The sequence below is a fragment of the Bacillus sp. JK62 genome (assembly GCF_053663455.1).
On record NZ_JBSJQA010000003.1, the window covers coordinates 56,972 to 114,452 of the forward strand.

The window sequence follows — 57,481 nt, forward strand, 5'->3', positions numbered from 1 at the left end:
ACTGACGGCGATCAGGCGCGGGCGCTTCGAACAGCGGATGAAGACGGAAACGGCGCGTCCCGGGGTGGAGGCTTATTTAGCCGCGGCAAAAGAATTAGGATTAAAGGTGGGGCTCGCTTCCAGCTCAGATTTTAAATGGGTGTCGGGCCATCTGAAGGAATTAGGCCTGTTTGATGAATTTGAAGTGATTCAGACGGCTGACGACGTAGAAGAAGTGAAGCCCAATCCGGAACTCTATCTGAAAGCTGCGGAACATTTAGGCGTTGAACCTTCTGAATGTCTTGCCTTTGAGGATTCGGTCAACGGCTCAATCGCAGCCAAACGCGCCGGCATGAAATGTGTCATCGTGCCGAATAAGGTAACGAGCGCCCTGTTATTTGAAGAATACGATCACAGACTGGAATCGATGGCGGAAATGGAACTTGAATTACTCTTACAGCGATTGAACGATCAAAACGAACCGGCAGGGGGAAGCAGCATTGTCTGAGAAACTTGATCTGACCCGTTTTGAAAAGAAAATGGTCATACGGAATATGGAAGAGAAAGATATCAACAAAATTATTGAGCTGCAAAAGGATTGTTTTCCGGGGATGGAGCCGTGGGAGCCTGAGCATTTAATCAGCCATCTCGCTCATTTTCCGGAAGGTCAGTTTTGCGCCGAGTATGAAGGGGAAATTATCGGTTCATGCTCAAGCCTGATCATCAATTTCGATGAATATGATGACCGCCACACGTGGCAGGACATTACAGACGACGGTTATATCACGAACCACAACCCGGACGGATTGAATCTGTACGGGATTGAGGTAATGGTTCACCCGGAATACAGACGGATGAAAATCGGACACCGGCTGTATGAGGCGAGAAAAGACTTGGCGAGACGATTGAATCTGAAAAGCATCATTATCGGCGGGCGGATTCCGAATTATCATAAGTATGCGGAAGAAATGACGGCGAGAGCCTATGTCGAACAGGTGACGCGCCATCAGATTTATGATCCGGTGCTTTCTTTCCAGCTGATGAACGGATTTACGCTCATGCGGATTAATCCGAATTATCTCCCGGATGACACCGCGTCCATTAAATATGCGACATTAATGGAATGGAACAATGTCGATTATCTGCCGCAGTCAAAGCGCTATTACAAATCGGCATTTCCGGTGCGCATCTGCGTCATTCAATATGAAATGAAAAAGATTTACTCCTTCGAGGAATTTGCCAATCAGGTTGAATATTATGTCGATGTGGCTTCAGATGCGAGATCTGATTTCGCGGTATTTCCGGAGATTTTCACGACGCAGCTCATGTCATTTCTCGAGGAGCGTTCTCCGAGTCTGGCCATTCAGAGGATTACCGAATATACCGAGGACTATATCAGCCTCTTTACAGATCTCGCGGTGAAATATAATGTCAACATCATCGGCGGCTCCCACTTCGTTGAAGAAGAGGGGAAAATTTATAACATCGCCTACTTATTCAGACGTGACGGCACGATTGAAAAACAATATAAGCTTCACATTACGCCGAATGAGCGGAAATGGTGGGGCATCAGCGCCGGAGACAGGGTGCGCGTATTTGATACGGACTGCGGAAAGATCGCCATTCAGATCTGTTACGATATCGAATTTCCGGAGCTTGCGAGAATTGCCGCGGATCAAGGGGCGAAAATTATCTTTACGCCGTTCTGCACTGAAGACCGCCAAGGCTACTTGCGCGTAAGGTACTGCTCTCAGGCGAGAGCGGTTGAAAACCAAATTTACACCGTCATCTCAGGTACGGTCGGAAACCTGCCGCAAACAGAAAATATGGATATTCAATACGCGCAGTCAGCCATTTTTGCTCCGTCTGATTTTGAATTCGCCAGAGACGGAATCGTCGGTGAAACGAATCCGAATATCGAAATGGTCGTGATCGGGGATGTGGACCTTGAAATCTTAAGAAGGCAGCGTGAAAACGGAACCGTGCGCCAGCTGAAAGACCGGCGCAAAGACATTTACCGGATTACGCATCTGAAATAAAAAAGCGCCCGCTCCGCTTAAGGGCGGGTTTTTTTATAAAAACACTTGCACCGGCCCCGGTTTCGGGATATGCTCTTGTAGCCCTTTCGCTTTCTGGGAGAAAGCGTTTTTTTAATTGCCGCCGCTTTATTGACTCGCCCATGCCGCGCCTTTATATTCTTATTAAGAGGAAAACTTCACCATGAGAATCGGCGTCAGAAGCCGGGCAGCTTTCGATACAGTGCAATGATATTGAAAGGGAGATGAGCGGTGTGGAACATGTACAAAAAAATCAGTCACTCAAACAAAAGGATAAAGAGCTGATTTGGCACGCGATGAAAGGGGCGGAGCCGGATGACAGCATAATCGTCCAAAAAGGGGAAGGCGCCTGGGTTACGGATATTGACGGCAGGCGGTATTTGGACGGCATGTCAGGACTGTGGTGCGTCAATATCGGATACGGGAGAAAGGAGCTTGCCGATGCGGCTTACAGCCAATTGAAGGAGCTTCCTTATTATCCGCTGACCCAAAGCCATCAACCCGCGATTGAGCTTGCGGAAAAACTGAATGAATGGCTCGGCGGCGATTATGTAATCTTCTTTTCCAACAGCGGATCGGAAGCAAATGAAACCGCGTTCAAAATTGCCCGCCAATACCACATTGAAAACGGCGATCACAGCCGCTTCAAATTCATCTCCCGGTACAGAGGCTATCACGGCAATACGATGGGGGCGCTCGCCGCTACCGGTCAGGCGCAGAGAAAATATAAATATGAGCCGCTCTCACAAGGTTTTTTGCACGCGGCGCCGCCTGATCTCTATCGGAATCCCGGCGATGCCGTCACATTGGAAAGCGCGCATGAAATCGACCGGATCATGACGTGGGAGTTAAGCGAAACGATTGCCGGCGTTATTATGGAACCGATTATTACAGGCGGAGGGATACTGATGCCTCCGGACGGGTATATGGCAAAGGTAGAGGACATTTGCCGCCGCCACGGCGCGCTTCTGATCAGTGATGAAGTCATTTGCGGTTTCGGCCGCACGGGAGAGCCGTTCGGATTTCAGCATTACGGCGTTTCACCGGACATCGTCACAATGGCAAAAGGCATTACGAGCGCTTATCTGCCGCTGTCGGCAACGGCAGTAAAACGGGAGATTTTTGAGGCGTATTCAGGCGGTGAGCCGTACGGCCGCTTCCGGCACGTGAATACATTCGGAGGCAATCCGGCAGCCTGCGCCCTTGCTTTGAAAAACCTGCAATTGATGGAGGACGAAAATCTGATCGCCCGTTCCCGGGAGCTTGGAGAACGGCTGCTCCGTGAGCTTGAGCCGCTCAAAGAACATCCGGCGGTCGGCGATGTACGGGGCAAAGGCCTTCTTGCCGGCATTGAGCTCGTCAAGGACAAAATCACGAAGGAACCCGCTGATGCCGCTCTTGTGCAGCACGTCATCACCGCGTGCAGAGAAAAAGGCCTGCTTGTCGGGAAAAATGGTGATACTGTAGCGGGATATAATAATGTCATTCAGCTGTCTCCGCCTTTTTGCCTGTCCGACGAGGAGCTCTCTTTCATCATTTCGACCGTCAAGGAAAGCGTGCTGAGCATTGATTTTTAATGTAAAGGAGTAAAACATGAGTTTTCACAACCAGAAGATTCTACCGGCTATCCGGAACATGAAGCAATTCGATGCATTTTTAGAGAGTCCGTTCTTATACGGCGTCATTTTAGATATCCACCTCGGTCAATTAAAAGGTGTTGTGAATGAAGCGAAAAAACACGGAAAACTTCTGATGGTTCACGTCGATTTAATTCACGGCATTAAGCATGACGAATACGGTGCGGAGTTTATTTGTCAGGATATCCGGCCCGCGGGCATCATTTCGACGAGATCATCAGTCATCGTCAAAGCGAAACAAAAGAAAATATACGCGATCCAGCGTCTGTTTCTCTTGGATACGAGCGCCATGGAGAAAAGCATGGAATTCGTCGGAAAGCATAAGCCTGACTTTATCGAGGTTCTCCCGGGCATCGTTCCGACTTTAATCAGAGAAATTAAAGAAATGACGGGGATTCCGATTTTTGCCGGCGGCTTTATCCGCACGGAGCAGGACGTTGAAAACGCCTTGCAGGCAGGAGCCACGGCCGTGACGACTTCAGACACCGAACTATGGGCTAAATATGAACATTCTATGACAAAAAAAGATTGACACCGCTTACACCCATTGTTACAATAGACCTAGGTTAATACTATGTGATGGAGATCCGGAGACCCACAACAGCTCTTTACGGAAGCAATAAAGCGTAAAGCGGTTTGTTGTGGGTTTTTTATTCTCTATAACTCTGTCAAACCTGCTATTTTGTCATTTAGGAGGAATGGTGATGACAGCATTTTGGGGAGAAGTAATCGGTACAATGCTGCTTGTTATTTTCGGCGGCGGCGTTTGTGCGGGAGTCAATTTAAAGAAATCGCTTTCATACCAATCCGGATGGATTGTTATTGTATTCGGCTGGGGATTGGGAGTAGCCATGGCGGCATATGCCGTCGGCAGCATCAGCGGCGCTCACTTGAATCCGGCTTTAACGATAGGCCTTGCGCTTGAAGGCAGCTTTCCTTGGAAAGACGTCCCTGTTTATATTACGGGACAGATGATCGGAGCAATGATCGGTGCGGTTGTTGTGTACCTTCATTATCTGCCGCATTGGAAGGCGACGGATGATCCGGCCGCTAAACTGGGCGTTTTCTCGACCGGCCCGAGTATTCCTCATACATTTGGGAATATGATAAGTGAAGTCATTGGTACGTTTGTGCTTGTGCTCGGCATTTTGGCAATCGGAGCGAATGAATTTACAAAAGGGCTGAACCCGCTGATTGTCGGATTCCTCATCGTTGCCATCGGGATTTCTCTTGGAGGGACGACCGGATATGCGATCAACCCTGCGCGGGATCTGGGGCCGAGAATCGCTCACGCCTTTCTGCCGATCCCGAAAAAAGGGCCGTCAAATTGGAAATATGCCTGGATTCCCGTAATCGGTCCGATCATGGGCGGTGCGTTCGGCGGCGTATTTTACAATGCCGCGTTTAAAGGAAATGTGACACCTAGCTTTTGGTTTGTAAGCGTTATAATGGTTGTAGTGCTTTTCATACTCTATATTTATACCAAGAAATCTCAATCACAGAAAACATTATCAAATTCTGAATATATTTAAAAAGGAGAGCGGCATCATGGAGACCTATATTTTATCAATTGACCAAGGCACAACAAGTTCAAGAGCGATTCTTTTTAATAAAGAAGGAAAAATCGTGCATTCCGCTCAAAAGGAATTCACACAGCATTTCCCTCAGCCGGGCTGGGTGGAGCACAATGCGAACGAAATCTGGGGATCGGTGCTCGCCGTTATCGCGACTGTGATTTCCGAGTCCGGAATCAGCGCTGATCAAATTGCCGGTATCGGCATCACGAACCAAAGGGAAACGACGGTCGTATGGGATAAAGATACCGGAAAGCCGGTATACAATGCGATTGTGTGGCAATCGAGACAAACATCCGGCATTTGCGAAGAGCTTCGTGAAAAAGGATATAATGATACATTCAGAGAAAAAACGGGACTTTTGATCGACCCTTATTTCTCAGGAACGAAAGTCAAATGGATTCTTGACAATGTAGAAGGCGCGCGGGAAAAAGCGGAAAACGGAAATCTTCTGTTCGGAACGATTGATTCATGGCTCATCTGGAAAATGTCCGGAGGCGCGGCGCACGTAACGGATTATTCCAACGCTTCAAGAACGCTGATGTTTAATATCCATGAATTAAAATGGGATGACGAGCTTCTTGATATTTTAGGCGTGCCGAAATCAATGCTGCCGGAAGTGAAACCGTCTTCTCATGTGTACGCGAAAACGGTTGATTATCATTTCTTCGGTAAGAACATTCCGATTGCGGGAGCGGCCGGAGACCAGCAGTCTGCGCTGTTCGGTCAGGCGTGCTTTGAAGAAGGCATGGGGAAAAACACATACGGCACAGGCTGCTTTATGCTGATGAATACCGGAGAAAAAGCCATCACTTCTGATCACGGCCTTCTGACGACAATCGCCTGGGGATTAGACGGAAAAGTCGAGTATGCATTGGAAGGAAGCATCTTTGTCGCAGGTTCTGCCATCCAATGGCTGAGAGACGGCATGCGGATGTTCCAGGATTCGAAAGAAAGCGAGACATACGCAGAGCGTGTGGATTCCGCTGACGGTGTTTATGTCGTGCCCGCTTTCGTCGGATTGGGCACACCGTACTGGGACAGTGACGTGCGCGGCTCAGTTTTCGGCCTGACACGCGGAACGACGAAGGAGCATTTTATCCGTGCCACGCTTGAATCTCTCGCATATCAGGCGAAAGATGTGCTTGATGCCATGGAGGCTGATTCAGGCATCTCTTTAAAAACATTGCGTGTAGACGGCGGAGCGGTAAAAAATAACTTCCTCATGCAGTTCCAGAGCGACTTGCTTGATGTGCCGGTCGAACGTCCGGAAATTAATGAAACGACGGCGCTCGGTGCCGCGTATTTAGCCGGAATCGCTGTCGGCTACTGGAAGGACAGCACTGAAATCGCCGATCAGTGGAACCTTGATAAGCAATTCAAACCGGAAATGGAAGATGAAAAACGCGATGAATTGTACGGCGGATGGAAAAAAGCAGTAAATGCAGCTATGGCTTTTAAATAAGATAAAATTATGGTATACTGAAAACAAGTTAATAGGAACGGTCCTGAGATGAGGAGAGACCACAGCACCAAAGTGATGACATGCGCTTTGGCTGTTGTGGTCTCTTTTTCTATACCGTGACAACAAGGAGGAAGCGTAATGATGAATCACCAATTTTCAAGTTTGGAACGGGATCATATGCTGGAAGACATGACTAAAAAAACATACGATCTGTTTATTATAGGCGGAGGTATTACGGGTGCCGGTACGGCGCTTGACGCTGCTTCAAGGGGAATGAAAGTCGCTTTGAGCGAAATGCAGGATTTCGCGGCCGGCACATCAAGCCGATCCACAAAGCTTGTCCACGGCGGTTTGCGTTATCTGAAGCAATTTGAAGTCAAAATGGTGGCTGAAGTCGGTAAGGAACGCGCCATCGTGTACGAAAACGGCCCGCACGTCACGACGCCGGAATGGATGCTGCTGCCGTTTCATAAAGGCGGCACGTTCGGTTCATTCTCTACTTCCATCGGCCTGCGTGTGTATGACTATTTAGCGGGAGTAAAAAAATCAGAGCGCAGAAGCATGCTGTCTGCTAAAGAAACGCTGCAAAAAGAGCCGCTCGTCAAAAAAGACGGCTTAAAAGGCGGAGGCTATTATGTAGAGTACCGGACGGACGATGCGAGACTGACGATTGAAGTCATGAAAGAAGCCGTTAAATTCGGTGCTGAGCCTGTCAACTATTCTAAAGTGAAAGAACTGCTTTATGAAAAAGGAAAAGTTGTCGGCGTTTTAATTGAAGATCTGCTGTCAGGCAAGGAATACAAAGTGTACGCCAAAAAAATCGTCAATGCGACAGGTCCGTGGGTCGACGAGCTGAGAGAAAAAGACCACAGCAAAAGCGGAAAACATCTCCAGCACACAAAAGGGGTCCATCTCGTATTCGACCAATCCGTATTCCCGCTTAAACAGGCGGTGTACTTTGATACGCCGGACGGCCGGATGGTGTTCGCTATTCCGCGTGAAGGAAAAACATACGTGGGTACGACCGATACGGTTTACAAACAAAAACTTGAGCACCCGCGCATGACGGTGCAGGATCGCGATTATGTCGTCAGCTCCATCAATTATATGTTCCCGGAACTGAACATTACGGCGGACGATATTGAATCAAGCTGGGCCGGCCTCAGACCGCTTATTCACGAAGAAGGGAAAGACCCGTCTGAGATCTCCCGTAAAGATGAAATCTGGACATCTCAATCAGGCCTGATTACGATCGCCGGAGGAAAACTGACGGGCTACCGTAAAATGGCTGAGCACATTGTCGATCTTGTCCGCGACCGCTTGAAAGAAGAGGGCGGCCAGGACTTCGGCGGCTGCAAGACGAAGACGATGCCGATTTCCGGCGGACATGTCGGCGGCTCTAAAAACTTCGAGTCATTTGTGGAAGCAAAGACAAAAGACGGCTTGAAAATCGGTTTATCACAGGAAACCGCTAAGCAGTTAGCCATCAGATACGGCTCTAACGTTGAAAATGTATTCAGCCGGATTGAAGGCCTGAAAGATGAAGCGGAAAAACGCCAGATTCCGGTTCACATTCTGGCGGAAGCGGCTTACAGCATCGAAGAAGAAATGGCTGCGACACCTGCCGATTTCTTCGTCCGCAGAACGGGTAGACTGTTCTTCGACATCAAATGGGTGCAAACGTATAAAACGGCCGTGATTGATTACATGAGCGACCGATTCCAATGGAATGACGAAACGAAAGAAAAACACACTGAGTGGTTAAATACACTGCTGCACGACGCGGTTGTTCCGCTCGAACAATAATAACCGGAGGGCTGTGCCGAAAAGGCATGAGCCCTTCTTTTATCTTTTTACATAAAGCATTTGGTTAAGTTATCAAGTGACACGGGCAGCCGCTTCATATTAAAATATGGTCATAAGCTGAAATTATAGGAGGACGAACATGAGTTGGAGTAAGAGTTACGAACGCTGGAATCAGGCCGAACAATTAGATTCAGAATTGAAAAAATTATTGGCGGACGCAGAAGGAAACGAGCAGCTGCTGGAAGATTTTTTCTACAAAAATCTTGAGTTCGGAACAGGAGGCATGAGAGGAGAAATCGGGCCGGGTACGAACAGAATGAACATTTACACGGTCCGCAAAGCATCCGCCGGACTTGCGGCGTATATCGCGAAACAGGGGGAAGACGCGAAAAAAAGAGGGGTTGCGATCGCATACGACTCCCGTCATAAATCTCCTGAGTTTGCGATGGAAGCTGCAAAAACCCTTGCTTCCCAAGGCATTCAAACATACGTATTTGATGAGCTCCGCCCGACGCCTGAGCTGTCTTTTGCGGTGAGAAAGCTGAACGCTTATGCCGGCATCGTCGTGACGGCCAGCCATAACCCGCCTGAATATAACGGATATAAAGTGTATGGCGATGACGGCGCACAGCTGCCGCCGAAAGAAGCGGACATCGTCATTGCGGAAGTGAATGCCATAGAAAATGAATTAACGATTCAAGTTGAAGATGAACAGTCGCTGAAAGAAAAAGGTTTGATTAAAATAATCGGTGAAGAAATTGATAAACCGTATACTGAAAAACTGACTTCCATCTCCGTACATCCCGAGCTTTCGGATGAAGTGGATGTCAGCGTCGTGTTCACTCCGCTGCACGGCACGGCAAATAAACCGGTGCGCCGCGGTCTCGAAGCACTCGGTTACAAAAACGTCACCGTCGTAAAGGAGCAAGAGCTGCCGGACCCGGATTTTTCAACCGTCAAATCGCCGAATCCGGAAGAGCACGCGGCATTCGAATATGCCATTAAGCTCGGAGAAGAACAAAATGCCGATATTCTCGTCGCTACGGACCCGGATGCCGACCGTCTCGGCATTGCCGTAAAAAACAGCGAAGGCAAGTACACAGTGCTGACGGGAAACCAGACAGGCGCGCTTTTATTGCATTACCTGCTTTCCGAGAAGAAAAAACAGGGCACCCTTCCTGAAAACGGTGTCGTCATGAAAACGATTGTCACGAGCGAATTGGGCCGCGCTGTCGCTTCATCGTTCGGATTAGATACGGTTGACACGCTGACAGGCTTCAAATTTATCGGTGAAAAGATCAAAGAATATGAAAAATCAGGCCAATACACGTTCCAGTTCGGGTATGAAGAAAGCTACGGCTACTTAATCGGCGATTTCGCGCGTGACAAAGACGCGATCCAGGCTGCGCTGTTAGCCGTCGAGGTATGCGCCTTTTATAAAAAGCAGGGCATGTCGCTTTATGACGCGCTGCTGTCCATTTTTAAAGAATACGGATATTACCGTGAAGGCTTGAAGTCATTGACGTTAAAAGGAAAACAGGGAGCAGAGCAGATTTCCGCTATCCTGACTTCATTCCGAAACGATCCGCCGAAGCAGATGGCCGGAAAACAAATCACGCAGGCTGAAGACTATTCAACGGGAAAACGGACTGTATTTGCCGATCATCATGAAGAAGATATTGATCTGCCGAAGTCAAATGTCCTGAAATATTTCCTTGAAGACGGCTCTTGGTTCTGCCTTCGTCCATCAGGAACGGAGCCGAAAGTGAAGTTCTACTTCGCCGTGAAGGGGACTTCTTTACAAGACAGCGAACAGCGTCTTGCCGCATTATCTGAAGCCGTCATGAAAACGGTGGATGGCATAGTGGAAAAAACGAAATAAACAACAAACCGCCGGAAGCGACATCCGGCGGTTTTTTTATACGCCTCATCCGAAAGTATGAGGAAAATTCATGCTGAAAACAAAGGAATATACAGAAAAGAATTGATATAATATGGATAATTCTGATTGGCCGGAGTGAGGGAAATTGACGAAAACGACGGTAGAAACGTTAAAAACGTTAAAAGCGATTGCGGAAACCTTAAACCAAAACCACGATTTAAAGGAAGCGCTTGATAAAGTGCTCCGCGAACTGCTCAGCCTGACCGGGCTGCAGACAGGGTGGATTTTTCTGATTGAGCCGGACGGGTCTTATACGCTCGCCGCATCCGCTTATTTACCGCCGGCTCTCGGTCAGCGGGAAAATGCACTCATGTGCAGCGGGGAATGCTATTGTCTGACCAAATTCAGCAATGGCGGATTGACAAAGGCCGTAAACATAATGAATTGTAAACGGATTGAATTTGCGGAACAGACGACGAACTGCCGCGATACGGAGGGCATTACCCATCATGCGACCGTACCGCTTGAGGACGGCGGCCGGAAGTTCGGTTTATTAAACGTCGCCGCAAGTGAAAAGACATTTTTCAACGAAGAAGAACTGCATCTGCTTGAAGCGGTTGCATTTCAAATCGGAACGGCGATTCAGCGGATGAAATTGGCCGAATTTGAGCAGCAGAACGCCCTGTTGATGGAAAGAAGCAGACTTGCGCAAGAGCTGCATGATTCCGTCAATCAGATGCTGTTTTCTGTCAGCTTAACGGCAAAAGCCGCAAAGAGCTTTACAGATGATGATCGGCTCCGGCAGATGATTACGTTTATTCAAGAGCTGTCTCAGGATGCGCTAACAGAAATGAGGGCGCTCATTTGGCAGCTGAAGCCGGAAAGTTTAACGAAAGGGCTGTATGCGTCTATCAAAAGCTATGCCGCTCTTATCGGCCTGGAAGCCGTTTGTGAAACGGAGGATGAGCTGGAGCTTACGGATGAACAGGAACACGCGCTTTGGCGGATCGCCCAGGAAGCCTTGAATAACTGTAAAAAGCATGCGGGAACGGACCGGGTTATCATTTCCGCCGTTAAAAAGCCGGGTTGCGCTGAGCTTCACATTAGCGACCGTGGAGCGGGCTTCAGCGCTGATGCGCATGCTGTGCTCCCATCGCTCGGCGTGGCCGGCATGAAAGCGCGGGCTGAAGCGATCGGAGGCCGCTTTACACTGCAATCCGAGCTTGGCGCCGGAACGATTGTCTCCGTTCGGCTTCCGTTTCGGGACAGGAGGTCTGATTGATGAAAATTGTGATTGCTGATGATCATCATGTTGTCCGCAAAGGACTGCGCTATTTCTTCGCCACTCAGGAAGACATTGAAGTTGTCGGTGAGGCGTCCACCGGTGCTGAAGCGCTTCAGCAAGCTGAAAAGACGGAGCCGGACATCATTCTGATGGATTTATCAATGCCTGATATGGACGGCATAGAAGCGGCAAAAATCGCGGCTGAACGATTTCCGGACATCAGTATCGTCGTTTTGACGAGCTATTCTGATCAGGAGCACGTCATTCCCGCCCTTAAAGCCGGCGCAAAAGCGTATCAGCTGAAAGATGCTCAGCCCGATGATTTAGTGAAAACGCTCCGGGAAGTGTATTCCGGACGTTACCGGCTGTCGGCGGATATTGTGCCTCACGTGCTGCCCCATATGGTTCAGGATAGCCAGGATAAGGAAAAATATTATCAGCTGACCCCCCGTGAAAAAGATGTTCTTCAAGAAATAGCCAAAGGAAAAAGCAATAAGGAAATTGCGGCGGCCCTGTTTATTTCAGAAAAAACAGTGAAGACCCACGTGTCCAACCTGCTGTCAAAGCTGAATCTTTCCGACCGGACGCAGGCGGCATTGTATGCGGTAAAATATAATGTTTTTGGAAAGGCGGTAAAATCATGAGCATATTAGTGATCAGCGGCACACCGAGAAAAAACGGGCGGACTAGAATTGCCGCTTCTTATATCAGAGATCGGTTTCATACCGATTTTATTGATTTGAGCGAAAGTGAACTGCCGCTTTATAACGGTGAAGAAGAACAGAACGAGCTGTCTTCAGTGCAAAAGTTAAGGCGGCAGGTGAAAAAGTCGGCGGCCGTCGTCTTATTATCTCCCGAGTATCACAGCGGCATGAGCGGCGCTTTAAAAAACACCATCGATTTTTTAAGCAGCGATCACTGGGCATACAAACCGGTGGCCATCATTGCCGCGGCGGGCGGAGGAAAAGGAGGCATGAACGCGCTGGCGAATATGCGGACGGTCATGCGGGGCGTCTATGCAAATGTCATCCCGAAACAGCTGGTCTTAGACCCGATTCACATCGACATGGAGCGCCGGACCGTATCTGAGGATATGGCGGTCAGCCTGAAAGACATGATCGAAGAGCTGAATATGTTCACAAACACAAGAAATCCCGGCGTCTGACGCCGGGATTGTTTTATGTCAGCATGGCTAATTGATCTTCATAAGCGAGTTCTGTCGCATGATCAATATACCCGAGTAGGGAATACAGCTCTTTTTCAAGCACCGCATGATCGTATTCGAAATGATACGCGTGCAGAAAGTGCTCAATACGCTTTGATAATAAATCATCTTTTGTACGAACCATCAAAATTAATAAATTGTCCCATTGAGACCGGTGTGTGTAATACAAGGCTTTATCATAATCGGCATGATCCATCTTACGCTTCTCCTTTCAATGAGAAGTTCTCCGTTAGTTTATGCCGCCGAAGCCCGGATGCAACGGGGGAAAACTTGGTGTCCTTATCATTGCGGCATAGCAATATGAGGGAGACATAAAATAAAACCGCATATCCGTCTCTTCTTTGGACACGCTAAGATTGACAAAAAACGACTCAGGAGAACAAAAAGATGAAATCCCTTCCATTTGCGCTTGCCCTCTTGTTTTGCGGCATTCTCATTGCCTCTATCGCTGAAAAAGGGCATACAGAACACCTCGATCCGTCAGTTGAAAAATGGGAACAGCTCGCATGGAACCAGCTTGAACGTGAATACAAGGGGGCCGAGCTTACCGATTATTCGTACATGGGCCGTACAAAAGTGAACAGGGAACAGACGAAAGACGTGTTTCGCGTAACGGTGCAAACCGCAAAAGAAACGTTTTCATCCCGTGCTGAAGTGTATTTCCATCCCGTAACAAAACACGTGATCAGCATCAATATTTTCAGACTGTAAAAAAGCTGCACAGCCTTATGCGGCCGTACAGCTTATCAGATATCAGAAGAAACGTTTTGCGCCGAGGTAGCGCTGTTTCCAATAGGAATTGTTCATGCTGGAAATAACGACACCCGAATCGTTGGCATTAATAAACTGGCCGTTCCCGAGATAAATACCGACGTGGGAAGGTCCGGCTTTATAAGTTGAGAAAAAGACAAAGTCACCGACCGCCGGCTGGCTGACTGATGTCATCGTATTCCAGTAGCCTGCGGCTGAAAGTCTGGATACAGAAGTGACCTTATTGAGAACGTAATAAATGAAACCGCTGCAGTCAAAGCCTCTCGGCGTCGTCCCGCCCCATACATACGGTACGCCCAGCTGAGCTTTTGCGGCATCGATCATTACATTAATCTTCGCGCTTGTTGAACCTGTGCCGCCTGTGCTGCCGGACTGATTCGGTGTCGTGTTTGTCTGCTGCCCGGTAATCGTCAGCTTCTGTCCGATTTGTAGAACGTCTGTTTTCAGATTGTTTTTCTCGCGGATCTGCTGGGCGGTTACATTGAACTTTTGGGCGATCACCCATAAAGAATCCCCGCTTTTCACGGTATATGTAGTGGTTTTCCCTGTATTTCCGGACTGGTTCGGAGCTGACGGTGAAGACGAAGAGCCGGAAGAAGACGTTTTGGTCAGCTTCAGCACTTGTCCGACCCGCAGCATGTCTGACGTCAGTTTGTTGATGCTTCTGATTTGCTGAACCGTCATATTGTATGCGTTTGCGATTTTCCAGAGTGAGTCTCCGCTTTTTACTGTATAGGAGGACGTTTGCGTCTGGTTTTTATTTTGGTTTGAATTGTCTTTTGACGGCGTGTTTCCCGAAGAAGACGTTCCTTTTGTTTTCAGGACTTGGTTTACGTAGATCGTATCCGTTTTTAAGTTGTTTAATACTTTGAGTTCCGCAATGGTCATATTGACGCTGTTTGCGATCTTCCATAGGGAATCGCCGAGTTTTACTTTATAGGTCCCGGAAGATGATGACTGATTTTTGCTGCTGTTTGAGCTGCTGCCCGGCGCGGTTTTTTTCTGATCGGTGCTTGAGGAAACTTTCCCCGTCACTTGCAGCTTCTGTCCGGCGCGGATTAAGTCGCTTGTCAGACCGTTCAATTTTTTCAGTTCCTGTACGGACATTTTAAAATCAGATGCGATCAGCCACAGCGAATCGCCGTTTTTCACTGTATAAACGCTTTTAGTCGTGCCGCTGTTCTTTGAAGATGGCTTTTTGCTGCCGGAATCTGATTTGCCGTTAGGGATGGTGAGCGTCTGCCCGATAGAAATAACGGTGGATTTTAGATGATTCGCTGATGTAATGGCATCCACGCTTGTATTGTAGTTTTGGGCAAGCTTCCATAATGAATCTCCGCTTTTAACCTTAATCGTTTGTGCTTCTGCCGGTGTTACAGCTAACGCAGACCCGACGATCGCAGATGCAGTCAAACCGACCGCTACCTTTTTTTTCATAGTGAATCTCCCTTTTCCTGCGATAATTTTTCTATCCCCATTCGTTGCAGCCGCAAGGTGAGGATATCAGTAATGATAATCTTTATATCGGCACTTGTCTGCAATCGTTTATCATATTAATAGAAATAGTCCTTTTTTCTTATGCCGGCATAAAAAAAGAAGGAATGCGGACATTCCTTCAGCTTCTGAGCAGTCTCATAATCTCCTCTTTGTTTTTGACCAGATCCCTTAACGTATATTTGTCTAAAACGGCCAGGTAAGCTTGCAGGGCTTCATTCAGAAGGTTCTTTAAGTTGCAGGCGGGAGATATGATACAGAGATTTTTTTTGGAGTCAAAGCATTCTACGATGTTAAAGTCGTCTTCTGTATGTCGAACGACTTCTCCAATGTTTATGTCTTCCGGTGTCATTCCTAATCGAATTCCGCCTCCCCGGCCCCGGATCGTTTCGACATACCCGAGCTGGCCGAGACGGTAAATGACTTTCATGAGGTGGTTTTTAGAGATGGAATAAGTATCTGCGATTTCTTTTATGTTGGAAAGTTCGTCGGAATGTCTGGAAGCCAAAAAAATCAAAACGCGTAAAGAGTAATCGGTATAGTTCGTTAATTTCATAGAATGACCTCGAAAAAAGAGATTTTGCTTCTGTTACAGTCTATCATATATGAATCTAAAATGAAAAAAAAGGAATTTGCTCCCTTAACTTTTTAAAAAAAACGTGCGCTCCTTCTGAGCACACGTTTTTTTCGTTAAGACATCGGCGGCTTACGATCGTCAGCCGATTGATGTTTTTCAATTTTGCGATCCAATTTTGCGAGATAACGGGAGGCAAATTCTTTTCCGCCAAGCCCGAATGAAAGTCCGAAGGCAAGCGCGAAACCGCCCAGAATCAGAATAAACGCGGCATTTACGATCGTGTCGGCGACACCGAGCTGATCCAGCGCCATAAAGATTGAGAGAGTGATAATGGTATATTTCGCAAGCGGCGCCAGGAATCTGAATTCCTTTCCGCTCAGCATGCCGGCAAGCAGCCTGCTGACGAGCTGTCCGGCCAAAAGTCCGATTCCGAGAATAAATACAGCGGCCAGAACATTAGGCAGGTAAGCGATAATACCGGTTGCGATAACGACGAGAAATTCGAGATGAACAAGCTGCAGCGCCTCTGCCGTAAAGAGCAGGACGATGATGATCTGAACAATCATGCCGACCGTCTGAGAAAGCGTCAGCTTCGGGGTGCCCGCCTGTTCAAAGCCCATTTTACCGAGAAGAGAGTCGAAACCGGCCCGGTGCAGGAGCCCGGATACAATGCTGTTGACCCATTTTCCGACCCAGATGCCGGCGATGATCAGCACAATACCGATGATGATATTAGGGAGCATTGTGAAGACCGTGTGCAGCATGGCTGACGCCGGTTCAGAAATACCCGCCACATCAAGCCGGTCAAGCGCAGAGATGATCACCGGAATGAAAATCAGCACGTAGACAATCGTTCCGATGATTGCCGACAGGCTCGTATCCTTCAGATAAATAGAAAGCCCCATACGTGCGGCGAGCCTTTCCGTTCCGATACTCGCCAGAAAGTTTGTGACGATATCACGGACGAGACGGGCAACAAGCCAGCCGATTAAAACAATCAGCGCCGCGGCGAATAATTTCGGTATAAAGGACAAAACGCTTTGGATCATATTTGTAAACGGCCCTGATACTCCGCTGATCTGGAGAGCGGACAAGACGCCGGGCAGGAACAAGAGCAAGACGAAGTAAAAAACGATTCGTGAAGCAGCCGTAACGGATCTGCTCATCTCCGCTTCTTCAGACACCATTGTCCATTTTCTGAGCCGGCCGTTTTCAGCGAGTTTCATGCCCGCTTTTTTGACGAGATAGCTGAAAAGCGAAGCGGCCGCCCAGCCCACGAGCAGAATCAAGCCGGCTTTTAAAACGCTCGGCACAGCCGCCGTTATCGCCGACAGCATGCTGACAAAAGGCGAAGCCACGGTTGTCAGATGCAGAATGTTAAAGAATAGAATAAAAACGATGATTAATGCGATAAAATAAATGACTTTACTGATGACTTTTTCTGAGGAATAGCGCGCCGGCTTTTTTTCGGCGAACAGCCTGTCGTCGATTTTTGTTTTTTGCAGGCCTTTGTATACGGCTTTTTCAATGATTTTGGCAATGCCCCAGCCGATAAGCAGGACGAGCAGTGCAATGATCAGATTCGGGAGTTTGCTGAGATACGTCGTAAGCATGTCTGCTGTATTCAAGTAGAATCGCTCCTTTTCTTTTTGGGGTATGGTGTGTGTTTTACCCACTTACATATAAAGCAAACGGGGCGGATGTGCCGAAAGTTTTCAGTCGGAAACCGGCCTGTTATTTCATCTTTTGAGAGGAGGGGTCATACATTATAAATAAGTCCAAGTAGGGGGGATTCGCTTGAACGCGGAGGAGACAAAAGGTTTACAGCGGGCAATTGAGGAAATAACCGACATTGCAAAGGGTTTCGGCCTTGATTTCTACCCGATGAGATATGAAATTTGCCCGGCTGAAATTATTTATACATTCGGCGCGTACGGCATGCCGACGAGATTCAGCCACTGGAGTTTCGGCAAACAATTTCATAAGATGAAACTCCATTATGATCTCGGTTTGAGCAAAATTTATGAACTTGTCATTAATTCCAACCCTTGCTACGCTTTTTTGCTGGACAGCAATTCGCTGATCCAAAATAAATTAATTGTAGCCCATGTTCTTGCCCATTGTGATTTTTTCAAAAATAACTGCCGCTTTCAAAATACGAACCGGGACATGGTTGAGAGTATGGCGGCTGCGGCGGAGCGGATTAAGCATTATGAAAGAATTCAAGGGATAAAAGAGGTGGAGTCCTTTTTAGATGCCATTCTGGCGATTCAGGAGCATATCGATCCGTCGCTCGTCAGGCCGAAGCTGCTGTGGAGCGTCGATGACGAAGAGGAGGACGAAGAAGAAACCGCGGCATCGCCTTACGATGATTTATGGGGAATGGATAAGCCGAAGCAGGTGAAAAAGAAAAAAGGGAAAAAACCGTTTCCGCCCCGGCCGGAAAAAGATATTCTGCTGTTTATCGAGGAACATTCGCGAGAGCTTGAACCGTGGCAGCGTGACATCTTAACCATGATGAGAGAAGAAATGCTGTATTTCTGGCCTCAGCTGGAAACGAAAATCATGAACGAAGGCTGGGCATCCTATTGGCATCAGCGGATTATCCGCGAGCTTGACCTGACTTCAGATGAAGCCATCGAATTTGCGAAGCTGAACGCAGGCGTCGTTCAGCCGTCAAAAACGGGAATCAACCCGTATTATTTAGGGCTGAAAATTTTTGAAGACATCGAAGAGCGTTATGACAACCCGACAGATGAAATGAAAAAAACAGGGGTAAAGCCCGGTTCCGGCCGCGAGAAAATGTTTGAGGTCAGGGAAATTGAATCGGATATCTCATTTATCCGCAATTATTTGACGAAAGATCTCGTCATGCGTGAGGATTTGTATTTATTCCAAAAGCAGGGCAGGGACTATAAAGTGATCGACAAAGAATGGAAGGCCGTGCGCGACCAGCTCGTGAACATGCGGGTCAACGGGGGATTTCCTTATCTGACCGTCAATGACGGGGATTACCTGAAGAATAATGAGCTTTATATTAAACATTGGTATGAGGGAATTGAGCTTGATCTGAAATACTTGGAGAAAGTGCTGCCGTATCTGTACCAGCTGTGGGGCAGGAGCGTGCACATCGAATCTGTTCTTGAAGACAGAGAAGTGATGTTCTCGTATGACGGCAAAGGAGTGCACCGGAGATATCTGTAAAAGAAGAAAGGATGCGGGGAAACCCCCGCATCCTTTTTTATTTTCCGTGTTTCAGGATGTGAAAAATCTTTTTGGCCTGGTCCGTGTTGTTTAAAAGCCCCGTAAATGACTCTCTTCCCGGACCGTATGCGTAAACGGGAACTTCTTCGCCCGTATGATCGCCGGTTGTCCAGCCGCTGTTGGTTTTCGCATTAAAAAGCTTAATGATCGATTTGTAGACGCTCTTGTCAGCATCCTGTTTTGCGGCCGTTTCGATCTGTTTAATTTCAGCTTTTGACCATTTCAGGTCTGTATAACGCGCAAGCACGGAAGATACGGATTTGCCCGCTTTGATTTGGTCAGCCATAAATGCCGGGGTTTTCTTGGCGGCAAGAATCGGTTCAACATGCCAGTTTTTATCGTCATTTGCGCCGATCGTCAATCCGCCGGTGGTATGATCAGCCGTGGCAACGACAAGCGTATGTTTGTCCTTTTTGGCAAATGCGATCGCTGCTTTATATGCTTTTTCAAAATCCTTCATTTCACTCATTGCGCCGACTATATCATTGTCATGTCCCGCCCAGTCTATTTGGCTGCCTTCGACCATTAAGAAGAACCCTTTTTTATTCTTGTTCAGCCTGTCGATCGCCGCCGTTGTCATGTCTTCTAATGAAGGGACGGCGTTTGACCGATCGATTGCTTTATCGAGTCCGCCATCGGCAAACAGGCCGAGAATCTTCTTGTTACGATCTTTTTTCAGCTCCTGTTTTGATGTCACATAGCTGTATCCCGCTTTTTTGAAATCCTTTGTTACATTGCGGTCTTTACGGATAAAGTTTGATTTGCCGCCTCCGAGGAGCACATCGACTTTTTGTTTTCCGTTGATGCGGTCATCAAAGTAGCTGCTTGCGATGTCATCCATATTCTTTCGGGATTTGTTATGGGCTCCGAATGCCGCAGGGGTGGCGTGGGCAATCTCCGAAGTTGCGACAAGTCCGGTGGATTTCCCTCTTTGTTTCGCTTCTTCGAGGACGGATTTGACCCGCTTTCCTTTTTTATCGACTCCGATCGCCGCGTTATACGTTTTCACGCCCGTAGCCATTGCCGTGCCAGCCGCCGCGGAATCGGTAATATTGGAATCAGGATCGTCAGGATAAGTCATCATCATACCGGCGAGATTGGGGTCGAATGCCGTCAGTTTCATACCATCCGAAGGCTTTCCTTTGTTAATGACCGAACGGTAGGCGTTCATATAGGGAGCGCCCATTCCGTCGCCGACCATGAAGATGACGTTTCTGATCTCGTTTTTGTCAGGCTGTTTTTTTGCCGCAGCCTGTTCAGAGTGCTGAAACCCCGCGCCCGCAATCAGACCGGCTGTCAGCACGGATACGGCTGCCGCCGGCAGAAGTTTTGATCGAACCTGTTTAAATAGATTCATTCTCACTCGTCCTCCTTTAATCGTGTCTGCATGTCTAATGGTAGGGGGTGTTTGTAAAGAGCGCCTGTTTCTCCTGTAAATTTCAGGTGAAACATTGTTAGAAATGTAAATTCCGGTGTAACTTATGTTTTCAAGAAAGGGTGAAAACCATTCACTTTTTTGAAAAAGACGAGGATTTTTTTAACAAGGAGTTATTTGGAAAGTAAACTTCTTTGTTTTTCCAAAATACGAGGATCACAGGAAAAAAACGTGACAAATTGACTCGTTTTTCGTCACGTTTGAAATCAAATTGAAATATTTAATACCCTTAAAAAATTTTTTTAAAAACGAATTAGTAAGAAATTTGTCACGGGAAGTCAAGTCTATTTCTAGTGGAAATTGAACCTTATAATAGGAAACAGATAAAAACTTTAAAAAAGAGACACATAAAATAGATAGAATCATTCGGGGAGGAAAATATGAAAAAGCAACTTGTTACAGCAACAACGGCAGTGGTTTTGGGGACGACTTTGTTTGCGGGCGCGGCGTCTGCGCAAACGATTAAGGTAAAAAAAGGCGATACATTATGGGGACTTTCAAATCGGTATGGAACGTCAATTAATTCCATTAAATCTGAGAACAAATTAAAATCGGATATCATTTACATCGGTCAGACGCTTTCGATCAACGGTAAATCATCTTCAGGTTCAAATTCGGGCAGCAAGTCATCATCGTCTACATATAAAGTCGTAAAAGGCGACAGCCTTTGGAAAATTGCGAATAAATATAAAATGACGGTAAACCAATTAAAAAGTTTAAACGGTTTAAAAACGGACCTGATCCGCATCGGGCAAGTGCTTAAAGTAAAAGGATCAACTTCCGGTTCAACGTCTTCAGGATCTTCGTCATCAAAGAAGCCTTCATCCAGCCATAATATTGCACAGACGAGCCTGAATGTAAACAAGCTGATTTCTGATGCGCAATCTTTAATCGGCACGCCGTATGTATGGGGCGGAACAACGACTTCCGGCTTTGACTGCAGCGGATTTATCTGGTACCTGTTAAACAAACAGACGAGTGTCGGCAGAACAAGCACTGCGGGATACTGGAGCTCAATGAAGAGCGTGTCCAGCCCGTCAAGAGGAGACTTCGTCTTCTTTACAACATATCAAGCCGGCCCTTCACACATGGGTGTGTACATCGGAAACAACAAGTTCATCCATGCCGGTTCTGACGGCGTCACAACAAGTGATCTGAATAACAGCTACTGGAAGCCGCGCTACCTGGGCGCGAAAAGATTCTAGCAGTGAGAGAAACCCGTTCATCCGAACGGGTTTTTTATTTAGACGGGGCAGAGCTCCATTTGTTTCACCTAAAAATGAAAATGTGATAAAAAATCTAAAAAGGTTTTCTTTTTTTCATTTTCATAGAGGGCGATGGCGTACGCGCCCGCGCTCGGCATCTGGGCGAATTCGCACGGAATTTCAATCATGCTGCCTGCGGCGAGTTCGGACCGTACCGCTGACAGCGGCAGAAATGAGACGCCCAGCCCCTCTTTAATAAATCGTTTCGTAATATGCGTCTGTGTCACCTTCATTGTTCTGACGAAAGGGAACTGTATTCTGACCTGGCGGAGCAAATCATCCCAATAGTCAGGATGGTTATGGGTCAAAAGCAGATATTGTCCGAACAGGTCTTTCACTTCATCCGCCTTCCCTGTCCCGGGTTTTCGGCCGGGTGGCGCGACGAGGACAACTGGGTCATTGTACAGGGGGAGGCAAGTGAGGGAAGATGATTGCACCTTTAAGCAGCTCAGTCCGATATCGGCTGAGCCGTTTCTGATTTGAGAGGCGATTTCTTCCGATTCGAAAATGGTGACCGTCATTTCGGTTTCTTTATTGTCCTCTGTATAACGCTTCATGACAGACGGGAGAACGGTGTCGGCGATAAGCGGCGAAACAGCGAGTGTTAGCGTGTGCGAGTAGCCCTGGCGCACCCTGTGCAGCTCCGCCATGCTGTTTTCATAGTCTTCCAAAAGTCTCATGGCAAACGGCACGTATGCTTTTCCTTCTTCCGTCAATTGTATTTTCCGGCCGCTCCGCTGAAACAGCTTGCAGCTGATTTCTTTCTCTAATAATTTTATATGAACGGTGACGGTCGGCTGAGATAAAAAAAGCGTTTCCGCCGTTTTTCTGAAATTCTCGTATTTTGCCGCGGTGACGAAGGTGTGAAGCCATTTAAAATCCATAGATGCACTCCTCTGATTAAAAGTTTTAATTAATTCCCTTAAAAATATTCATTATTTTTTAAATATTATATTTACTATAATAACAGAAAGAGGATAAGGGGGAATGAAATTGATTTATCGTGGATTGAAAGGGATTACTTGTGCAGAAACGGCGATCAGCCACATTGACGGAGAAAAGGGGCATTTAATATATCGCGGCTATGACGCGAAGGATATCGCATTGCAATTCAGTTTTGAAGAAGCGGCGTATCTCATTTTGAACGGGGCGCTTCCTGATGAGCGGCAATTGCTTGCGTTTCAGGAAGAACTTGCAGCCGAGCGCGGGCTTCCGAAACATTTGATCGGCTTACTGGAAACGCTTCCGGATGAAATGGACGACATGGCGGTGCTGAGAACGGCTGTTTCGGGTTTGGGCACAGATTCATTTACATATCCGCCCAAGCCGGAAGAAGCGATTAAACTGATTGCCGTCACACCGACGATTATTGCGTACAGATACCGCCGTAAACAAGGGCAGGAAGCGCTGTCACCTGAGGCGCGATACGGACACGTTGAAAACTATTTGTATATGCTGACAGGCAGGCAGCCGTCCGCAGCCCAAAAGAAAGCGCTTGAGACGTATATGATTCTGGCGATGGAGCACGGGATGAATGCATCGACTTTTTCGGCGAGAGTCACCGTTTCGACTGAATCGGACTTAGTGTCTGCCGTCACTGCCGCACTGGGTACGATGAAAGGGCCGCTGCACGGAGGCGCTCCTTCAGGTGTCACGAAAATGCTTGAAGACATCGGGGAAAAAGAAAATGCAGAAGCGTATTTGACAGCGAAGCTTATGAGGGGAGAACGCCTGATGGGCTTCGGGCACAGGGTGTACAAAACAAAAGACCCGCGGGCGGAAGCGCTGCGCATAAAGGCTGAAGAAGTGGCAGGAAATGATCCGTCGCTTGACTTGGCGCTTTATGTGGAGAAGGAAGCCATCCGCTTGTTAGAGCAATATAAGCCCGGACGGAAGCTGTATACGAATGTGGAGTTTTACGCAGCGGCTGTGATGCAGGCCATTGATGTCGACAATGATTTATTTACGCCGACCTTTTCAGCAAGCAGAATGGCAGGCTGGTGCGCACATGTGCTTGAACAGTCCGCTGACAACATGATTTACAGGCCGTCTGCGAAATACACCGGCGCTTTTCCCGAAACGGCTCAGCAGCTTTAATTACCGGCATATTTGTCCGTTTAATTCCCCGCACTGCGTGGTATCGTCTCAGTAATACCAATTGCAGGAGTGTGAGAATATGAATCCGATGGACAGACAGACGGAAGGACAAAAGCCGCAGGTGCAAAACCGCCAGCCCGGCATTGAGTCAGACATGGAGCCAAAACCGCTCTTGGAGGACCCGGATGTAAAAGGATCGGGCAGATTAAAAGGAAAAGTCGCCGTCATCACGGGCGGAGACAGCGGCATCGGCGCAGCGGCTGCGATCGCTTACGCGAAGGAAGGGGCGGATCTTGCCATCCTGTACCTAGACGAACATGCCGATGCCGAGAGAACGAAAAAGCGTGCGGAAGAATACCAGGCCGAATGCCTGTTAATTCCGGGAGACGTCGGTGATGAGGCGCATTGTCAGAAGGCGGTCCGGCAAGTCTTAGATCACTACGGAAAAATAGATATTCTCGTTAATAATGCGGCTGAGCAGCATCCGCAAAACGGGATTCTTGATATTACGGCTGAACAGCTGGAGAAGACATTCCGTACAAACATGTTTTCTATGTTTCATATGACTAAAGCTGTGCTGCCTCATCTCAAAAGAGGGAGCGCCATCATTAATACAACGTCGATTACCGCTTATCAGGGAGACACATCATTGATCGACTATTCGTGCACGAAAGGCGGCATCGTTTCCTTTACGCGTTCAATGGCGATGTCATTGGCCGATCAGGGGATCAGAGTAAATGCGGTGGCCCCCGGGCCGATCTGGACCGCCCTGATTCCGGCAACGTTTACTGAAGAAAAGGTGGAAAAGCACGGTCTGGACACTCCGATGGGAAGACCGGGACAGCCTGCGGAACACGCCGGAGCTTACGTGCTTCTGGCTTCAGACGAATCTTCCTATATGACTGGGCAGACCATTCACGTAAATGGCGGCAGGTTTATTTCAACATAATACGCAAGTCTTATCCCGCGCTTTTAAAAAGTGCGGGATTTTTATTTGATTACATATGAATACGATTTTTAAAAAATGGAAGTCTCCAGCCGAATCACTAATGTTAATATTTCACAGCAGAGAATCCGCTGAGTTCTGTTTTATGAAAACTGAAATAATATATAGAATTTTCAAAAAGTTATTTTCATTTTTATATTTTTCGCTATAATATGATGTAGGAGAAAGGAATGATGTGCTGAAACATTTCATGCGAAAAATAAGAATTTAGTCATTATTGCTATTGTTATCTGAATATTCTAATATATATTGATTTACAAGGAGTGAAGCAGATGAAGGGGAGCATATTCAGAAAGAAAAGCATTCAGGACCTGCTTGCCGCAACGGGCGGGGAAAAGTCGCTGAAAAGAGAGTTAGGGGCCTTTGATCTGACCCTTCTGGGGATAGGGGCCATCATCGGAACGGGAATTTTTGTATTAACCGGAACAGGCGCTGTCACGGCGGGGCCGGGGCTGACCGTTTCATTTGTCATCGCCGCTCTTGCGTGTTTATTTGCGGCTTTATCATATGCCGAATTTGCTTCAAGCGTCCCGGTTTCCGGTTCCGTCTACACGTTTACTTATGCGACACTGGGTGAACTTCTCGCATTTATCATCGGATGGGATTTAATCTTGGAATATATGCTCGCCGTCAGCGCGGTTTCGGTCGGCTGGTCCGGCTATTTTCAATCATTCTTGGCGGGCTTCGGCATTCATCTTCCGACCGCATTAACGGCCGCGCCGGGATCTATTAAAGGCACGGTCACATTCTTTAATCTCCCCGCATTTGTTATCGTGCTTGCGATTACATTCCTCCTGTACTTAGGCATTAAGGAATCGAAGCGGGTCAATAATATTATGGTCATTTTGAAGGTTCTGGTTGTTCTATTGTTTATCGCCGTTGCGGCCGTATATGTCAAACCTCACAACTGGCAGCCGTTTATACCGATGGGGTTCGGCGGTGTTTTCAGTGCCGCGGCGCTCGTTTTCTTCTCTTTTATCGGTTTTGACGCCGTCTCTTCCGCCGCTGAAGAAACGAAAAATCCGGCGAAGGATCTGCCGAAAGGAATTATCTTTTCATTAATCGTCTGCACTGTGCTGTATGTGACCGTATCGGCGATTATGACGGGCGTCGTTCCGTTTGCCCGCTTTGAAGGCGTTGACCATCCCGTGTCTCTCGTCCTGCAGATGGCCGGACAGAATTGGGTGGCCGGGATTATTGATATCGGTGCAGTGTTGGGAATGACAACGGTGATGCTCGTCATGCTGTACGGCCAGACGAGGGTGATGTTTGCCATGTCCCGTGACGGTTTGGTGCCGGGGGCGCTTTCAAAAGTCCATCCGAAGCATAAAACGCCGCACGTGGTGACATGGGTGTTCGGCATCCTGTCGGCATTACTCGGCTCACTCGTCCCGCTTGATGAGCTGGCGAAGCTGGTGAACATCGGCACGCTTGCCGCATTTGTCCTGATTTCAGTAGCGGTTATCGTATTGAGAAAGAAACAGCCTGATCTGCCAAGAGCTTTTAAATGTCCGGGGGTTCCCTTTATTCCGATATTATCCATTCTGTTCTGCGTATTTTTAATTATTAACCTTGGCGCCACCACCATATTCCGTTTCTTTATCTGGCTGATCATCGGTCTGGTGATTTATTTCTTATATTCGAGAAAGCATTCGAAATTAAACGGGGATTTGTAAGGAGCGGCACCCGCCGCTCCTTTTTATTTTTCGGAATAATGAAACATATTGAAATGGGCTTAAGTTATCGCAGTGAATAAGGGATAATATAGGGCGGAAGGGAAGTGGAAAGTCGTGTCTGACCAAAAAAGGGTTCAATGGGCCTCAAAAATAGGATTTATTATGGCCGCTGCCGGTTCGGCGATCGGCCTGGGAGCCATTTGGAAGTTCCCTTACGTAGCGGGTACGAACGGAGGAGGCGCTTTTTTTCTTGTATTCGTCCTCTTTACCGTGCTTTTAGGCTATCCGCTTTTGCTCGGTGAATTTATTTTCGGAAGACGGAGCCAGACAAATGCGATTGATGCCTACAAACAAGCCGCGCCGAAGTCGGTATGGCACCTCACGGGTTATGTGGGTGTGGCGGCCTGTTTTTTAGTTTTGTCTTTTTACAGTGTTGTCGGCGGGTGGATTTTGCTTTATGTGTTAAAAGCTGTTACGGGTTCTTTATCCGGGCTCACTCAGGAGCAGTACGGAACGGTGTTCGGGACGGTCATTGAAAATCCGATCCAGACTCTCGCCGCGCAGCTTGTATTTATGATCTTGACAGTTGCGGTCGTCGCAAAAGGCGTGCAGAAAGGGATTGAACGTGTCAGTGCGGTGCTGATGCCGGTTTTATTCGTGCTGTTTCTATTGCTTGTGCTGCGATCAGTCACGCTCGATCATGCCGTTGAGGGGATTAGATTTTTATTGGTTCCGCACTTTGAAGATTTGACGCCGGAATCCATCCTATATGCTTTAGGACAGGCGTTCTTTACATTAACGCTCGGCGTTTCGGTCATGGTGACATACAGTTCGTATCTGCCGAAAACCCAAAACCTTCCGGGATCGGCGGGTTCCATTGTTGTGATGAATGTGCTCGTCACGCTGTTTGCGGGACTGGCCATTTTTCCGGCGGTTTTTTCGTTCGGATTTAAACCGGATGAAGGGCCTACACTGCTGTTTACCGTACTGCCGGCTGTGTTTGACCGGCTGCCGTTCGGCTCGCTGTTTTTTATCAGCTTTCTGGCGGTCTTTTTCTTTGCCGCGCTGACTTCGGCCTTTTCGATGGTGGAAATTATCGTAGCGACTGTCGGGAAAGGTGATGAAACGAAAAGGAAGAAGCTGTCGTGGACAAGCGGTCTGCTCATTTTCTTAGTCGGAATTCCGTCGTGTTTATCATACGGTGTGCTCGGTGATGTTCATTTGTTCGGAAAAACGTTTTTTGATCTAGCGGATTTCACAGTGAGCAATGTGCTGATTCCGCTCGGCGCTTTATTAATATCAATCTTCATCCCGCTGAAAATACCGAAGCGGGAGCTGTTCGCCGAGATGAAAAGCGGTTCCGCCATCGGCTATCGTTTCTTTCAGGTGTGGTATTTCCTTCTGAAATACCTCGTGCCGCTGGCTATCATCGTCGTATTGCTGCATTTAATCGGCGTTCTTTCATTTTAAAAAAACAGGCCCCCGTAAAAGGGCCTGTTTTTATGTTTAAAAACCGAATTGCAGATTCGTATCAACGGCAACGATCGTATATACACAAACAATGACGAAAAGGTTGAGGATGACACCGAGCAGTCCCGGGCCCGTCCGTCCTTTTTTAATAAACAGCTCAATGATGCCGAACGGCACGGCGGCCATCGCAAACGGCAGCATCTGATAAGAATAGAAAGTCACATTGCTGATGATTGCCACGTTCAAAAGCAGCAGCGACAAAATCGCGGTACCGACTGATATCCAGCCGAAAACATTATGCTCTTTAAAAATTCTTACCAATTCCATAATTCCACCTCACCGATGTTTGCTGCTTTTACTGTTTTATTTTTCAGCAGACGTTCGATTTCTTTTGTCGGCCCCGTCACGACAGAGCCGTATACGTTCATTCCGTGATGTTCAACATAGTCGATTCGGCTGCCAAGATTCATGTCTTTGCGTTTCGATATTGCATGAGCCCATTTTTTATGGCGGGACATAAATTCAAGGGCATTGATAAATTGTTCACGGTCTGTCTGTCCTTGCGTTTCGAAAGAGGACACCATCTTGGAATCTTTCCCGGGAAATCCTAACGGCTCGGCATAAGGACTGTCTTTCAGATTTTTCTCCGTTTCGACCGCGTTCCATAAAAACTTCACATCGTATTTTTTAAAAGTTGAATATACTTGAGAAGAAGGGTAGGCCCGGTCATAAGAAAGATAGACCTCCGCCACGCTTCCTTCAGGCAATTTTTTCAATGTCTGTCCGGCTTTGTCAATCGTGCGTTCCTTTAAGCCGGAAGGATGGGCAAAATAATGCTTTGCCTGTGCCGCGTCTAGATCATAGTAGTTAACGGCAGGCGATTTGACCGTATCTAAAAACATTTCAATCCGTTCTCCGCCGACGGATTTCGTTTTTGTGCCGATCTGCTTTTGCAGCGGAAATTCTGTATTCATTCCAAACAGCTTCACCTGGCTTTTCAGTCCGGAGGTATCGACGAGGACGTTCGGCATGGTGGTCGCGACCGTCACGGCCGCGGTTTCCATTAATTGATTGCCGGTGCTTTCCTTTCCTCCCAGACCGTAATAGAGGTAGCTTCCCAAAGTGCAAAGCGGCAAAATCATCAAAGTGGAGATGACGGCGAGAACTGAAATCCGCAAATACGATTTGCGTTTTCCGTATGACAAAATGGCCTTCTGTTTTTCCGGGCTGATGCCGACGTCCCATTCCCGGTCGTCCTGCATTTCGCTTTCAATCAACTCCTGATAGACTTCCAGCTTTTCCAGCTCTTCTTCAAAGGCGGCCATTTCCCGGTCGCTCATTTCTCCATTTTTGTATTGGTAAAAACGCTTTTTAAATTCTTCATTCATCATTAACACCTCTATTATAAAGTGCTTTCAGCCGCTGTCTGGCACGAAATAAAACACTTTTAAAATTAGCCTCTGAAATATTCATAATATGGGATGCTTCTTTGTAATTCAGTTCTTTTAAATAATACAGTGTTAAGGCCTCCCGATAATTGTCGGGAAGTTCGGACATATACCCTGTCAGCACTTCCTTGATTTCAATCTGATGAGCCGGGCTTTGAACAGCCGTCTGAAAAAGGCTCCCAATTAAGTCATCGGAAATGGTCACTTCCTTTTTATGTTTTCTGACATAATCTATAAACGCATTTCTCGCCACTTGAAAAAGCCATGGCTTTACTTTGCTGTGGTCGTAGGAGTGAATGTGTATGTATGCCCTCATAAAGGTTTCCTGCAGCAAATCTTCAGCGAGATGCTTGTCTTTTGTCATGGAGAGCAGGAACCGGTAAACATCATTCATATACATTTGGTAAATTTCATCGATCGTCACTGCCTTTTCTCCCCTCTATGTTATACACGCATAAGAAAGGTTTAAAGTTGCACGTTCCATGCAAACGGCTTAAATTCATTTTCACCTCATCAAACACCATTTCTCTATAGTACCCAAAATCCGTCATAAAAGATAGAGATCGGCGGAGGAAAAATATATTTATTAGTACCAGGTAATAAAAAATATTGTTATAATAGAGAGAGAACACTTTTGATCATTACAACAAAGGAAGTGCGTTATGTATAAGTTTTGTGCAAATGCCATCAAATTCATTCTTTCTCTGCGCGGAGGAGTCAAAGTATACAATAAAGAGAATCTTCCGTCTGATAAAGGATTCGTTATCGCGTGCACGCATGCGGGCTGGGTGGACGTCCTCACACTCGGTGTCGGGATATTGCCCCATCAGATTCATTATATGGCGAAAAAAGAGCTGTTTCAGAAAAAGTGGATCGGAAGTTTTTTAAAGAAGATTCACGCGTTTCCGGTTGATCGTGAAAATCCGGGTCCGAGCAGCATTAAAACGCCGATTAAGCTTCTGAAGGAAGGGAAGATTGTCGGGATTTTTCCGAGCGGCACGAGAACTTCTGAAGACGTCCCGCTGAAAAGAGGGGCCGTGACCATCGCCCAAATGGGGAAAGCGCCGCTCGTTCCGGCCGCATATAAAGGGCCGTCTACGGGAAAAGCGCTGTTTAAAAAGGGAAAAATGCGGCTTATCATCGGCGAGCCGATTTTTTTGGAGGACTTTTCCGATCTTGCGCCGAAGGAGAGGCTTGCGGCCATGACAGAAGAGCTGAATGCCAGAATTAAAGAGCTTGAGAAAAAACTTGAACAACTGTAAATGAAAAAAAGCTTGCCGTCTGTATCAGACGCGCAAGCTTTTTTGTTATGCTTCTTTTTGTTCGGCGGTTTCCAGCAATTCATCAAACGCCAGTTTTTTCACTTCGATATATGCGACGTGGTGGCCGTCAATTTCATTAATGATAAATTCGCAGCCTTCTTCGATAATCGAGTCGTATTGTTCGACGTCGTATTTCTGGGTAAGGAACCAGCCGCCGATGGTGTCGACCTCGTCATTTTCTAAATGGATGCCGAGGAGTTCGTTCACTTGATCAATCAGAACCTTGCCGTCAAGCATGTAATGGCCGTCGCCGAGTTTGCGGATTTCATTGATTTCATCGATATCAAATTCATCACGGATTTCCCCGACGATTTCTTCAATAATGTCTTCAACGGTGACAAGCCCCGCGGTTCCGCCGTATTCATCCGACAGAATCGCCATATGAACCCGTTCCTTCTGCATTTTTACAAGCAGATCATGAATCGGTGCCGACTCAATCACATGGATGATCGGATTGACAAAATCCGTAATCGGCGAGTCGACTGATACTTCGCCGCTGATGCAGGCGGTCAGCACTTCTTTAATGTTAATAACGCCGATAATATTATCTTTGTCACCCTCTTCGACAGGGTACCGGGTATATTTTTCAATCTGAATGATATCCATCATTTCAGAAATTTTGATATCATGCGGCAGACTGACGATTTCCGTACGCGGAATCATGATTTCTTTTGCAAGTCTGTCGTCAAATTCAAAGATTTTGTTCACATATTTAAATTCAGACTGGTTGATTTCACCGCTTTTATAGCTTTCCGATAAAATGATGCGCAGCTCTTCTTCAGAGTGGGCAAGCTCATTTTCAGACACCGTCTCCAGACCGAACATCTTCGTTAAAAGACGGGCGGAGTTGTTCAGAAGCCAGATAAACGGGAACATGATGCGGTAAAACCAAATGAGCGGTTTCGAAAACAGCATTGAAACGGCTTCCGCTTTCTGGATGGCGACTGTTTTCGGCGCCAATTCTCCCACGACCACGTGTAAGAATGTAATGATCGCGTAGGCGAGAATAAATGAAATAATATGCGATAATGAGCTTGGTACGTTTATCTTTGTGAAAAGCGGATGAAGCAAGCGTTCAATCGTTGATTCGCCTAAGACACCAAGACCGATGGAAGTCAATGTTATGCCGAGCTGGCACGCCGATAAATACTCATCTAAATGCGTGGTCACTTTTTTGACACCGATTGCGGCTTTATTTCCTTCTGCTATAAGCTGGTCAACCCGTGAGCCTCTGATTCTGATTATCGCAAACTCAGATGCTACGAAAAATGCCGTCAGCGCGATTAAAACCGCGACTAAAATCAAATTCACAATGTCCAATTAGAACCTTCACTTCTTTTGGGAAGATGAAGGTAACACCTCCTGTTAGTAAGATAATGGTTTAACTTAACAGCAGCATAAATGATTGAAGCACTGCAAGCTTTTCAGGAGCCAGCCTTTTTTTCAGCTGGGCGCGCTCCTCTGGTTCAAGCTTTTCAAACCGATTCAAGATCCCGGAGATGTTTTGATTCATGTGATCAATTTCCGATGCCAGATTTCCAACATCGTCAGGCAGGGCTGAAGAGGGAAACTGGTTCTCCAGTCGATCTTTTATATCAGACAGGGCCAATCGCTGCTTTTTACAAGCGACTATAAACTTTAACCGATTAAGTGCAAGTGTATCGTAGTAACGATAGTTCGAACAAGACCTGTCAGGCTTTAAAAGCCCGAGGTTTGTGTAGTAATCCACCGTGCGTTTCGTTACACCGGCAAGCTCTGCTAATTCACTGATGCGATAAGTCTCAGCCCCATCTAAATCCCTCCCCAACCATCACGTTATAGTTATGAGAATAGTTTAATATATGAAGGGGAGTTTGCACAAGTTTATTGTTTTCCGTCTTTCTCCTGAAACGGGGCGGCAGGCTGTCTGAAAAAGCGTTGACTGCGCCATGTAAATCTTTCATAATCATTGTAAATAGAAACGGCAGAAAAAGACAGAAGGGACAGATGACAGTGGCCGGTTTATCAAGGGAAGTGACACAGAATCTGGAGAAAGGTTCATGGATACGCAAACTATTTGATGAAGGCGCTCGGCTGAAAAAAGAGTTCGGCGCCGATAAGGTGTTTGACTTTTCGATAGGAAATCCGGTTGCGGAGCCGCCTGAAACATTTAAAAAGGCGCTATGCGAAGCGGCTGAAACAGGACGGCACGGATACATACAAAACCAAGGGCTTCCGGAGGCGAGAGAAAAGGTTGCCCGCTTTTTGTCAGAGCGGTTTCAGACAGAAATTTCCGCCAGGCATACAGTTATGACGGTCGGAGCCGGCGGGGCGCTGAATGTCGCGCTGAAGAGCATTTTAAACCCGGAGGAAGAAGTCATCCTTCTTTCGCCTTATTTTGCGGAATATAAAGCGTATGTTGAAAATTACCGCGGCAGACCCGTCATCTGCCCGCTGACTGACTCATTTGAGATTGATATTGAAGCGGTTAAAGGTGCGATCACCCCCCGTACGAAAGGACTGATCGTCAATACGCCGCATAATCCGACGGGGACTGTGCTCAGCCAGAAAAACCTTAACGAATTGGGCGCCTTATTAAAAGAAGCCGAAGAGCGGAACGGCCAAAGCATATTTATTTTATTTGATGAACCGTACAGCCAGCTGATTTACGGAGAAGAGCAGGCGAATCCGTTTCAGGCGTATCACCGCGTGATTTTAGTCAGTTCGTTCAGTAAAGATCTCGGCATTGCGGGGGAAAGGCTCGGGTATATCGCGGCGGACGCCCAAATGCCTGAGGGCGATCTTCTGACGGATGCGTTCGTTTTCTGCAACCGGACGCTCGGCTTTGTGAACGCTCCGGTCATGATGCAGCGCGCCGTGGCGAAAATGGATGATCTTTCGATTGACGCTGAACCTTACAGAAAGCGGAGAGACCTTATGGTGGACATCCTCACAGAAGCCGGCTTCGAATTTGAAATGCCGAAAGGAGGCTTTTTCGTCTTTCCGAAATCACCGATTGAAGACGAGGTGGCGTTCTGCATGCATGCCGCACAGAAATACAAACTATTGATCGTACCCGGCAGCGGATTTGGAAAAAGCGGCTATTTCCGATTATCTTTCAGCGTGCCTTCGGAACAGATCAGACATTCGCGCGATATTTTCAAAGCACTGTATCAAGATTTTTCTTCATAGCTTCCAATACATAAAGATGGGAGAACGGACACATGTCGAGGAGAAATAATGGCACGTCAGACATCAGCATTACAGGAATCGGAGTCTTAACCGCGGTCGGACAAGGCAAGGAGGCGTTTCTCGCTGCGCTCATGGAGGGGCGGCACGCCTTTGATGTGATGAAACGCCCCGGCCGGCAGAAAGGCAGTTCGTTTATCGGCGCGGAGCTTAGCGAATTAACGCCGCCGGACGCGCTGTCGAAGCGCTTGTACCGAAGGGCCGCATTATCAGGAAAGACGGCGCTTATCGCTTTATATGAAGCGTGGCATGACGCTCAATTAGACGGCGCTGATCACAGCCGCACCGGTCTGATCATCGGCGGGTCGAATATGACGCAGCGCGAATTGCTGCAGGCCTTTGAGAAAAACGGTGAAACGCCGCAATTTGTAAATCCGACATACGGGCTTTCTTTTATGGATAGTGATTTGTCGGGGCTTTGCACGGAGCAATTTGGGATAAAAGGGCCGGCCTTTACGGTCGGCGGCGCGTCGGCAAGCGGCCAGGCGGCGGTTATCCAGGCTGCTCAAGGAATCATAGGAGGCCTGTTTGACCGGTGCATCGTGATCGGGGCGCTGGCCGATCTGTCGTACATGGAGTGTCACGCTCTCCGTTCTTTGGGAGCGATGGGCACTGATACATACGCTGAACGGCCTGAAGCCGCCTGCCGCCCGTTTGACCGGCATACGGACGGGTTTATATTCGGAGAGGCGTGCGGGGCGATTGTGCTGGAACGCGCTGAATCTGCCGAAGAGAGGGGCGCACGATCGTGGGCCGGCTTAAAGGGCTGGGGGATGGCTTCCGATGCGAACCGCAACCCGAATCCTTCAGCAGAGGGCGAAATGACGGTGATCCGCCAGGCGCTGGAGCGGGCCGGTCTTTCAGCGAAAGAGATCGATTACATCAACCCGCACGGCACCGGTTCGCCGATCGGAGATAAGACTGAATGCCGGGCGCTTTCTGAAAGCGGCCTGTCGCACGCGCGGATTAATGCGACAAAATCGATTACCGGACACGGTCTGAGTGCGGCCGGAACGGTGGAAATCATTGCTGTTCTCTTGCAAATGCGGGAAAACAAGCTTCATCCGATCCGAAACTTAACGGAGCCGATTGACGATTCATTTCAGTGGGTGACCGACGGGCCGAGCGCCCATACCGTACACCATGCGTTAAGCTTAAGCATGGGATTCGGAGGGATTAATACGGCGCTTTGTTTAGAAAATCAATTCCGAAGCAGATAACGGCAGCCTTCTTTTTGAAGGCTGTTTTTATATGATGAAAAATCTGAAAATGATGAAAGAATGGAGTTGTGATACAATAAACTATACAAATGACAATCATGCTTTGACTTAGGAGGTGGCAGGATGGGGCCCTCTGTGTAGTCAATCACCCATTTCGTTCCTCTCGCTTAAGAAAAAACGATGAAATCAGGAGGTGACGTCCTTATCCTTCAATTCGGGATAAGGTGAAATGGACGATATTGACAGTTTGATTTTAATCGGTGTGCTCATTGCGTTAACGGCGTTTTTCGTGGCGAGTGAATTTGCGATCGTCAGAGTGAGGAGATCCAGAATCGATCAGCTCATCTCAGAAGGGAACAGACGGGCGGTGCTCGCAAAGCGTATCATTACGGATCTTGATGAGTATTTATCCGCCTCGCAGCTTGGCATTACACTCACATCCATCGGGCTCGGCGTACTGGGAGAGCCTGCATTTGAGCGGATGCTTCATCCTGTGTTTCAGGGCATGGGGCTGCCGGATTCAGCCGAGCATGTGATTGCTTTTGCTGCGGCGTACGGGCTGATTACGTTTTTACATGTCGTCGTCGGTGAGCTTGCGCCTAAAACGGTTGCGATTCAAAAAGCGGAAAAGCTGACGTTATGGATTGCCGGACCGCTTCGGTTATTTTACGTGTTCATGTTCCCGTTTATTTGGGTGCTGAACGGCTCCGCGAGAATTCTGACCGGTTTGGCCGGATTAAAGCCGGCATCTGAGCATGAAGGCTCCCACTCTGAAGAAGAGCTGCGGATCCTGCTGTCAGAAAGTTTAAAAAATGGAGAAATCAATCCGTCTGAATATACATTTGTGAATAAAATTTTTGATTTTGATAATCGGATCGCCAAGGAAATCATGATCCCGAGAAAAGAAATCGCGGCTGTTTCCACTGATATGGACGTGCCGGAAATGCTTGATATGATGCTGAAAGACAAATATACGCGCTGGCCCGTAACGGACGGGGACAAAGACAGTGTCATCGGCATGATCAATACGAAGCATCTCTTTTCAGATCTGCTGTTTATGACAGAAGATGAAAAAGCGGAAGTATCCATCATGTCTTACGTGCGCCCGGTGATTGAAGTCATCGAGACGATCCCGATACACGACCTGCTGATAAAAATGCAGAGAGAACGGATTCATTTGGCGATATTGTCTGATGAATACGGCGGAACGTCCGGTCTTGTGACGACCGAAGACATACTTGAAGAAATCGTCGGCGATATCAGAGACGAATTTGATGAGGACGAACAGCCGCAGATTCAAAAGCTGTCCGAACGCCATTATGTGCTGGACGGAAAGGTTCGGATCGATCAGGTGAATCATCTTCTCGGCGCAGAGATTGAAGAGGAAGTCGATACGATCGGCGGTCTTGTGCTGAAACGGAATATTGACATTTGTGCGGGTGAGTCGATACAAATAGGGGGATACACTGCTCTCATATTAGAAATGGACGGCCGGTTTATTAAACAGCTTGAACTCAAAGAAGAACAGGGCCGCCCGGGCGGTCAGGGGACAATAAACCGCCCGCTGCCCGTGCCTGAAACGGTCATGCTTCATAACGCAACCTTGAGCGAAAAATAAGCTCAAGGTTTTTTTAAATGGATATCATAACAAAGCCGCACCAGAACGCCAAAAGGCTTCCGGCTGCTGAAACAGCGATGTAGAGCAGACTTTCCTTTATGCGATTGTTCATCATCAGCTGCACGGCTTCAATACTGAATGTGGAAAAGGTCGTAAACGCACCGAAAAAGCCCGTCGCGATGATGATGCCGGCAGAAGGATTATCCAGACCCAATCCGGTGAATATGCCGAGGCCGAAGGAGCCGAGCAGGTTGACCGCAGCCATTCCAAGCGGAATCGGAAAACCTTTTGTTCTTTCTGAAATTGTTTTACCCAGCAGAGACCGTAATACCGCTCCGATACCCGCCGCGATAAGCATCAGGACAATCGTCATGGCGTATCATGCCCCCTTCCCGCTGCGTGAAGGGCAATCCGCCGTCCCCAAAAAATGCCGGCGTATGCAAGGGCAAGACCAGCGAATAAAGTCGCGGCAGCATAACAAAAAGCCGCTGCGGGAGACGATTGCAGCAGAAAAATGGTTTCTTTTGCGAAGGTTGACATCGTCGTGAAACCTCCGCAAAAACCGGTTCCTAAAAAGGCGGTCAAAAGAGGGCGTTTAGCCCGAATGATGAAATAACCCGTAATAAGACCGAGTAAAAGGCTTCCCGCCGCGTTTTCGAGGAAAGTGGCACCCGGGAAAGATCCGCTGTGAATGTGCGCGCTCATTTCAAAGCGGAGCAATGCGCCAAGCGCGCCTCCGATAAAAATTGCGATGTATTGTTTCATATCAGCCATCCTTAGAAATAATATCCGGAAAATCAGTTACAATGCCGTCAACTGCCATCATTTGCAGCTTTTCGGCCGTCTTGTGATTTCTGACCGTCCAGGCAAATACTTTCAGGCCGTGTTTGTGAGCGGTGGAAATCAAGAACCGATTCAGGCGGGTATATTTAATATTGACATAATTTGCGGCTGATTTGTAAGCGGCCAGCTGGCTTTTGGAAAACATCCCGAAGCTGGGTCTTGCGATAATTGCAGTCGGAACGGACGGATACATGTCGTGAAAGGTCTGAATCGACTTGAGACTGAATGATTGAACGATAGGGTGGATGGAAAAGGTAAACCTGCTTAACAGCTGGCCGACTGCTTTTTCAAGACCGACTTGAGAAATGTGCCCTTTCAGTTCAATTAAAAAACCGATTTCAGAATGATAACGCTTCAGAACCTCTTCGAGCAGGGGAATCCGCTCCCCTTTAAACTCAGCCCCATACCAGCTGCCGGCGTCCAGAGACTGCAGCTTCTTCAGCGTAAAATCTTTTACAAAACCGGAGCCGTCCGTCGTCCGGTCGACTTTGTCATCATGGATGACGACAATCTGGCCGTCTTTTGTGAGCTGGACGTCAAGCTCAATGAAATCAGCGTTCATTTCGGCAGCGATATCAAATGCCGCAAATGTATTTTCGGGCGCGTAACCGGATGCGCCGCGATGAGCGATGGTATACAAGCTTGTCAGCTCCCCTCATGGGCATTTCTGTTATTATATCAGATTCGTATATGCACAGCGATTCAAACTGGTGAATGTGCAAAACAGTATTTTTTTGGAATAAAGATAGTGCTTTTTTCGGTTTACAATCCGCAGTGATGTTTTATAATGGCAAAAAGGAGGCGAGATCATGGGAAAAGGGAGATTGAAAGTGGAAGAAAGAATTAAGGCCGAAACCGATGCTGAAATCCAAAAAGCGACTCTCCTGAAACAGACACAATCAAAGAAGAAATAGTGCCTGACCCTGTTGTATCTGGCTGAAAGATGAACGAATGTGTGAAAAACCCCGGCTGTGCTCTGATGCCGGGGTTTTTCAGGCTGCCTAAAGACAATAAAACAAGCTGATGTCCGAATGTTTTAGTATAATAGATTTTCGACAAGACAAAGGAGCATATGCCATGATGACACAATTTCAGAGCTTTTTTACTCTTGACCATATTTTGCAGATCAGTATCAGCATCGGAATTTTAGCGGCTTTTCTCGTTTTGAGAAAACTGTTTGTCAAATACTTTTTTCAGCTCATTTACAAATTGGCGAACAAGCCGAAAACCGACATATTCAAACAGATTGCCGTAGCGTTTGACAAGCCGGCCAGATGGTTTTTCGTGGCGCTGGGTCTGTTTTTGGCGATTGAGTATTCGCCGTTTTTAGACGGGCAGATGGATATTGTCAAAAAATTATACCGCTCTCTGATCGTTGCGCTGATCGCCTGGGGGCTTTGCAACCTGACATCGGCGTCTTCGTTTTTATTTCATAAAGTCAATCAGCGCTTTGAGCTGGATATGGATGACATTTTGGCGCCGTTTTTATCCAAGGTGCTGCGCTTTGTCATTCTCGCGCTCAGCGTCAGTGTGATCGCGCAGGAATTCAATTATGATGTAAACGGGTTCGTGGCCGGACTCGGACTTGGCGGCTTGGCCTTCGCGCTTGCGGCTAAAGATACGATCAGCAATTTTTTCGGCGGCATTATCATCATTACGGAAAAGCCGTTTACGATCGGCGACTGGGTCGAGACGTCATCTGTGACGGGGGGCGTTGAAGATATCACATTCCGAAGCACAAGGTTCCGGACGGCGCAGGGGGCGCTTGTTACCGTACCCAATTCAACGCTGTCCATGGAAGCCATCACAAACTGGACGAGGATGACGAAGCGCCAGGTCACGTTTTCCGTTCGTGTTTCTTATGCGACGCCGATTGATCGTTTAGAGCGGTGCATCACAAGGCTCAGAGAAATGCTTCGTGAACATGAAGGCGTGCATGATGATACGATTATGGTTAACTTTGACGTGTTTGCGGACAGCTATTACAATCTGTTTTTCAACTTTTACACAAAGACCATCGTCTGGGCGGAAAGCCTGGACGTGCGGCAGGATATCAACCGTCGGATTATTGATATTTTTGCTGAGGAAGGCGTGGAGTTCGCCTATCCGGGCCAGAATGTATTCGTAAAACAGAAGAGCCACGATGATCCGGTTCATGTGAAGGATCATTCCGGAGAAAAAGAACGGGCATAACAGGCGCCGTTCTTTTTTCATGATATGATAAAAAGAAAAGGCGGTGGAAGAGTGGAAGCGTTTATAACATTGATCAATCAGGCTGAACGTATCCTGGTGCTGACGGGAGCGGGAATGAGCACGGAATCCGGCATTCCCGATTTTCGTTCGGCGGGCGGTATATGGACCGAAGACACCTCCAGAATGGAAGCGATGAGCAGGGAATACTTTGAACGCCGTCCGCGTGAATTCTGGCCTAAATTCAAACAGCTCTTTCAGATGAAAATGAGCGGAAGCTATGAGCCGAATGCCGGCCATACGTATTTGGCGGATCTTGAAAAGCGGGGAAAGCAGGTAGACATTTTCACGCAGAATATTGACGGGCTGCATAAGAAAGCGGGAAGCAGCAGTGTCTATGAGCTTCACGGTTCAATTCAGACCGCCGCATGCCCCCGCTGCGGAGCGCGCTACGGGCTTTCTCATCTGCTGAAGGACGAAGTGCCGGAATGTACGGCCGAAATCGGTGATCATGCGGTATGCGGCACCGTATTAAAAACGGATGTCGTGCTGTTCGGCGATCTCGTTCAGCATTTTGAAACCCTTTATGAAAAGCTTGATAAAGCCGATCTTCTTCTTGTGATCGGCACTTCGCTTGAAGTGGCGCCGGCAAGGTTTGTCCCTGAGGATGCGGGCCGGATTCCCGGTTTGAAGCAGGTGATCATTAACCTTGAGCCGACATATTGCGACCATTTATTTGATCTTGTCATCCATGAGAAGATCGGTGAATTTGCAAAACGGATCAGCGCTTCGACATAAAAAAAGCCGGATCATATACAGATCCGGCTTTTCTTATTCATGGACGGGAATCATTTGATCTGTCAGAACATCAAAGGAGTAGCCCTGGGCTTTCAGTTTTTGAATCAGGCTCGGTAAAGCGTGCACCGTCGCAGGCAGATCATGCATTAAAATGACATGCGGCCTGCTCGTATGAACGCTTTCCAAATATGCGAGCTGATTCAATACTTCCGGCACGTACCGTGCGTTTTTGTACTTCCAGTCTTCACTGTCTATCGTCCAGTCCCAGTACACGAATCCGTCTTTTTCGAGATTCTTAATCTGGGCATCCGTCAATGACGGTTTACTGCCGTAAGGCGTGCGGACAAGATCCGTTTTTACTCCAGTGATTGTCTCGAGCGTATCGCGTCCCTGCTGCATTTCGTTCAGCGGCGATGTCGGTGTTTGATAAAACAGGTGATTATCGTGCGTCACGCCGTGCAGGCCGAGCGAGATTCCTTCCTGCTTCGCTCTTTGCACGGAATGCTTATAGGCTTTCATCCGCGGTTCAAGCATAAAAAAAGTGGCCTTTGCGCCATTTGCCTTCAATACATTCAACAGCTGTTCAGTATATGGAGACGGCCCGTCGTCGAAGGTTAAATATACCGTTTTTTTCCCTGGGTCACGCTCTTTCTGCAAATGTTTCATTAAGACGTCGGGAGAATCATTTTTCAGCCGCAGGCTTTCTGCTTCATCCCGAAGCTGCCCGTTTGCGGTCACGGTGACCTGTTTGTTTTTTGCGGCGGAAGCGGAATATCCCATTATGACGATTACCAGAAGCAGTCCGCACAAAACTGCTAAACTCGTAAGTTTAAAAGCTAATGAAAACAGAGAAGGGGAAGCACCTTCTTTTGTGTTGCGCATAACAATCTCTCCAGTAGCATAAGTTTCTGCATAATGCCGATAACAGCGGAGGCTTGCGAAGTGCCATAAGTTAACAGCATATGTATGTCGAATCAAGTATACAGGAACAAAACTGGAAAAGACATAGAAAAGATGTCGAATAATAAGATTTTAAGAAAAAAATAAACTCCGCAGCCGGCTCGTTCAGTATGATAGAATAGTTGACAATAACAGCTGAGAATGCACATCACGGCAGATAACGATTAGGAGGGTTTACATGAAGACATTAGTAAACGGCCAGTTGATTGATCGTGAAGAAGCGGCAGTTGATATTGAGGACCGCGGATATCAATTCGGTGACGGTGTGTATGAGGTCATCAGAGTGTATAACGGCGCCTTATTCGGTCTGCGTGAGCATATCGTCCGTCTTTTCAGAAGCGCCGCAGAAATCGGCATCACCCTGCCGTTCTCCGCAGAGGACATAGAATGGGATCTGCAAAAGCTCGTACAGGAAAACAAACTCATTGACGGCGGGGTCTATATACAGACGACGAGAGGGAAGGCGCCGCGGAAGCACCAGTATGACGAAGGTTTGGAGCCGCAGACGACGGCATACACCTTTTCAGTGAAAAAACCGGAAAATGAACAAAAAGCCGGAGCGCAGGCCATCACGGCGGAAGACAAACGCTGGCTGAGGTGTGACATTAAGAGTCTGAATTTACTGTATAATGTGATGGTAAAACAAAAAGCCTATGAAGCAGGCGCTTATGAAGCGGTGCTGATAAGGGACGGGGCGGTCACGGAAGGAACCTCATCCAATGTATACGCCGTCATAAACGGCACCGTCCGGACGCATCCTGCAAATGAGCTGATTTTAAACGGCATTACGCGGATGAAACTGTTAGAGCTGATGAAAGAAAACGGGATTGAGGTGCGGGAGAAGGCTCTTACCGAAGACGAACTCAGAGATGCGGATGAAATTTTCATCTCGTCAACGACGTCTGAATTAATCCCGATCGTAACCCTTGACGGAAAACCGGTCGGAAGCGGATCGCCGGGACCTGTAGCCAAAACGATTCAGGAGGCATTTCAGTCGCACATTCAGCAGGAGCTCGGCGTTCAGTCATAAGCTGAAAAAAAGGCCGGAACACATCCGGCCTTTTTGCTTCAGTCAGATAAAAAGAGATTCGATATGCTGAACGAGCACACGGGAGATCTTCTCTTTTGAAAGACGATCAGGTTCAAGCATGGCATGCAGCGCCAATCCGTCGGCGATAGCGTACATTTTCTCCGCTTCGGTTTCTTTATCAAGATTTGGTTTCAGAAGCTTATTTTCATCCAGCCAGTCAATCAGGCCGCGGATATATGCCAAGATCCCGTCCTGCTGGGGTTGAAACTCTTCTCCCTTATGTCTGGCATAAGCTGTGAAAGCGAACCATACCTCCATTTCAGCCATCGTTTCTTCGTCTGTCGGGATAATTTCAAGCATCAGACGCACCGCTTTTTCTTTCGGCGGCAGATCTTTCATGGCAACTTCGTTAATTCTGGCGGCCGCTTTTTCTTTTACGAGTGTCATCGCATACCCTAAAAGCTCATCCTGGGTGGTGAAATAGTGCCTCAGCGCGCCTAAAGAAAGACCCGCTTCTTGGGCGATGTTTCTCACTGTCGCTCCTTCCATTCCCCGCTCCAAAATCGTCCGCCAAGTGGCTTCGGCTATTTGTTTTCTTCTTTTTTCATGATCGATTATTTTAGGCATGGTTCCAGTGTAACAGGAAATATTTTTTCTTGCAATTTTGTAATACAGTTGTATTAAATAAAAAGCAGTGATACAATGCATTTTAGAAAACGATAAGGGGGAACCGGATTGAACGCGATTGCTTGGTTGATTGTCATTTGTGAGGCTGCTTTTTGGGCGGCTGTCATCTTCGGATTGGCGGCGCGCTATATATTCAGGCGGCAAAAGCTCGGAATGTTTTTTTTCGCTCTCATTCCTATATTGGATGCCGTACTGTTTCTGGCGGCCGCAGCTGATTTATACAGAGGGGCGGCGGCGACTATGGCGCATGCAGTGGCGGCCGTTTATATCGGAGTGTCTGTCGCCTTCGGAAAAAGCATGATTCAATGGGCGGATGAGCGGTTCCGCTATTATGTGGTAAAGGAAGGGGCAAAACCGGTCAAGCGGTACGGACTGGATTATGCCAAACATTATGCAAAAGGATGGGGAAGACATGTATTAGCATTTGTCATCGGCGGCGTTCTTTTAGCCGGAACGGTATTTCTCATTCAGGACGCTTCCCGCACCGAAGCGCTCAGCGGACTGTTAAAGGGCTGGTCTGTCGTATTGTGCATCGATTTTTTGATCATGGCGAGTTTTTTTGTGATGCCGAAAAAAAGAAAAAACAGCCGGGAGCTGTAAAAAAAGCAGCTTTTGATTAAGCTGCTTTACAGAAAGAATTATTTTACGATCAGCACGGGAATATCGGATTTCGATGACAGTTTTTCACTGACGCTTCCGAATAAAAGTTTTTTCAGCCTGTTCTGGTCCCGGCTCCCCATGACGATCAAATCCGCCGATATACGGTCGGCATGCTCAATAATGGCATCAGCGGGATCACCTTCTAAAATGTCGATATCCCCGTCAATCTGGCTGTCGTTCATCAGCATTCTCGCTTCCGCAACGATTTCTTCCGTACGGTCTTCATAAATCATCGGATCAGGGGAGATTCTTTCCGCCTGGAGCGGGTCAGGAACGCTTGCAATCCCGCCGACGATATACGTTGCCCCGGCTCCCGGCCTCGGGGGATCAACAATCGTCTGGGTATCTTTTGCATTGTGGGAATGTACGACCGTTAAATCCGCGTGAAACGTTTTTGAAAGGTCTATGGCTTTTTGGAGCGCTTTTTTACTATCATCACTTCCGTCAAAAGCTGCTATCAACCGGTCTGCGTGAAACATCAGCCTCATCCTTTCAGTAAAAAAGGTTTGTTTTACAATACCCGTGCAGCAGAAATGTAAAACCTGCATTGACAAAAAAAGGATTTGTTTATATGATGAAGGAACAATATAGGGAAAAAGGAGGTATGGATCATGTCAAAACTAAAGCTTGTCAACTCATCTTCAGCTGAATACCGGCGTGACTCCCATACAGCTTCCGTTTTCTGAACATTTGCTTAAAAACGGGGCAGTCGCGCATAAACGGCGGGTCTGTACCTTATTTATAATAATAAGAGGCATGGAGCTGAGGCTTCATGTCTTTTTTTATACAAAAAAATGAAAGAAAGACAGGTGTGATGCATGTGGCGGCATTAGCGAAAACAATGAAAAACAATCCGGAAAAGCTTGAGGGCGGCTGATTGATGAAAGGGGATGACGGTATTTGTTTACTGTATTAAAAAAGCTCGCGTGGTTTTTTAAAGCCTATTGGCTGCGCTATACGACAGCGATTGTTCTGTTATTGATTGTGAATGTCATTGAGATGTTTCCGCCTAAACTTCTCGGTAACGCGATAGACGATATGAAGGCGGGCGTGTTTACGAAAAGCGGGATGATGTTTTACATATGTGTTTTTCTCGCATTAACGGCAGCCGTCTATTTACTGTCTTATTTTTGGATGTATCAGCTTTTCGGCGGGGCGAATGTCATGGAGAAGATTCTCCGATCAAAACTGATGGGAAGGCTTCTTCAAATGTCACCGCCGTTTTACGAGAAATACAGAACGGGCGATTTAATGGCGCGGGGGACAAATGACCTGCAGGCCGTCAGTATGACGACGGGCTTCGGGGTCTTAACGCTCGTTGATTCGACGATGTATATGCTGACGATATTTTTGACAATGGGGCTTCTCATCAGCTGGAAGCTGACATTTGCCGCGATTATTCCGCTGCCGATAATGGCGGCTGCGGTCAGCCTGTACGGAAAAAAGATCCATGAGCGGTTTACGGAAGCGCAGGATGCTTTCGGATCATTAAATGACAAGGTGCTGGAGTCGGTATCCGGCGTCCGGGTCATCCGGGCTTTCGTACAGGAAAAAAATGATGTCAGCCGGTTCGGTGATATGACGGCGGATGTATATGAGAAAAATATGAAGGTGGCGTTTATCGATTCACTTTTTGAACCGACTGTGAAACTTCTCGTCGGCCTCAGCTATCTCATCGGTCTCGGCTACGGCGCTTATCTCGTTTTTCAAAACCGGCTGACGCTGGGAGAGCTGGTATCGTTTAACGTGTACCTTGGAATGATGATCTGGCCGATGTTTGCGATTGGAGAATTAATCAATATCATGCAGCGCGGCAATGCCTCCTTGGATCGTGTCAATGAGACGCTTTCCTATGAGCCTGACGTGATCGGGCCCAAGCGCCCCGCCGGCATCAAGGAGCCCGGGCGTCTTGTTTTTGAACAAGTGACTTTCACGTATCCGAGCGGAGCGGGACCGGCGGTTTCCGATGTATCTTTTTCCGTAGAAAAAGGGCAGACACTCGGCATTGTCGGGAAGACGGGAAGCGGAAAGACGACGATCATTAAGCAGCTGTTGCGTGAATATCCGCCCGGGGCGGGAGCAATCACGTTTACAGGCGTTCCGATTCAGGAGATCCCGCTTGAGGAGCTCCGCGGGTGGATCGGCTATGTGCCGCAGGATCATATTTTATTTTCTAAGACTGTAAAGGAGAATCTGCTTTACGGACGGCAGGATGCAAACGAAGAGGAAATCGGCGGCGCGTTGAAAGATGCGCATTTTGAAAACGATATCGGCATGCTTTCCGACGGGCTTGAGACGCTTGTCGGCGAGAAGGGCGTAGCGCTCTCGGGCGGACAAAAGCAGCGCATTTCAATTGCGAGAGCGCTTTTGACCGATCCTGACATTCTCATATTAGATGATTCGCTTTCTGCCGTAGACGCGAAAACGGAAGCCGCCATCATTGACAGCATCCGTAAAAAACGGCGGCATAAAACAACGATTATCACCACCCACCGGCTCTCGGCAGTTGAACACGCAGATCTCATTCTCGTCATGGATGAAGGCCGGGTATCTGAAAGAGGCACGCACCGGGAGCTATTGGAGCAGAACGGCTGGTATCGAAAACAATATGAGAGGCAGCAGCTGTTCTCTCTTGAAGAAGGGGGGACGGGCGCATGAAGACCGGGAGAAGATTATGGAATTACGCGCTTCAATATAAGAAGCTGCTGATATGGGCGGTCGTCCTGCTCATTATTGCGGTCGGCACTGAGCTGACCGGCCCGTTTATCGGAAAAAAAATGATTGACGACCACATTCTCGGCATTGAAAAAACATGGGTTAAAGCCTCTGCGGACGATCCGGGCGCCGTCAGGTTCCGGGGGCATGATTATGTCAGGGAGGACCGGCTCAAACCGGAGGCGGATAAAACCGGAGAGGCGCACATTTATCAAGTCGGTGCGGGCTACTATTTTGTTGACCGTCCCGTCAGTTTTGACGGAAACCGTTCGGTGGCTGACGACCGGCTGACAATATCAAACGGTAAAGAAAGCAGGTCATATCCCGCCATTAGGTTATCAAGACAGGAGATTTTTGAATTTTACCGTCCGGAAATAAAAGGATTGCTGACGTTGACCGCCATTTACGCGGGACTGCTCATGTTTTCCGTATGTTTTCATTACGGTCAGCATTATCTGCTGCAGATGGGAGCGAACCGGATCATACAGCGCATGAGGCAGGATGTATTTTCACACATTCAGAAAATGCCGATCCGCTACTTTGATAATCTGCCTGCCGGAAAAGTCGTGGCTCGTATTACGAATGACACAGAAGCGGTCAGGGATTTATATGTAACGGTGCTGTCGACATTTATCACAAGCGGCGTTTATATGCTCGGCATTTTTACGGCGCTGTTTATGCTTGACGTCAGGCTGGCCGCCGTTTGTCTTCTGATTATTCCGATTTTAATGATCTGGTCGGTTGTGTACCGCAAATACGCATCCGTCTTCAACCAAAAAATCCGTTCTATTAACAGTGACATCAATGCGAAAATGAATGAGTCCATTCAAGGAATGCCGATTATTCAGGCGTTCCGCCGCGAGAAGGAAACGATGAAGGAATTTGAAGAATTGAATGAAGCTCATTTCCGCTACAAAAACAAAATGCTGTCCTTAAATTCCCTCATGTCCCACAGTCTTGTCAATGTGTTGCGCAATCTGGCGTTTGTCGGGCTGATCTGGTATTTCGGAGGCGCGAGTCTGAGTGCGGCCGGAATTGTTTCGATCGGTGTTTTATATGCATTTGTTGATTATTTAAACCGTTTGTTCCAGCCGGTTACGGGGATTGTCAACCAATTTTCGAAGCTTGAATTGGCCCGTGTCTCTGCCGCCAGAGTATTCGAGCTTTTACAGGAGGAGGAAACGGAAGAAGAAGGCGCTCCCGCAGACAGAAAGGCGGAAGGGACAGTGGAATTCCGCGATGTTTCTTTTGGATATCGAAAGGGAGAAGAGGTGCTGAAACACATCAGCTTTACAGCTGAAAAAGGGGAGACGGTCGCCCTCGTCGGCCATACGGGTTCCGGCAAAAGCTCTATCCTGAATCTTCTGTTCCGTTTTTATGATGCCGAAAAAGGCGATATCCTGCTGGACGGAAAAAGCATATACGGCATGTCAAGACAGGAGCTGAGGTCGCATATGGGCATTGTGCTGCAAGATCCGTATCTTTTCTCTGGAACGATCGGCTCCAATGTGACCCTCGATGATCAGCGTATTTCTTTGGAGCAGGCGGAAGAAGCGCTTCGCCAAGTCGGCGCCGCAAGTCTTCTGCAATCTTTGCCGAAGGGCATCAGAGAGCCCGTCACTGAAAAAGGCGGCACACTGTCCTCAGGCCAGCGTCAGCTGATTTCTTTTGCAAGAGCGCTTGTGTTCGATCCGGCCATTTTAATTTTGGATGAGGCGACGGCGCACATTGACACCGAAACAGAAGCAGTCATTCAAAAAGCGCTGCAAGTCGTTCAAGAAGGGCGCACGACATTTATTATCGCCCATCGGCTTTCCACGATCAGACACGCAGACCAGATTCTCGTGCTGGAAAAGGGCCGCATCATTGAAAAGGGAAGCCATGACGAATTAATGGCGCAAAAGGGGCAGTACCATCAAATGTATGAATTACAGAAAGGAACGGCGAAATCCGCGGTGTAATCGGAAAGGGTGAATCAAAAAGATTCGCCCTTTTTTTCATTCAGTAAGCCAGTCCTACCCGTTTTCTGACAAACTGCGGGCTGATCAGCTCGCGGTACAGAAAATGCGCCGTGTCTCCGACTGTGATTTCGGCGCCGTCTTCAGGAAGGCGATCCTGTTCGAACCGGTAAACTCCGGCAGCGTCTCCGTCAGGAAGGTAGGTAGGGCAGATGATCGTCCAGTCAAGATCCTCTGCCAGCAGCATCTCGTATACGCGGGCGTGTTCCTTTGCGGCTCTTGTTGATTTTCGTTTTGATTCTGCCGATTCAAAACGGTATTGATCAGGCATAAGCCGTGATTGAAGGATACCCGCGGTGCCGATCGTAATCAGACGCTGAACATGATGCCGTTTCATGCCGTCTATTATATGGGTCATAGCGGCTGAAAGGGTATCGTCACCGTCCGTGCCGAGACAGCTCACGACTGTGTCCGCTTTGGAAATCAATCGGCTTACATCTTCCCGCCGCCTCGCATTCCCTGTTATGATCTGTTTTTCAGGAATGGGAAGGACTGTTCCGGCTGATCTGACAAGAGCGAATATTTCCATGTGTCCATGTTTCTGCGCTTCTTTTATAAAAGCCTGTCCGACTCTTCCCGTTGCTCCGAGTAAAGCGATGTTCATGTAAAAAACCTCCTCGCCGCTCATTATATCATTCAAAGCAGCGGGGAAAAGAATGCCTGTGAATAAACGGGAAATGGTGGGCAACATATTCATTGACCAAAGAAACACTTACGAACTGAAACAGCTCCCAATTGACTGAGGCAATGAATGACATGTTTTCCCTCCTTTTTTCCTAGGGTATGTGAAATAGGAAAAAAGGGTGACGGCATAAAAGAAGACGCGGTATCCCGCGCCTTCTGTAAGCCATTTATTGAGTTATTGTACGCCTTGGCCGCCCATGTTCTGCTGTGCGAAAGATACTAAACGTTTCGTGATTTCTCCTCCGACAGAACCGTTTGCACGAGAAGTTGTTTCTCCGCCAAGGTTTACGCCGAACTCAGAAGCAATTTCGTATTTCATTTGGTCGATTGCTTGAGCAGCGCCGGGTACTAATAGTTGGTTTGAAGAGTTGTTGTTTGCCATTTGTATGATCTCCTTTATTAAGTAGTATGGTTGGGTTTGCTGGAATTGCACCAGCCGATGATTTTCGGAATGAAAACCATTGCCAGCTCGGCTTCACCCAATGCTGTTTGCCGCTTTGTACTACGTATTATGGTGAATCAAACGGCATCTCATTCGGAAAACCGGGTGGTAAATAGCGGAAGGGAAAAGAAAAGCCCAGCCTGATGCGGCTGAGCTTTTAGCTTTCAGTCATATATGTGATAAAGCATTAATTCATGCAGCTCTTTTACGAGCGCCGGCTCTTCTTTTCCCGGATGTGTGTGTCCCCATTCAATGTCACCGGACTTATGGTAAATCCCTTCGTAATGCGTACCCTGCCAGTAAAATGAAATCCGCCATCCGGGCAGTTTCTCTTTTTTGAATAACGGTTTCCAGCTGAAGTGCGAAATCATGACGTTCACGCTCCTTGTGGGAAATGTTGATCTTGTTCATTGTAGCTCATCATTCTGTGCCTGTCCCGGGTAAAACCAAAAAAAGACAGCCTCACCGCCAAAGTTTTTCCGGGGCGGTGATGGACCGTTCTGATAAATAGGACGCGTATTCAAAATTTCTCCGTTTTGTCAGGTAATCGACCGATCTCAGCTTCGGATGGGAAAAAATGCTGCGCCCGGGGCGGGAATTGGCTTCAAACATCCAAACTTTCCCTGAATGATCGACGCCGAGGTCAAAACCGATTTCGCCGATAAAACCTTCAATGTGCTCATTTAACACGCGGCTGACCGCCAAGGCGGCTTTTGAAAGTTTCCGCATCATGCCGACTCTCTCTCGCGGATCGCCGTATAATTCAGCTAACGTCCTGACTTCTCCGCCGGTTGCCAGATGCGTCGTGATGCTGTTTTCACCGGAAATTTTTGCCGCGATGGCCGTCACTGTCCATTTCCCCTCGGCGTTTTTATTCGTGTGCACCCTGAAATCGACGGGGCGTCCATCCAGCCGGATCAGGTCAATGCCTTGCTGAATTAAAAATGCGGACGGGTCATTGTTTTCTTTAAATGATTTCATGAAGGATGCCGCATCTGAATACTCTGCCGTCACCACCGTTTTTTCCTCATTCGTGTGTTTGACAGATAAGCCGGCATCTGTTTTTTCCACCCTGTAAATCCCCGTTCCGAGTGCGCCGTCTGCAGGTTTGATATAGACGGTGTCAAATGTGTTGCATAACGTCTCTAACGCTTCTGCATTCGGGTGCAGGACAGATTTTGGCAGAAGTGAAGCGGTGAGACTGTTTTTTTCCAGAAGCTTATGAATGTCCCATTTATTAAAGAATTGCGGATTAAACCACGGAATCTGATAGTCATTCATCAGCCTCTGTTTTGTCTGCTGTAAAAGCGGAACTCCTTCCGTTTTTCGGCTCGGGAGCCTGTCATATACGACATTCGGAAGCGGGACGGCCGTCCGTTTCCAGCTGTTTTCTTTATAAATCAGCGCTTGGACGGTGCCTTCTTCCCAGTTGATCTGATGAGCCCCGAAAACGAAACAATATCCGTTCGCCTGTTCATGAAGTGAGAGCATCTTGGAAAAGAAGGCTGTACGGTCTCTTAACGGGCGGGACGGCGATGATGTGAACCCGGCTGTGAAAACGCCGATCAGCGGTCCGATGTGCACCGTCTGGCCGTGTATGAGAAAGTCAGCCCGGCTTTTATACGGTATCAACAGCTCCTCAAACAAATCTTCAGAAAGGAGCGCGCTTTTTTCAAGTGATTGAGAAAAGGCTACACGGCATTTGACAACCTTGGTCCCGAAGGCAGCGGATAAAAGCCCTTCCCGTTTCATGGAGGAGGGGAGAAACAGCGTATTTTTGCTTTTTTTATCGATGCCGACAATCATCCCTTTATGATTCACGCGGTAATACTCCTTTCCTGCTTTCCTGTGACTGAAGTTCGCGGAAGCGTCTCAGCGGACCCGTATACAAATCCTCTTTCGCCTCCGGAGCCACGCTTAAAATAGCTTTCCGTCCCGGCTTTGAATTGACATCCAAAAGCCAGATGCGTCCGTCTTTGGCATAACAAATATCGAGCCCCAGCTCAAACAGCGGTCCGAACCGTTCATCAAGGAAATAAGGGACGGATTGGGTGATCGAAAAGACATCATCCAATAAAACGGCCTGCTGCTTTCTCGGAATTTCCTCAAACCATGTGTCAAACTTAATCGGTTCTGATCCTCCGGGCAAATGAGATAAAAGACCGTTCTGATAACCCCTTCTGACCGCTTTTCCGACCGTTTCCCAAACGCCTGACTCCGTTTTGCGCATGAAAATGCGGATGTCGCACGGATGCCGTTCTTTATCCTGGATATTTAAGTAGGATTGAAGCAAATAGCGGTGCTGCAGCACTTTTTTGCACCAAGACTTAAAAGACACGTGATTGGAAAATGATTTTGTTTGTTTGTTTTTTCCGATATAGTAAGTGGCCGTAATTGATTTTTTGCCTGTTTCAAGCAGGATGATGCCTCTGCCTCCCGCGCCGAAAGCGGGCTTAAGTATACATGCTTTTTCCTTGGCTAAGTATGATTGCACCTGTTCATAGCGGCTGACTTCGGCCGTTTCAGGAATATAGGGACTGATCAGGTGATGCTTTTGGAGCGCATCCGTGACCGTCCATTTATCAGGAAGCCCCCGCCCGATAAATTCCGTTTTCGGATATTTTTTCAGCCATTCGACGATCGGTTTGGCTTTTTGCGCTTCAGCGGATTTTCCGTAAAAACAGCGGTCGTAAATATATTCGGGAATATCGATTTCCGTTTCGTTCCACTTTCCGCTTTGCGGGTGATAGACGAGCGCTTTCACGCGCAAAGAATCCGGAAATATATCAAACGGTGTAAAGCGGGCTAAGCGCACATTATATTGAGGCGCTCTTTCAGCCAATTCCCCGGCGTAATCTTCTTCGTGCCGGCGGGATACAGACATAAAACCGAGTGTTGTCATATTATTACTCCCCCTTTATTCAAAAAGCCGCTGATGGAACGGCCCTTCCATCCAATAAATATGCTAAGCCCATCATAAAAGATGATCTACTGTAAAGAGTACGAAACAGCATCTTGCCTTATTCCTCACAAACAACAATTCAGGTTCTTCATTTGCCCGCATGCCCGCCAGCCTCTATAATACGAATAGATATATCATCAAGAAAATAGAACATAAGATGGAGGCAGAAGAAAAGGAATGGGCATAGCAGGAACGTTTCTATTTATGATTGTGATCGGAGCCGCGATCGGCGCGGTGACGAATCATCTTGCCATTCAGATGTTATTTCGTCCGTACCGGCCGTATTACCTGTTCGGAAAACGGGTTCCGTTTACGCCGGGGCTGATCCCGAAAAGACGGGATGAATTGGCAAAACAAATGGGGCTCATGGTGACGAACCACCTTTTAACCCCGGAAGGAATAAAAAAGCGGCTTTTATCAGATACCGTTAAAAACCAGGCGCTTCTTTTCGCCGAACAATTCACGCAAAAAATGGCCGCTTCCGAGATGACGGTGCACGAAGCTTTGGCCGCCGCGGGCATCCGGAATCCGCAGGAAAAGACGGATGCCTGGATTGATCGTTTTACCGATGAAAAGCTTTCGGACCTGTACCGGAAATATGAGCACCGCGCCATAAAAGACTGGCTTCCTGATGAGCTGCAGGAAAAGCTGGATGAAAAAATCCCGCTGGCCGCAGATTATATCCTGAAGCGGAGCATTGATTATTTTGAGAGCGAAGAAGGGAAAGACAGGCTCGGAAATATGATTGACGACTTTTTGAATTCCCGGGGGATGCTCGGCGGCATGGTGCAGATGTTCCTCGGCAATTCAAGCTTGGCAGACCGTGTGCTGCCTGAGCTGTTAAAGTTTTTGCGCAATGAGGAAACGAAAAAGCTTCTGGCTGATCTGCTTTCTCAAGAATGGGGCAAGCTCAAATCTTATACACTTTATGAGGCCGATGAAAAGTGGAATGCGAAAGATCTGCTGTTCAGCATGAAAAAGCGGGCTTTGGCCGCACTTCAAACCGCGCCCTTTTTCGAATGCCGGATCGGTGACATCATCTCCCGTTATGAAGGGGAGATTACGGGGACGTACGCGCCGAAGCTGCTTGATGCGGCACTCGGCAGTATTGCCGCTCATTTGGAGGATGTGCTGAAACGGCTGCGTCTTGAGGAAGTGGTCAAAGAGCAGGTTGATCAGTTTCCCGTTGAACGGCTGGAAGAAATGGTGCTGTCGATTTCCAAGAGAGAATTTAAGATGATAACGTATTTAGGCGGTCTGCTCGGCGGGATAATCGGAGCAATTCAGGCTTTGTTTGTCATTCTTTTCTAAGGAAAACATACGCCGATGATGAAAGTCGCTCCGCAGTCTGTTATAGTGGAGTGGTATGTCCGAAAGGAAGAAAGGAGCGGTTACTATGGCAGTTCATTTTTATGATGCAGCATATGATCTTGAAAAAGCTTTGCGAAACAGTGATGAATACAGCCGTCTGAGAGGGCTTTATGATCAAGTAAACGCAGATGAATCCGCAAAACGCATGTTTGATAACTTCCGCAATGTACAGCTGCAGCTGCAGCAGAAGCAGATGTCAGGTGAAGAAATCACTCAGGAAGAGGTAGAGCAGGCACAAAAAACCGTTGCTCTCGTACAGCAGCATGAATTGATTTCTCAGCTGATGGAAGCGGAACAGCGCATGAGCATGCTGATCGGCGAGTTAAACAAAATCATTATGAAACCTCTTGAAGAGCTTTACGGCAGCCCGCAATAAGCTTCAAACCCCTCCATGTATGAAATGGAGGGGTTTTTTTATTCAACAGAAAAATCAAGAGAACCTTTTACCGTTCCGTTAATGATGACAGACAGAGTGTGAATTCCCCGATAATGCTTGCGGGTGGTTAAATCTTTAAGGGAATGATGTTTGCTGAAGGCTTTTACGTCTCCGTTATCCATGGCGGACTCCGACATCTTAAACACCTTGCGGCTGCGGTGCCCCCTTTTCTTTACAAAATCAATCGCGTATTCAACCCTGACTTTTTGCCGGGCGGATGAGCGGATCTGAAAAGAAAAATGTATGCTTGTTCCGATGGCGGCCGTTTCCGGATTCAGTGTAAAACGTTCCAATGAAATCCGGGAGGCGTCTTCAAACCCGAAAATCGCAAGCGCCTGTTTGTCTCCTCTTTTTAACAGTGTCCTGCAGGCGTGCTTCAAAATCCAATCCGTGTGCGGACAGCTTCCGAACCGCTCGGCTGCGATCTGTGCCAGAACATCCGGATGTGTTTTGGAGATGTCATTCAGGTTATTCGCCACGCTTTTTCTGACATATAACGAGTCATCCTGCATCAAGCGGTCCAGAACAGGGAGAATCGGAGAAGGGTCGTCAAGAAGAGCCGGAATGGAGATTCCCCACGGCAGGCGCGGTCTTGAGCCTTCGCTGGCAAGCCTTCTGACATGTTCGTCCGGATGCTCCGTCCAGGAAAGGAACTCTTTGAACATCCTCTCCCGGTCAAGCCTGATATACGGGCGGACCGCAAATTCGGAAGTGGAAAAACGAGTGAAAAACTGAAGCGCCTTCATTGATGCTTCCCAGTGATCCGTTCCGTACTGTTGGACATAATCGGGAAAAATAATCCCGGCGAGCCCTGTGAAATGGGGAGCTGTCTCGTATAAGACGTCAAGGGCCCGTATGTAATCCTTCGGCAGTGTTTCATATAAAGAGTCTGTGATCCGGCGCATCCGCTGTTTTAACGTCAGTCCGGGCCAATCTTCCTGAAACATCAGCGCCCGGCACTTGTCCCGCTCAAAAGCCGGGTACGCCGATTTGATTCTGTTCAGAAGTGCTTCTGCAAATTCTTCGTTATAAATATCTTTTAATAGAGACATGACAGTCACCGCTTTTTTTCTTTTATTATATGCGAATATATGTTCCCTTTCAACTTTATCATACATTCAGCACAGATATTTCCCCTGATTTTTTTAGTTAAAAAAACCCTTGTTTTTTAACAATATTATTGAGATAATAACTCTGAAAGCGCCTACACTTACAGATGATCTAAGGATACGGTCGCCTATACTGCCTGGTATGTTAAGGGGTAGCAACAGAGAGTAAGTGAAACGAGCGCATCAACGGTCAAATAAGGGGTTCCTGATATATTTCGTAAATAGAAATGCACATTGGGGAGAAGGCAGCAAATCGATCGTATCCCAACAAAACGACAGTTCAAAGTCTGCTTGAGGCAGGCTTTTTTGCTGCGGAGAAAAGGTTGTTCTAAACAAAGAGACAGGGTCATATCCTAATGACAAGTACAGTCATCAAGGAGGGGGACTTCTCTGTGTCAAAACAAATGCTGGCGTTAAATATAGACGGAGCGCTTCTTCGCTCCAACGGCAAACTTCATCAGACGACAAAGGATGCCATCGAATACGTCAAGAAAAAAGGAATTTACGTCACACTGGTCACAAACCGCCATTTTCGCTCCGCTCAAAAAGTGGCGAAAATATTAAAGCTTGATGCAAAATTGATTACCCACAGCGGCGCATACATTTCTGAAAAAATAGATGAGCCGTTTTTTGAAAAGAAAATATCAGAAGATCACACGTTTAATATCGTTCAGGTGCTGGAAAGCTATCAATGCAATATCCGGCTTCTTCACGAAAAATATTCGATCGGAAACAAGAAGAAAGTGAACTCCAATCTGGTCGGGAAAACGATGATTCATCCGTCTGATCCGATTTTTTATCCGGTGCAGTTTGTCGAATCATTAAGTGACCTGCTCCTTGATGAGCCGGTTTCAGCGCCCGTCATTGAAGTGCATGCTGAAGATGGCCTGCAGGCTGATATAACGGATACGATAATGAAAGCATTCCCGGCCGTCGATGTGATCCGCGTCAACGGAGAAAAACTGAACATCGTGCCTAAAGGGGTTTCAAAAGAAAGCGGACTTTCGATGGTCGCCGCTGATCTCGGGCTTTCAATGGAAGAGGTTGTAGCTATCGGCCATCAGGAAGATGATCTGCCGATGATCGAGCTGGCCGGTCTCGGCGTCGCGATGGGGAATGCCTCAAATGAATTAAAAAGAAAAGCGGACTGGGTGACAAGGTCAAATGATGAACAGGGAGTCGCCTATATGATTAAGGAATATTTCCGCATGCAGCACCGCAAAGGCTTTCTCGATAAGTTCCATATGAAACGGCCGTAATCAAGAGCCGCAGACGCGAAACGCCGGTCTGCGGCTTTTTCGCGGATTGATTTTAGCCTGTTCTTTCTGTACACTAAAGAAAGTTTTGAATCTGAAAAATAAGGTGATCACATTGCAAATAAAAATAGACGGCATAACGGATGACAGGCTGCATCGTCCGCTGCAAAACATCGCGAATTTATTTTTTGAAGAGTGTGTTCTTGCGTACGGCGAAACGGAGGAACCCTCTGATCTCGTCATCTCACTTGCCATTTCTCAAGATGCAGACAGCGTGTCGGTATCCGGAGAAATCAAAGGAACCGGCGAAAAGGAACATCACACGAAACCGCTTCTTGCCGGATGGAGCGAAAAAGAAGTATTTAAACAGGTGAAAAACACGCTGTCATATGTCTACTTAAATCTTCTTCAATCACATACGGGCATGACACAAAAATGGGGAATCTTAACCGGCATCAGGCCTACTAAACTTCTTCATAAAAAGCTGCAGAGCGGCCTGACAAAAGAAGAGGCGCATGC

General features: G+C 47.6%; 57 protein-coding genes (2 of these 57 cut by a window edge). 33 read left to right on the forward strand and 24 right to left on the reverse strand.

Going from position 1 to position 57,481, the window contains the following annotated elements; translation table 11 throughout:
- The 11 genes from ACWJJ4_RS09855 to ACWJJ4_RS09905 all read left to right on the forward strand — a co-directional run.
- Positions 1–487 carry the 3' portion of an HAD family hydrolase gene (locus tag ACWJJ4_RS09855; RefSeq protein ID WP_003155347.1) on the forward strand. It extends 203 nt beyond the left edge of the window, so 487 of the gene's 690 nt are visible here — the last part of the coding sequence; its start codon lies beyond the left edge, outside the window; the stop codon is at positions 485–487.
- Entirely contained in the window at positions 480–2,018 is a 1,539-nt protein-coding gene (locus ACWJJ4_RS09860; protein ID WP_003155346.1) for a bifunctional GNAT family N-acetyltransferase/carbon-nitrogen hydrolase family protein, read from the forward strand. Before ACWJJ4_RS09855 ends, ACWJJ4_RS09860 begins: the two co-directional genes overlap by 8 nt.
- 242 nt (positions 2,019–2,260) lie before the next feature.
- Complete coding sequence (locus ACWJJ4_RS09865; protein WP_088005354.1) at positions 2,261–3,613, forward strand: aspartate aminotransferase family protein; 1,353 nt, start codon at positions 2,261–2,263, stop codon at positions 3,611–3,613.
- A 16-nt stretch (positions 3,614–3,629) separates the two neighbouring features.
- Complete coding sequence (locus tag ACWJJ4_RS09870; RefSeq protein WP_025649522.1) at positions 3,630–4,205, forward strand: glycerol-3-phosphate responsive antiterminator; 576 nt, start codon at positions 3,630–3,632, stop codon at positions 4,203–4,205.
- 172 nt (positions 4,206–4,377) lie between these two features.
- Positions 4,378–5,205, forward strand: a complete 828-nt coding sequence (locus ACWJJ4_RS09875; protein ID WP_077721989.1) for an MIP/aquaporin family protein — start codon at positions 4,378–4,380, stop codon at positions 5,203–5,205.
- Positions 5,206–5,221: 16 nt separating this feature from the next.
- Complete coding sequence (gene glpK, locus ACWJJ4_RS09880) at positions 5,222–6,712, forward strand: glycerol kinase GlpK (RefSeq protein ID WP_007610291.1); 1,491 nt, start codon at positions 5,222–5,224, stop codon at positions 6,710–6,712.
- 138 nt (positions 6,713–6,850) lie between these two features.
- Entirely contained in the window at positions 6,851–8,518 is a 1,668-nt protein-coding gene (glpD, locus tag ACWJJ4_RS09885) for a glycerol-3-phosphate dehydrogenase (RefSeq protein WP_003155341.1), read from the forward strand.
- A gap of 139 nt (positions 8,519–8,657) precedes the next feature.
- On the forward strand, positions 8,658–10,400 hold the full coding sequence (locus ACWJJ4_RS09890) for a phospho-sugar mutase (RefSeq protein ID WP_052585599.1): 1,743 nt from the start codon (positions 8,658–8,660) through the stop codon (positions 10,398–10,400).
- Between the two features lie 145 nt (positions 10,401–10,545).
- A complete protein-coding gene (locus tag ACWJJ4_RS09895) occupies positions 10,546–11,682 on the forward strand; it encodes a GAF domain-containing sensor histidine kinase (protein WP_077721991.1) in 1,137 nt (378 codons plus the stop codon).
- Positions 11,682–12,329, forward strand: a complete 648-nt coding sequence (locus tag ACWJJ4_RS09900; RefSeq protein ID WP_146283682.1) for a response regulator — start codon at positions 11,682–11,684, stop codon at positions 12,327–12,329. Before ACWJJ4_RS09895 ends, ACWJJ4_RS09900 begins: the two co-directional genes overlap by 1 nt.
- Positions 12,326–12,850: an NADPH-dependent FMN reductase gene (locus ACWJJ4_RS09905; RefSeq protein ID WP_071392055.1), complete on the forward strand. Its 525-nt coding sequence runs from the start codon at positions 12,326–12,328 to the stop codon at positions 12,848–12,850. Before ACWJJ4_RS09900 ends, ACWJJ4_RS09905 begins: the two co-directional genes overlap by 4 nt.
- Positions 12,851–12,863: 13 nt before the next feature.
- On the opposite strand, the gene ACWJJ4_RS09910 is transcribed toward ACWJJ4_RS09905, so the two are convergent.
- Entirely contained in the window at positions 12,864–13,106 is a 243-nt protein-coding gene (locus tag ACWJJ4_RS09910) for a YhdB family protein (RefSeq protein WP_003155335.1), read from the reverse strand.
- Positions 13,107–13,297: 191 nt separating this feature from the next.
- Between ACWJJ4_RS09910 and ACWJJ4_RS09915 the strand changes: the two genes are divergently transcribed.
- Entirely contained in the window at positions 13,298–13,621 is a 324-nt protein-coding gene (locus tag ACWJJ4_RS09915; protein WP_003155332.1) for a DUF3889 domain-containing protein, read from the forward strand.
- A 42-nt stretch (positions 13,622–13,663) separates the two neighbouring features.
- Here ACWJJ4_RS09915 and ACWJJ4_RS09920 read toward each other — a convergent pair whose 3' ends face one another.
- The 3 genes from ACWJJ4_RS09920 to ACWJJ4_RS09930 all read right to left on the reverse strand — a co-directional run bounded on the left by ACWJJ4_RS09920 (position 13,664) and on the right by ACWJJ4_RS09930 (position 17,380).
- Positions 13,664–15,118, reverse strand: coding sequence for a C40 family peptidase (locus ACWJJ4_RS09920; protein ID WP_071392053.1), 1,455 nt, complete (start codon positions 15,116–15,118; stop codon positions 13,664–13,666).
- Between the two features lie 178 nt (positions 15,119–15,296).
- Positions 15,297–15,731, reverse strand: coding sequence for a nitric oxide-sensing transcriptional repressor NsrR (gene nsrR / locus ACWJJ4_RS09925; protein ID WP_003155328.1), 435 nt, complete (start codon positions 15,729–15,731; stop codon positions 15,297–15,299).
- A gap of 134 nt (positions 15,732–15,865) precedes the next feature.
- Positions 15,866–17,380 (reverse strand): mechanosensitive ion channel, encoded by a 1,515-nt coding sequence (locus ACWJJ4_RS09930; protein ID WP_031378438.1) that lies wholly within the window; start codon positions 17,378–17,380, stop codon positions 15,866–15,868.
- A 169-nt stretch (positions 17,381–17,549) separates the two neighbouring features.
- On the opposite strand from ACWJJ4_RS09930, the gene ACWJJ4_RS09935 reads away from it, so the two are divergent.
- On the forward strand, positions 17,550–18,956 hold the full coding sequence (locus tag ACWJJ4_RS09935) for a SpoVR family protein (RefSeq protein ID WP_146283680.1): 1,407 nt from the start codon (positions 17,550–17,552) through the stop codon (positions 18,954–18,956).
- A gap of 37 nt (positions 18,957–18,993) precedes the next feature.
- Here ACWJJ4_RS09935 and ACWJJ4_RS09940 read toward each other — a convergent pair whose 3' ends face one another.
- Positions 18,994–20,373 (reverse strand): alkaline phosphatase, encoded by a 1,380-nt coding sequence (locus ACWJJ4_RS09940; protein ID WP_146283679.1) that lies wholly within the window; start codon positions 20,371–20,373, stop codon positions 18,994–18,996.
- Between the two features lie 458 nt (positions 20,374–20,831).
- Between ACWJJ4_RS09940 and ACWJJ4_RS09945 the strand changes: the two genes are divergently transcribed.
- Positions 20,832–21,656 (forward strand): C40 family peptidase, encoded by an 825-nt coding sequence (locus ACWJJ4_RS09945; RefSeq protein WP_070081564.1) that lies wholly within the window; start codon positions 20,832–20,834, stop codon positions 21,654–21,656.
- Positions 21,657–21,724: 68 nt separating this feature from the next.
- Here ACWJJ4_RS09945 and ACWJJ4_RS09950 read toward each other — a convergent pair whose 3' ends face one another.
- A complete protein-coding gene (locus tag ACWJJ4_RS09950) occupies positions 21,725–22,600 on the reverse strand; it encodes a LysR family transcriptional regulator (protein WP_003155320.1) in 876 nt (291 codons plus the stop codon).
- Between the two features lie 109 nt (positions 22,601–22,709).
- On the opposite strand from ACWJJ4_RS09950, the gene ACWJJ4_RS09955 reads away from it, so the two are divergent.
- The 4 genes from ACWJJ4_RS09955 (at position 22,710) to ACWJJ4_RS09970 (ending at position 27,965) form a co-directional block, all read left to right on the forward strand.
- Positions 22,710–23,813, forward strand: coding sequence for a citrate synthase/methylcitrate synthase (locus ACWJJ4_RS09955; protein ID WP_024085068.1), 1,104 nt, complete (start codon positions 22,710–22,712; stop codon positions 23,811–23,813).
- A 79-nt stretch (positions 23,814–23,892) separates the two neighbouring features.
- Complete coding sequence (locus tag ACWJJ4_RS09960; protein ID WP_014417296.1) at positions 23,893–24,762, forward strand: SDR family oxidoreductase; 870 nt, start codon at positions 23,893–23,895, stop codon at positions 24,760–24,762.
- A gap of 329 nt (positions 24,763–25,091) precedes the next feature.
- Positions 25,092–26,495, forward strand: coding sequence for an amino acid permease (locus tag ACWJJ4_RS09965; RefSeq protein WP_014304702.1), 1,404 nt, complete (start codon positions 25,092–25,094; stop codon positions 26,493–26,495).
- 114 nt (positions 26,496–26,609) lie between these two features.
- Positions 26,610–27,965, forward strand: coding sequence for a sodium-dependent transporter (locus ACWJJ4_RS09970; protein WP_014304703.1), 1,356 nt, complete (start codon positions 26,610–26,612; stop codon positions 27,963–27,965).
- Between the two features lie 36 nt (positions 27,966–28,001).
- Here ACWJJ4_RS09970 and ACWJJ4_RS09975 read toward each other — a convergent pair whose 3' ends face one another.
- Genes ACWJJ4_RS09975 through sigM form a run of 3 tightly spaced genes read right to left on the reverse strand, consistent with a single transcriptional unit; the run spans position 28,002 to position 29,837 of the window.
- The gene (locus tag ACWJJ4_RS09975) at positions 28,002–28,292 is read right to left on the reverse strand and encodes an anti-sigma-M factor (RefSeq protein WP_003155315.1); all 291 of its coding nucleotides are present in this window, start codon (positions 28,290–28,292) and stop codon (positions 28,002–28,004) included.
- A complete protein-coding gene (locus tag ACWJJ4_RS09980; RefSeq protein ID WP_088005355.1) occupies positions 28,280–29,356 on the reverse strand; it encodes an anti-sigma factor in 1,077 nt (358 codons plus the stop codon). The genes ACWJJ4_RS09975 and ACWJJ4_RS09980 overlap by 13 nt, the downstream gene beginning before the upstream one ends.
- A complete protein-coding gene (gene sigM, locus ACWJJ4_RS09985) occupies positions 29,346–29,837 on the reverse strand; it encodes an RNA polymerase sigma factor SigM (protein ID WP_003155312.1) in 492 nt (163 codons plus the stop codon). The genes ACWJJ4_RS09980 and sigM overlap by 11 nt, the downstream gene beginning before the upstream one ends.
- A 238-nt stretch (positions 29,838–30,075) precedes the next feature.
- Here sigM and ACWJJ4_RS09990 point away from each other — a divergent pair, with 238 nt between their 5' ends.
- Entirely contained in the window at positions 30,076–30,675 is a 600-nt protein-coding gene (locus tag ACWJJ4_RS09990) for a lysophospholipid acyltransferase family protein (RefSeq protein WP_003155309.1), read from the forward strand.
- 45 nt (positions 30,676–30,720) lie between these two features.
- On the opposite strand, the gene ACWJJ4_RS09995 is transcribed toward ACWJJ4_RS09990, so the two are convergent.
- Together ACWJJ4_RS09995 and ACWJJ4_RS10000 are read right to left on the reverse strand one after the other, a co-directional pair.
- Entirely contained in the window at positions 30,721–32,055 is a 1,335-nt protein-coding gene (locus tag ACWJJ4_RS09995; RefSeq protein WP_017417354.1) for a hemolysin family protein, read from the reverse strand.
- 61 nt (positions 32,056–32,116) lie between these two features.
- Complete coding sequence (locus ACWJJ4_RS10000; protein WP_014304704.1) at positions 32,117–32,542, reverse strand: MerR family transcriptional regulator; 426 nt, start codon at positions 32,540–32,542, stop codon at positions 32,117–32,119.
- Between the two features lie 179 nt (positions 32,543–32,721).
- Between ACWJJ4_RS10000 and ACWJJ4_RS10005 the strand changes: the two genes are divergently transcribed.
- The 3 genes from ACWJJ4_RS10005 (at position 32,722) to ACWJJ4_RS10015 (ending at position 36,801) form a co-directional block, all read left to right on the forward strand.
- Positions 32,722–33,906 (forward strand): pyridoxal phosphate-dependent aminotransferase, encoded by a 1,185-nt coding sequence (locus tag ACWJJ4_RS10005; protein ID WP_146276424.1) that lies wholly within the window; start codon positions 32,722–32,724, stop codon positions 33,904–33,906.
- A gap of 32 nt (positions 33,907–33,938) precedes the next feature.
- Positions 33,939–35,183, forward strand: a complete 1,245-nt coding sequence (locus ACWJJ4_RS10010; RefSeq protein WP_454021628.1) for a beta-ketoacyl synthase N-terminal-like domain-containing protein — start codon at positions 33,939–33,941, stop codon at positions 35,181–35,183.
- A gap of 229 nt (positions 35,184–35,412) precedes the next feature.
- Positions 35,413–36,801, forward strand: coding sequence for a hemolysin family protein (locus tag ACWJJ4_RS10015; protein WP_003155303.1), 1,389 nt, complete (start codon positions 35,413–35,415; stop codon positions 36,799–36,801).
- 13 nt (positions 36,802–36,814) lie between these two features.
- Here ACWJJ4_RS10015 and crcB read toward each other — a convergent pair whose 3' ends face one another.
- Genes crcB through ACWJJ4_RS10030 form a run of 3 tightly spaced genes read right to left on the reverse strand, consistent with a single transcriptional unit; the run spans position 36,815 to position 38,284 of the window.
- A complete protein-coding gene (crcB, locus tag ACWJJ4_RS10020; protein WP_070081568.1) occupies positions 36,815–37,174 on the reverse strand; it encodes a fluoride efflux transporter CrcB in 360 nt (119 codons plus the stop codon).
- On the reverse strand, positions 37,171–37,566 hold the full coding sequence (locus ACWJJ4_RS10025; protein WP_070081569.1) for a fluoride efflux transporter FluC: 396 nt from the start codon (positions 37,564–37,566) through the stop codon (positions 37,171–37,173). Before ACWJJ4_RS10025 ends, crcB begins: the two co-directional genes overlap by 4 nt.
- Position 37,567: 1 nt before the next feature.
- A complete protein-coding gene (locus tag ACWJJ4_RS10030) occupies positions 37,568–38,284 on the reverse strand; it encodes a glycerophosphodiester phosphodiesterase (RefSeq protein WP_077722000.1) in 717 nt (238 codons plus the stop codon).
- Between the two features lie 169 nt (positions 38,285–38,453).
- Between ACWJJ4_RS10030 and ACWJJ4_RS10035 the strand changes: the two genes are divergently transcribed.
- The 3 genes from ACWJJ4_RS10035 to ACWJJ4_RS10045 all read left to right on the forward strand — a co-directional run bounded on the left by ACWJJ4_RS10035 (position 38,454) and on the right by ACWJJ4_RS10045 (position 40,632).
- Positions 38,454–38,558 carry a YhdX family protein gene (locus ACWJJ4_RS10035; protein WP_003155299.1) on the forward strand — a complete coding sequence of 35 codons (105 nt, stop codon included), beginning with the start codon at positions 38,454–38,456 and terminating at the stop codon, positions 38,556–38,558.
- Between the two features lie 163 nt (positions 38,559–38,721).
- Positions 38,722–39,837 carry a mechanosensitive ion channel family protein gene (locus ACWJJ4_RS10040; protein WP_007409256.1) on the forward strand — a complete coding sequence of 372 codons (1,116 nt, stop codon included), beginning with the start codon at positions 38,722–38,724 and terminating at the stop codon, positions 39,835–39,837.
- Between the two features lie 24 nt (positions 39,838–39,861).
- Positions 39,862–40,632, forward strand: a complete 771-nt coding sequence (locus ACWJJ4_RS10045; protein ID WP_217904172.1) for an NAD-dependent protein deacylase — start codon at positions 39,862–39,864, stop codon at positions 40,630–40,632.
- A gap of 33 nt (positions 40,633–40,665) precedes the next feature.
- Here the strand turns inward: ACWJJ4_RS10045 and ACWJJ4_RS10050 are convergent, their stop codons facing one another.
- Entirely contained in the window at positions 40,666–41,514 is an 849-nt protein-coding gene (locus ACWJJ4_RS10050) for a polysaccharide deacetylase family protein (RefSeq protein WP_146283674.1), read from the reverse strand.
- 256 nt (positions 41,515–41,770) lie between these two features.
- Here ACWJJ4_RS10050 and dat point away from each other — a divergent pair, with 256 nt between their 5' ends.
- Entirely contained in the window at positions 41,771–42,622 is an 852-nt protein-coding gene (gene dat, locus ACWJJ4_RS10055) for a D-amino-acid transaminase (RefSeq protein ID WP_146283673.1), read from the forward strand.
- 42 nt (positions 42,623–42,664) lie between these two features.
- Here the strand turns inward: dat and ACWJJ4_RS10060 are convergent, their stop codons facing one another.
- Positions 42,665–43,249, reverse strand: coding sequence for a TetR/AcrR family transcriptional regulator (locus ACWJJ4_RS10060; RefSeq protein ID WP_015388489.1), 585 nt, complete (start codon positions 43,247–43,249; stop codon positions 42,665–42,667).
- 108 nt (positions 43,250–43,357) lie between these two features.
- Between ACWJJ4_RS10060 and ACWJJ4_RS10065 the strand changes: the two genes are divergently transcribed.
- Positions 43,358–43,909, forward strand: coding sequence for a hypothetical protein (locus tag ACWJJ4_RS10065; RefSeq protein WP_060657740.1), 552 nt, complete (start codon positions 43,358–43,360; stop codon positions 43,907–43,909).
- 38 nt (positions 43,910–43,947) lie between these two features.
- Here the strand turns inward: ACWJJ4_RS10065 and ACWJJ4_RS10070 are convergent, their stop codons facing one another.
- Entirely contained in the window at positions 43,948–44,448 is a 501-nt protein-coding gene (locus tag ACWJJ4_RS10070; RefSeq protein ID WP_276123242.1) for a universal stress protein, read from the reverse strand.
- Positions 44,449–44,869: 421 nt separating this feature from the next.
- On the opposite strand from ACWJJ4_RS10070, the gene ACWJJ4_RS10075 reads away from it, so the two are divergent.
- Complete coding sequence (locus tag ACWJJ4_RS10075; RefSeq protein WP_167860022.1) at positions 44,870–46,627, forward strand: ABC transporter ATP-binding protein; 1,758 nt, start codon at positions 44,870–44,872, stop codon at positions 46,625–46,627.
- Positions 46,624–48,645: an ABC transporter ATP-binding protein gene (locus ACWJJ4_RS10080; RefSeq protein WP_326374964.1), complete on the forward strand. Its 2,022-nt coding sequence runs from the start codon at positions 46,624–46,626 to the stop codon at positions 48,643–48,645. Before ACWJJ4_RS10075 ends, ACWJJ4_RS10080 begins: the two co-directional genes overlap by 4 nt.
- 40 nt (positions 48,646–48,685) lie before the next feature.
- Here the strand turns inward: ACWJJ4_RS10080 and ACWJJ4_RS10085 are convergent, their stop codons facing one another.
- The 6 genes from ACWJJ4_RS10085 to ACWJJ4_RS10110 form a co-directional block, all read right to left on the reverse strand.
- Positions 48,686–49,306 (reverse strand): NAD(P)-dependent oxidoreductase, encoded by a 621-nt coding sequence (locus tag ACWJJ4_RS10085; RefSeq protein WP_003155285.1) that lies wholly within the window; start codon positions 49,304–49,306, stop codon positions 48,686–48,688.
- 28 nt (positions 49,307–49,334) lie between these two features.
- Complete coding sequence (locus ACWJJ4_RS10090) at positions 49,335–49,460, reverse strand: hypothetical protein (protein ID WP_003155283.1); 126 nt, start codon at positions 49,458–49,460, stop codon at positions 49,335–49,337.
- Between the two features lie 101 nt (positions 49,461–49,561).
- Positions 49,562–49,768 carry an alpha/beta-type small acid-soluble spore protein gene (locus tag ACWJJ4_RS10095; protein ID WP_003155280.1) on the reverse strand — a complete coding sequence of 69 codons (207 nt, stop codon included), beginning with the start codon at positions 49,766–49,768 and terminating at the stop codon, positions 49,562–49,564.
- A 224-nt stretch (positions 49,769–49,992) separates the two neighbouring features.
- Positions 49,993–50,208, reverse strand: a complete 216-nt coding sequence (locus ACWJJ4_RS10100) for a YheE family protein (protein ID WP_012117190.1) — start codon at positions 50,206–50,208, stop codon at positions 49,993–49,995.
- Between the two features lie 82 nt (positions 50,209–50,290).
- Positions 50,291–51,649, reverse strand: coding sequence for a YheC/YheD family endospore coat-associated protein (locus tag ACWJJ4_RS10105; protein WP_053573527.1), 1,359 nt, complete (start codon positions 51,647–51,649; stop codon positions 50,291–50,293).
- On the reverse strand, positions 51,639–52,730 hold the full coding sequence (locus ACWJJ4_RS10110) for a YheC/YheD family endospore coat-associated protein (protein WP_070081574.1): 1,092 nt from the start codon (positions 52,728–52,730) through the stop codon (positions 51,639–51,641). The genes ACWJJ4_RS10105 and ACWJJ4_RS10110 overlap by 11 nt, the downstream gene beginning before the upstream one ends.
- A gap of 237 nt (positions 52,731–52,967) precedes the next feature.
- Between ACWJJ4_RS10110 and ACWJJ4_RS10115 the strand changes: the two genes are divergently transcribed.
- Positions 52,968–54,101 carry a DUF445 domain-containing protein gene (locus ACWJJ4_RS10115; protein ID WP_033574472.1) on the forward strand — a complete coding sequence of 378 codons (1,134 nt, stop codon included), beginning with the start codon at positions 52,968–52,970 and terminating at the stop codon, positions 54,099–54,101.
- Between the two features lie 85 nt (positions 54,102–54,186).
- On the forward strand, positions 54,187–54,537 hold the full coding sequence (locus tag ACWJJ4_RS10120) for a YlbF family regulator (RefSeq protein WP_007409239.1): 351 nt from the start codon (positions 54,187–54,189) through the stop codon (positions 54,535–54,537).
- Between the two features lie 38 nt (positions 54,538–54,575).
- Here the strand turns inward: ACWJJ4_RS10120 and ACWJJ4_RS10125 are convergent, their stop codons facing one another.
- Entirely contained in the window at positions 54,576–55,715 is a 1,140-nt protein-coding gene (locus ACWJJ4_RS10125) for a DNA alkylation repair protein (RefSeq protein WP_173612612.1), read from the reverse strand.
- 383 nt (positions 55,716–56,098) lie between these two features.
- On the opposite strand from ACWJJ4_RS10125, the gene ACWJJ4_RS10130 reads away from it, so the two are divergent.
- Together ACWJJ4_RS10130 and ACWJJ4_RS10135 are read left to right on the forward strand one after the other, a co-directional pair.
- Entirely contained in the window at positions 56,099–56,965 is an 867-nt protein-coding gene (locus ACWJJ4_RS10130; protein ID WP_031378450.1) for a Cof-type HAD-IIB family hydrolase, read from the forward strand.
- Positions 56,966–57,077: 112 nt separating this feature from the next.
- Positions 57,078–57,481, forward strand: the 5' end (the start) of a protein-coding gene (locus ACWJJ4_RS10135; protein ID WP_007409236.1) for a coproporphyrinogen III oxidase. Its footprint extends 1,099 nt past the window's final position; only the first 404 of its 1,503 coding nucleotides appear in the window; it begins with the start codon at positions 57,078–57,080; the stop codon falls past the right edge of the window.

Bases quoted from the DNA above. Each gene is read 5' to 3' on its own strand.
- ACWJJ4_RS09865 (WP_088005354.1), top strand. From the start codon at position 2,261: ATGAGCGGTGTGGAACATGTACAAAAAAATCAGTCACTCAAACAAAAG.
- ACWJJ4_RS09870 (WP_025649522.1), top strand. From the start codon at position 3,630: ATGAGTTTTCACAACCAGAAGATTCTACCGGCTATCCGGAACATGAAG.
- ACWJJ4_RS09875 (WP_077721989.1), top strand. From the start codon at position 4,378: ATGACAGCATTTTGGGGAGAAGTAATCGGTACAATGCTGCTTGTTATT.
- glpK (WP_007610291.1), top strand. From the start codon at position 5,222: ATGGAGACCTATATTTTATCAATTGACCAAGGCACAACAAGTTCAAGA.
- glpD (WP_003155341.1), top strand. From the start codon at position 6,851: ATGATGAATCACCAATTTTCAAGTTTGGAACGGGATCATATGCTGGAA.
- ACWJJ4_RS09890 (WP_052585599.1), top strand. From the start codon at position 8,658: ATGAGTTGGAGTAAGAGTTACGAACGCTGGAATCAGGCCGAACAATTA.
- ACWJJ4_RS09900 (WP_146283682.1), top strand. From the start codon at position 11,682: ATGAAAATTGTGATTGCTGATGATCATCATGTTGTCCGCAAAGGACTG.
- ACWJJ4_RS09905 (WP_071392055.1), top strand. From the start codon at position 12,326: ATGAGCATATTAGTGATCAGCGGCACACCGAGAAAAAACGGGCGGACT.
- ACWJJ4_RS09910 (WP_003155335.1), bottom strand. From the start codon at position 13,106: ATGGATCATGCCGATTATGATAAAGCCTTGTATTACACACACCGGTCT.
- ACWJJ4_RS09915 (WP_003155332.1), top strand. From the start codon at position 13,298: ATGAAATCCCTTCCATTTGCGCTTGCCCTCTTGTTTTGCGGCATTCTC.
- ACWJJ4_RS09920 (WP_071392053.1), bottom strand. From the start codon at position 15,118: ATGAAAAAAAAGGTAGCGGTCGGTTTGACTGCATCTGCGATCGTCGGG.
- nsrR (WP_003155328.1), bottom strand. From the start codon at position 15,731: ATGAAATTAACGAACTATACCGATTACTCTTTACGCGTTTTGATTTTT.
- ACWJJ4_RS09940 (WP_146283679.1), bottom strand. From the start codon at position 20,373: ATGAATCTATTTAAACAGGTTCGATCAAAACTTCTGCCGGCGGCAGCC.
- ACWJJ4_RS09945 (WP_070081564.1), top strand. From the start codon at position 20,832: ATGAAAAAGCAACTTGTTACAGCAACAACGGCAGTGGTTTTGGGGACG.
- ACWJJ4_RS09950 (WP_003155320.1), bottom strand. From the start codon at position 22,600: ATGGATTTTAAATGGCTTCACACCTTCGTCACCGCGGCAAAATACGAG.
- ACWJJ4_RS09960 (WP_014417296.1), top strand. From the start codon at position 23,893: ATGAATCCGATGGACAGACAGACGGAAGGACAAAAGCCGCAGGTGCAA.
- ACWJJ4_RS09965 (WP_014304702.1), top strand. From the start codon at position 25,092: ATGAAGGGGAGCATATTCAGAAAGAAAAGCATTCAGGACCTGCTTGCC.
- ACWJJ4_RS09975 (WP_003155315.1), bottom strand. From the start codon at position 28,292: ATGGAATTGGTAAGAATTTTTAAAGAGCATAATGTTTTCGGCTGGATA.
- ACWJJ4_RS09980 (WP_088005355.1), bottom strand. From the start codon at position 29,356: ATGATGAATGAAGAATTTAAAAAGCGTTTTTACCAATACAAAAATGGA.
- ACWJJ4_RS09990 (WP_003155309.1), top strand. From the start codon at position 30,076: ATGTATAAGTTTTGTGCAAATGCCATCAAATTCATTCTTTCTCTGCGC.
- ACWJJ4_RS10005 (WP_146276424.1), top strand. From the start codon at position 32,722: ATGACAGTGGCCGGTTTATCAAGGGAAGTGACACAGAATCTGGAGAAA.
- ACWJJ4_RS10010 (WP_454021628.1), top strand. From the start codon at position 33,939: ATGTCGAGGAGAAATAATGGCACGTCAGACATCAGCATTACAGGAATC.
- ACWJJ4_RS10015 (WP_003155303.1), top strand. From the start codon at position 35,413: ATGGACGATATTGACAGTTTGATTTTAATCGGTGTGCTCATTGCGTTA.
- crcB (WP_070081568.1), bottom strand. From the start codon at position 37,174: ATGACGATTGTCCTGATGCTTATCGCGGCGGGTATCGGAGCGGTATTA.
- ACWJJ4_RS10025 (WP_070081569.1), bottom strand. From the start codon at position 37,566: ATGAAACAATACATCGCAATTTTTATCGGAGGCGCGCTTGGCGCATTG.
- ACWJJ4_RS10035 (WP_003155299.1), top strand. From the start codon at position 38,454: ATGGGAAAAGGGAGATTGAAAGTGGAAGAAAGAATTAAGGCCGAAACC.
- ACWJJ4_RS10040 (WP_007409256.1), top strand. From the start codon at position 38,722: ATGATGACACAATTTCAGAGCTTTTTTACTCTTGACCATATTTTGCAG.
- ACWJJ4_RS10045 (WP_217904172.1), top strand. From the start codon at position 39,862: ATGATAAAAAGAAAAGGCGGTGGAAGAGTGGAAGCGTTTATAACATTG.
- ACWJJ4_RS10050 (WP_146283674.1), bottom strand. From the start codon at position 41,514: ATGCGCAACACAAAAGAAGGTGCTTCCCCTTCTCTGTTTTCATTAGCT.
- dat (WP_146283673.1), top strand. From the start codon at position 41,771: ATGAAGACATTAGTAAACGGCCAGTTGATTGATCGTGAAGAAGCGGCA.
- ACWJJ4_RS10060 (WP_015388489.1), bottom strand. From the start codon at position 43,249: ATGCCTAAAATAATCGATCATGAAAAAAGAAGAAAACAAATAGCCGAA.
- ACWJJ4_RS10070 (WP_276123242.1), bottom strand. From the start codon at position 44,448: ATGTTTCACGCAGACCGGTTGATAGCAGCTTTTGACGGAAGTGATGAT.
- ACWJJ4_RS10080 (WP_326374964.1), top strand. From the start codon at position 46,624: ATGAAGACCGGGAGAAGATTATGGAATTACGCGCTTCAATATAAGAAG.
- ACWJJ4_RS10085 (WP_003155285.1), bottom strand. From the start codon at position 49,306: ATGAACATCGCTTTACTCGGAGCAACGGGAAGAGTCGGACAGGCTTTT.
- ACWJJ4_RS10090 (WP_003155283.1), bottom strand. From the start codon at position 49,460: ATGTCATTCATTGCCTCAGTCAATTGGGAGCTGTTTCAGTTCGTAAGT.
- ACWJJ4_RS10095 (WP_003155280.1), bottom strand. From the start codon at position 49,768: ATGGCAAACAACAACTCTTCAAACCAACTATTAGTACCCGGCGCTGCT.
- ACWJJ4_RS10110 (WP_070081574.1), bottom strand. From the start codon at position 52,730: ATGACAACACTCGGTTTTATGTCTGTATCCCGCCGGCACGAAGAAGAT.
- ACWJJ4_RS10115 (WP_033574472.1), top strand. From the start codon at position 52,968: ATGGGCATAGCAGGAACGTTTCTATTTATGATTGTGATCGGAGCCGCG.
- ACWJJ4_RS10120 (WP_007409239.1), top strand. From the start codon at position 54,187: ATGGCAGTTCATTTTTATGATGCAGCATATGATCTTGAAAAAGCTTTG.
- ACWJJ4_RS10125 (WP_173612612.1), bottom strand. From the start codon at position 55,715: ATGTATGATAAAGTTGAAAGGGAACATATATTCGCATATAATAAAAGA.